Annotated in this window: 47 protein-coding genes and 1 pseudogene (1 of these 48 running past the window's edge); 26 read left to right on the top strand and 22 right to left on the bottom strand. The window is 58.3% G+C overall.

Annotation, left to right across the window (positions count from 1 at the left end):
• A protein-coding gene (locus CH290_RS30990; protein WP_080748614.1) for a GGDEF domain-containing protein crosses the window boundary here: on the bottom strand, positions 1-393 show its start. It extends 780 nt beyond the left edge of the window; only the first 393 of its 1,173 coding nucleotides appear in the window; its start codon is at positions 391-393; the stop codon falls past the left edge of the window.
• A gap of 761 nt (positions 394-1,154) precedes the next feature.
• Here CH290_RS30990 and CH290_RS30415 point away from each other — a divergent pair.
• Positions 1,155-1,301, top strand: a complete 147-nt coding sequence (locus tag CH290_RS30415) for a hypothetical protein (protein ID WP_170947657.1) — start codon at positions 1,155-1,157, stop codon at positions 1,299-1,301.
• A 436-nt stretch (positions 1,302-1,737) separates the two neighbouring features.
• The gene (locus tag CH290_RS26875) at positions 1,738-2,394 is read left to right on the top strand and encodes a TetR/AcrR family transcriptional regulator (RefSeq protein WP_170947510.1); all 657 of its coding nucleotides are present in this window, start codon (positions 1,738-1,740) and stop codon (positions 2,392-2,394) included.
• Between the two features lie 260 nt (positions 2,395-2,654).
• Here CH290_RS26875 and CH290_RS26870 read toward each other — a convergent pair whose 3' ends face one another.
• From CH290_RS26870 to CH290_RS26845, 5 genes are all read right to left on the bottom strand, one after another.
• Positions 2,655-3,422, bottom strand: coding sequence for an SDR family NAD(P)-dependent oxidoreductase (locus tag CH290_RS26870; protein ID WP_033188250.1), 768 nt, complete (start codon positions 3,420-3,422; stop codon positions 2,655-2,657).
• A 74-nt stretch (positions 3,423-3,496) separates the two neighbouring features.
• A complete protein-coding gene (locus tag CH290_RS26865; RefSeq protein ID WP_033188251.1) occupies positions 3,497-3,841 on the bottom strand; it encodes a cupin domain-containing protein in 345 nt (114 codons plus the stop codon).
• A gap of 166 nt (positions 3,842-4,007) precedes the next feature.
• Entirely contained in the window at positions 4,008-5,510 is a 1,503-nt protein-coding gene (locus CH290_RS26860; RefSeq protein WP_052083015.1) for a peptide MFS transporter, read from the bottom strand.
• A 1,020-nt stretch (positions 5,511-6,530) separates the two neighbouring features.
• Positions 6,531-6,923, bottom strand: coding sequence for a hypothetical protein (locus CH290_RS26855; protein WP_141216169.1), 393 nt, complete (start codon positions 6,921-6,923; stop codon positions 6,531-6,533).
• Between the two features lie 681 nt (positions 6,924-7,604).
• On the bottom strand, positions 7,605-7,880 hold the full coding sequence (locus CH290_RS26845; protein WP_080748615.1) for an aminotransferase class III-fold pyridoxal phosphate-dependent enzyme: 276 nt from the start codon (positions 7,878-7,880) through the stop codon (positions 7,605-7,607).
• Between the two features lie 964 nt (positions 7,881-8,844).
• On the opposite strand from CH290_RS26845, the gene CH290_RS26840 reads away from it, so the two are divergent.
• Positions 8,845-9,981: a Glu/Leu/Phe/Val family dehydrogenase gene (locus CH290_RS26840; RefSeq protein ID WP_230620866.1), complete on the top strand. Its 1,137-nt coding sequence runs from the start codon at positions 8,845-8,847 to the stop codon at positions 9,979-9,981.
• 201 nt (positions 9,982-10,182) lie between these two features.
• On the opposite strand, the gene CH290_RS26835 is transcribed toward CH290_RS26840, so the two are convergent.
• Positions 10,183-10,812, bottom strand: coding sequence for a TetR/AcrR family transcriptional regulator (locus tag CH290_RS26835; protein ID WP_052083018.1), 630 nt, complete (start codon positions 10,810-10,812; stop codon positions 10,183-10,185).
• 339 nt (positions 10,813-11,151) lie between these two features.
• On the bottom strand, positions 11,152-12,297 hold the full coding sequence (locus tag CH290_RS26830) for an acyl-CoA dehydrogenase family protein (RefSeq protein WP_033188252.1): 1,146 nt from the start codon (positions 12,295-12,297) through the stop codon (positions 11,152-11,154).
• A gap of 69 nt (positions 12,298-12,366) precedes the next feature.
• Here CH290_RS26830 and CH290_RS26825 point away from each other — a divergent pair, with 69 nt between their 5' ends.
• Entirely contained in the window at positions 12,367-12,831 is a 465-nt protein-coding gene (locus CH290_RS26825) for an acyl-CoA thioesterase (RefSeq protein ID WP_080748630.1), read from the top strand.
• Positions 12,832-12,996: 165 nt separating this feature from the next.
• On the opposite strand, the gene CH290_RS26820 is transcribed toward CH290_RS26825, so the two are convergent.
• The 7 genes from CH290_RS26820 to CH290_RS26790 all read right to left on the bottom strand — a co-directional run bounded on the left by CH290_RS26820 (position 12,997) and on the right by CH290_RS26790 (position 20,590).
• Positions 12,997-14,097, bottom strand: coding sequence for an alcohol dehydrogenase catalytic domain-containing protein (locus CH290_RS26820; RefSeq protein ID WP_033188253.1), 1,101 nt, complete (start codon positions 14,095-14,097; stop codon positions 12,997-12,999).
• A 54-nt stretch (positions 14,098-14,151) separates the two neighbouring features.
• Entirely contained in the window at positions 14,152-15,600 is a 1,449-nt protein-coding gene (locus CH290_RS26815) for an NAD-dependent succinate-semialdehyde dehydrogenase (protein ID WP_033188254.1), read from the bottom strand.
• Positions 15,601-15,785: 185 nt separating this feature from the next.
• Positions 15,786-17,351, bottom strand: coding sequence for a flavin-containing monooxygenase (locus CH290_RS26810; protein ID WP_080748616.1), 1,566 nt, complete (start codon positions 17,349-17,351; stop codon positions 15,786-15,788).
• Positions 17,352-17,395: 44 nt separating this feature from the next.
• Entirely contained in the window at positions 17,396-18,202 is an 807-nt protein-coding gene (locus CH290_RS26805; RefSeq protein WP_052083037.1) for an alpha/beta fold hydrolase, read from the bottom strand.
• 160 nt (positions 18,203-18,362) lie between these two features.
• The gene (locus tag CH290_RS26800) at positions 18,363-19,205 is read right to left on the bottom strand and encodes a mycofactocin-coupled SDR family oxidoreductase (RefSeq protein WP_033188255.1); all 843 of its coding nucleotides are present in this window, start codon (positions 19,203-19,205) and stop codon (positions 18,363-18,365) included.
• Complete coding sequence (locus tag CH290_RS26795) at positions 19,186-19,959, bottom strand: 3,4-dihydroxy-2-butanone-4-phosphate synthase (protein ID WP_170947509.1); 774 nt, start codon at positions 19,957-19,959, stop codon at positions 19,186-19,188. The genes CH290_RS26800 and CH290_RS26795 overlap by 20 nt, the downstream gene beginning before the upstream one ends.
• A 106-nt stretch (positions 19,960-20,065) precedes the next feature.
• The gene (locus tag CH290_RS26790; RefSeq protein WP_230620867.1) at positions 20,066-20,590 is read right to left on the bottom strand and encodes a flavin reductase family protein; all 525 of its coding nucleotides are present in this window, start codon (positions 20,588-20,590) and stop codon (positions 20,066-20,068) included.
• 1,149 nt (positions 20,591-21,739) lie between these two features.
• Here CH290_RS26790 and CH290_RS26785 point away from each other — a divergent pair.
• Complete coding sequence (locus CH290_RS26785) at positions 21,740-23,308, top strand: peptide MFS transporter (protein WP_141216168.1); 1,569 nt, start codon at positions 21,740-21,742, stop codon at positions 23,306-23,308.
• Positions 23,309-23,526: 218 nt separating this feature from the next.
• A complete protein-coding gene (locus CH290_RS26780; protein ID WP_033188256.1) occupies positions 23,527-24,531 on the top strand; it encodes an NAD(P)H-dependent flavin oxidoreductase in 1,005 nt (334 codons plus the stop codon).
• A gap of 578 nt (positions 24,532-25,109) precedes the next feature.
• Here CH290_RS26780 and CH290_RS26775 read toward each other — a convergent pair.
• Positions 25,110-25,901 carry an MBL fold metallo-hydrolase gene (locus CH290_RS26775; protein ID WP_080748619.1) on the bottom strand — a complete coding sequence of 264 codons (792 nt, stop codon included), beginning with the start codon at positions 25,899-25,901 and terminating at the stop codon, positions 25,110-25,112.
• Positions 25,902-26,147: 246 nt separating this feature from the next.
• Positions 26,148-27,347, bottom strand: a complete 1,200-nt coding sequence (locus tag CH290_RS26770) for an acetyl-CoA C-acyltransferase (RefSeq protein ID WP_033188258.1) — start codon at positions 27,345-27,347, stop codon at positions 26,148-26,150.
• Between the two features lie 869 nt (positions 27,348-28,216).
• Here CH290_RS26770 and fabG point away from each other — a divergent pair.
• From fabG to CH290_RS26745, 5 genes are all read left to right on the top strand, one after another.
• A complete protein-coding gene (fabG, locus tag CH290_RS26765; RefSeq protein WP_033188350.1) occupies positions 28,217-28,960 on the top strand; it encodes a 3-oxoacyl-ACP reductase FabG in 744 nt (247 codons plus the stop codon).
• A gap of 43 nt (positions 28,961-29,003) precedes the next feature.
• The gene (locus CH290_RS26760; protein WP_033188259.1) at positions 29,004-30,176 is read left to right on the top strand and encodes an acyl-CoA dehydrogenase family protein; all 1,173 of its coding nucleotides are present in this window, start codon (positions 29,004-29,006) and stop codon (positions 30,174-30,176) included.
• Between the two features lie 2 nt (positions 30,177-30,178).
• The gene (locus CH290_RS26755) at positions 30,179-32,323 is read left to right on the top strand and encodes an acetate--CoA ligase family protein (RefSeq protein WP_052083022.1); all 2,145 of its coding nucleotides are present in this window, start codon (positions 30,179-30,181) and stop codon (positions 32,321-32,323) included.
• Positions 32,320-33,168: a MaoC family dehydratase gene (locus CH290_RS26750; protein WP_033188260.1), complete on the top strand. Its 849-nt coding sequence runs from the start codon at positions 32,320-32,322 to the stop codon at positions 33,166-33,168. Before CH290_RS26755 ends, CH290_RS26750 begins: the two co-directional genes overlap by 4 nt.
• 208 nt (positions 33,169-33,376) lie before the next feature.
• Positions 33,377-33,994, top strand: coding sequence for a TetR/AcrR family transcriptional regulator (locus CH290_RS26745; protein WP_212555964.1), 618 nt, complete (start codon positions 33,377-33,379; stop codon positions 33,992-33,994).
• A gap of 36 nt (positions 33,995-34,030) precedes the next feature.
• On the opposite strand, the gene CH290_RS30835 is transcribed toward CH290_RS26745, so the two are convergent.
• The gene (locus CH290_RS30835; RefSeq protein WP_230620868.1) at positions 34,031-35,164 is read right to left on the bottom strand and encodes a helix-turn-helix domain-containing protein; all 1,134 of its coding nucleotides are present in this window, start codon (positions 35,162-35,164) and stop codon (positions 34,031-34,033) included.
• A gap of 682 nt (positions 35,165-35,846) precedes the next feature.
• On the opposite strand from CH290_RS30835, the gene CH290_RS26735 reads away from it, so the two are divergent.
• The 4 genes from CH290_RS26735 (at position 35,847) to CH290_RS31200 (ending at position 41,027) form a co-directional block, all read left to right on the top strand.
• Complete coding sequence (locus tag CH290_RS26735) at positions 35,847-37,256, top strand: APC family permease (RefSeq protein ID WP_052083023.1); 1,410 nt, start codon at positions 35,847-35,849, stop codon at positions 37,254-37,256.
• 107 nt (positions 37,257-37,363) lie between these two features.
• Positions 37,364-38,488 carry an NDMA-dependent alcohol dehydrogenase gene (locus CH290_RS26730; RefSeq protein WP_033188262.1) on the top strand — a complete coding sequence of 375 codons (1,125 nt, stop codon included), beginning with the start codon at positions 37,364-37,366 and terminating at the stop codon, positions 38,486-38,488.
• A 48-nt stretch (positions 38,489-38,536) separates the two neighbouring features.
• A complete protein-coding gene (locus CH290_RS26725; RefSeq protein ID WP_033188263.1) occupies positions 38,537-40,042 on the top strand; it encodes an aldehyde dehydrogenase family protein in 1,506 nt (501 codons plus the stop codon).
• Positions 40,043-40,358: 316 nt separating this feature from the next.
• Positions 40,359-41,027: an alpha/beta hydrolase gene (locus CH290_RS31200; protein ID WP_080748620.1), complete on the top strand. Its 669-nt coding sequence runs from the start codon at positions 40,359-40,361 to the stop codon at positions 41,025-41,027.
• Between the two features lie 529 nt (positions 41,028-41,556).
• Here CH290_RS31200 and CH290_RS26715 read toward each other — a convergent pair.
• The 3 genes from CH290_RS26715 to CH290_RS26705 form a co-directional block, all read right to left on the bottom strand.
• Entirely contained in the window at positions 41,557-42,798 is a 1,242-nt protein-coding gene (locus tag CH290_RS26715) for an MFS transporter (protein WP_033188265.1), read from the bottom strand.
• A gap of 375 nt (positions 42,799-43,173) precedes the next feature.
• On the bottom strand, positions 43,174-43,965 hold the full coding sequence (locus tag CH290_RS26710; protein WP_052083024.1) for an alpha/beta hydrolase: 792 nt from the start codon (positions 43,963-43,965) through the stop codon (positions 43,174-43,176).
• A gap of 204 nt (positions 43,966-44,169) precedes the next feature.
• Positions 44,170-45,240 (bottom strand): LLM class flavin-dependent oxidoreductase, encoded by a 1,071-nt coding sequence (locus CH290_RS26705; RefSeq protein ID WP_033188355.1) that lies wholly within the window; start codon positions 45,238-45,240, stop codon positions 44,170-44,172.
• 557 nt (positions 45,241-45,797) lie between these two features.
• On the opposite strand from CH290_RS26705, the gene CH290_RS26700 reads away from it, so the two are divergent.
• The 9 genes and pseudogenes from CH290_RS26700 to curA all read left to right on the top strand — a co-directional run bounded on the left by CH290_RS26700 (position 45,798) and on the right by curA (position 54,183).
• Positions 45,798-47,069, top strand: a complete 1,272-nt coding sequence (locus tag CH290_RS26700) for an aspartate aminotransferase family protein (RefSeq protein ID WP_033188356.1) — start codon at positions 45,798-45,800, stop codon at positions 47,067-47,069.
• 313 nt (positions 47,070-47,382) lie between these two features.
• A complete protein-coding gene (locus CH290_RS26695) occupies positions 47,383-48,042 on the top strand; it encodes an enoyl-CoA hydratase/isomerase family protein (RefSeq protein WP_033188266.1) in 660 nt (219 codons plus the stop codon).
• Between the two features lie 369 nt (positions 48,043-48,411).
• Positions 48,412-48,534 carry a mycofactocin precursor MftA gene (mftA, locus tag CH290_RS26690; protein ID WP_080748621.1) on the top strand — a complete coding sequence of 41 codons (123 nt, stop codon included), beginning with the start codon at positions 48,412-48,414 and terminating at the stop codon, positions 48,532-48,534.
• A 2-nt stretch (positions 48,535-48,536) separates the two neighbouring features.
• Positions 48,537-48,827 (top strand): mycofactocin biosynthesis chaperone MftB, encoded by a 291-nt coding sequence (gene mftB / locus CH290_RS26685; RefSeq protein WP_033188267.1) that lies wholly within the window; start codon positions 48,537-48,539, stop codon positions 48,825-48,827.
• Positions 48,828-48,896: 69 nt separating this feature from the next.
• Positions 48,897-50,147 (top strand): mycofactocin radical SAM maturase, encoded by a 1,251-nt coding sequence (gene mftC, locus CH290_RS26680; RefSeq protein ID WP_033188268.1) that lies wholly within the window; start codon positions 48,897-48,899, stop codon positions 50,145-50,147.
• A 14-nt stretch (positions 50,148-50,161) separates the two neighbouring features.
• Complete coding sequence (gene mftD, locus CH290_RS26675; RefSeq protein ID WP_033188269.1) at positions 50,162-51,337, top strand: pre-mycofactocin synthase MftD; 1,176 nt, start codon at positions 50,162-50,164, stop codon at positions 51,335-51,337.
• A gap of 10 nt (positions 51,338-51,347) precedes the next feature.
• Positions 51,348-51,951 (top strand): annotated as a pseudogene (locus tag CH290_RS26670) (alpha-hydroxy-acid oxidizing protein); the annotation flags it as partial.
• A 162-nt stretch (positions 51,952-52,113) separates the two neighbouring features.
• Positions 52,114-52,773, top strand: coding sequence for an NADPH-dependent F420 reductase (locus CH290_RS26665; RefSeq protein ID WP_033188270.1), 660 nt, complete (start codon positions 52,114-52,116; stop codon positions 52,771-52,773).
• A gap of 357 nt (positions 52,774-53,130) precedes the next feature.
• On the top strand, positions 53,131-54,183 hold the full coding sequence (gene curA, locus CH290_RS26660) for an NADPH-dependent curcumin/dihydrocurcumin reductase (protein WP_033188271.1): 1,053 nt from the start codon (positions 53,131-53,133) through the stop codon (positions 54,181-54,183).
• Between the two features lie 894 nt (positions 54,184-55,077).
• Here curA and CH290_RS26655 read toward each other — a convergent pair.
• Positions 55,078-55,824: an IclR family transcriptional regulator gene (locus CH290_RS26655; RefSeq protein ID WP_033188272.1), complete on the bottom strand. Its 747-nt coding sequence runs from the start codon at positions 55,822-55,824 to the stop codon at positions 55,078-55,080.
• Between the two features lie 152 nt (positions 55,825-55,976).
• Here CH290_RS26655 and pcaH point away from each other — a divergent pair, with 152 nt between their 5' ends.
• Complete coding sequence (gene pcaH, locus CH290_RS26650; protein WP_052083028.1) at positions 55,977-56,723, top strand: protocatechuate 3,4-dioxygenase subunit beta; 747 nt, start codon at positions 55,977-55,979, stop codon at positions 56,721-56,723.
• A complete protein-coding gene (pcaG, locus tag CH290_RS26645) occupies positions 56,716-57,372 on the top strand; it encodes a protocatechuate 3,4-dioxygenase subunit alpha (protein ID WP_033188273.1) in 657 nt (218 codons plus the stop codon). The genes pcaH and pcaG overlap by 8 nt, the downstream gene beginning before the upstream one ends.
• The last annotated feature ends 299 nt before the right edge of the window (positions 57,373-57,671 follow it).

Genomic DNA, 57,671 nt, shown 5'->3' with positions numbered 1-57,671 from the left:
GGTCAAGGCTGCGGTGACGCGAGGCGGGGAACCCGAAGCAGCAATGGCCGGTACGACGGCGAGCATGGAGGTCACTGCGCGGGTTCCGGCTGGGTCGGCGATCAGGTACGCCGAGATCGCTACTCCCAGCATGCCTCCGGATCCGAGGATCGTGAATTGGGTCTCGGTGAGTCGGCCGGCGCGGACAGCGATCACGACCGTGAGGGCGGTGAACGCGACTATGGCGGTCAGGATCGGTAGTGCACCGGGCCGAAGGAAGGAGGGCTCGATCAGGGCGATGGCGAGCATCGGTAGCGCCCCGGAAGCGCTGGCGATGACCATGCCTGTGCGGGTGTCCCACCGTGAGCCGGTAGTGGAACGCGGGGCAGTGGGTCGGGGGTGGTGCATAGTCATCCTCGGGCGCCTCTGATCCGTTAAGTATTCAACTTTGTCCGATCGTGGCGCGCGGATGAACGTTCCCGGCATACGACAACCAGTGGGTCGGTAACACCCGCAGTCAGTGCAAGTCAGCATGCGTGCGTAACCAACGCTGACGGTCTCACCCCGAACACGCTTGTTCGAAAGCGCTGTGTCAAACAACACAGGTAGCAGCGAAGCCTATCCAAAAGGCGACGAGGGCGTCGACGATGTACGTTTGCCGCTCCGGCGGTGGGGCGGTACGCCTTGACGAGCAGATTCTGTACAACCCGGTCGTCGTATGAACAGCGCCGATCGACACTGAAGTCATGCCGCGCCCAGGTCCGAACAGGGCTCTAAACATCAATAGTGCTGAGCTTTGATTGCCAAGTCGGGCCAATCCGGCACCCCGCTGCATGGCCCAGCGACGATGTCAGTACGTAGCTGATAAACACTTCTTGGGTGACCCGCGGGGCCACCGCGCGTCGATACCGTGATGCCCGGAATTTGAGCACGAACACCGCGATCCCGGCCGTCGATGCACACTCGTTGCGAGTGCCCGGCCATCCTACCCCCAAGTGCGTCGAGAAAAATCCGGACAGACTGTCAGAAGGTTCGCCGCTCCTGGCAATGCGACATTGCCCAGTAGCAGTGGTGCCGCGCAGCGGCACCAGTCAAGGCCGTCTGTAATGCCGATACGGCAGCACTTTCCGCTATGATCTTTGCCTTATCATGCGCCTAAATTTTTGCGTACAGCGATGATGTCGGCGTCGGTCGTCGGCGACGTCGTCAAACTCCAAGGCGCGAGGGAAGCAGCGAAGTCCTCTCCCAAGGGTGCCGCCCAGGTCACGGCCGCAATCTCACCGCGCAGGAACAGTGTTGCCTTTGCTCAGCGTCGAGAGTAACGAGCGAACGGTGCCGCTCGTATCCGCCGCGTCGCCGATGTCTGCGGGGACGTTGATGAGCTACTGCTTCTGACTTCGGGTTGGCTGCCGGTGCCGCCGGTCGAGTGCATGTTGACCTGGCTTTATGACCTCTCTAGAGGGTTCCGCTAGGTGCGCGGGTCAAGGACGTCACACAGACGTGTGTACTTCCAAAGTCGTTGGTGAACGCAGACGTCGATTTGTGCACGTGACATCCATCGCCTTGCGGGGAAGGCCAGCGGGCCGAGGTGCAGCCCGCGACGTCGAGCAGAGGGCAGTTGATCGATCGGGGGGATCGTTCTCTTCGAGTGGGCCACGCCGAGTTGTTAAATTGCAGTAAAATATACTCAGCGTCTCTGGACTGACCGCAGCCGAGCGCCCGTGGCATATGCTGAAGGCCGTACAGTTTGGAGGGACGATGCCGACGAAGAGTGAATCGCCAGTCATAGACGGGCGGATGGTTCGCGGGAATCGGACCCGGAAGCAGTTACTCGATGCTGCCCTGCAGCTATTCGGAACCAAAGGCTTTGACGCGACAAGTATGAAGGACCTAGCGGAATCCGCGGGTGTTCGTGCGCCCTCTATTTACAACCACTTTGCATCCAAAGAAAGCATTCTTGCCGCAGCGCTGGTTGCTGGACTGACCAAGTTTCAAGCGTATGTTATGGGACCGGACAATCCCGCTGAAAGCGGCTTACAGCGCCTGGAAGGCGTAGTGCGACGCCATATTGTGTGGCAGACGTACGGAACCGGATCCGTCCGCGCAGCGGACAAACTCCTGGAATCTATTGCAGCGGGTGAAATTCTGACGGTGTCTGCTCGCCATAATATTGACGAGCTTCTGCTTCGATACAGAGAATTTGTTGACGGCTTGATCGACGAATTGAAAAGTAGTTCCGATCTCGACCTCCCCGCGACACGGGTCTGCACATCGGCTGTATTAATGTTTTGCGATAGGGCCCACTCATTGCATGGTCCCGACGCGGACGTTGACCGACGCCAGATCGAAGATGAAGGCTGGACGTTGGTTTCAGGGATGCTCGGTCTTCGATCTGTCCGCTTACCAATGAATTGAGTGTAGTAATCCTTCGGCAAAGCTCCAAAATCTACACTTCGATGCGCTAGGCGACGCCCAGTTCCTCCGAACCAATGTAAACAATCCTAGAGCTGATCGGTATAGTACCTTGAGATTGCTTGCATCGGCGTTCCGGCATCGATGCTGCATTGCTGTTATTGGCGAAGCTGCACTCGAATGGCTTAGCAGGGAATCGGCACGTCCCGTATATCGGCACAAATTTGAAGCGCAGTACTGGCTTGCAATCAATGTCTAAATATTCAAGCCAGCACACCACCGTCGACCGGTATGACAGCCCCAGTGGTGTAGGACGACATGTCCGAAGCGAGATACAGAACGGTCTCCGATACTTCCTCTACCGTGGCATCACGCGGAATCGGTTGCATAGCAATATGTTTACTGTAGTCGAAGTTCGGGTTACCTTCGAACTGTTTGAGCTCTTTCTCGAGCATCGGTGTGGCGACACTCGACGGCGCGATGGCGTTCACCCTGATATTCGAGTAACAGTACGTCCGCGCGGCCGTCTTTGTTAAGCCTATGACGGCGAACTTGCTCGCAACGTACGCTGCATAGCCCCATGTACCCTTCAGCCCGAAGATGGATGCAGTGTTGATGATGGAACCACCACCGGCGCGTTCAAGGGCAGGGATAGCAGCTCTCATCCCCTGGAAAACGCCTGTTTGATTGGTATTCACGACCAAGTCCCACTCCTCGTCGGAGCATTCCGTAACAGAGGATATCTCGCAGACGCCGGCGTTATTGACGAGAATATTCAAGGCACCGAACTCTGACTCCGCCAGGTCGACGGCGGCCCCCCAGTCGGTATTCGATCGGACATCGAGGTGAGTGTATACCGCGCGTCCGCCGACATCGGTGATCGACCGGGCAACGGCCTCGCCAAGGTCATCGAGAAGGTCGCAGACAACGATCGAAGCACCCGCTGCTGCCAGGCGTCGCGCATGGGAAGCGCCCTGACCGCGGGCTGAGCCCGAAATCAGGGCGACCTTCCCCTCAAGGATTTCAGCCATATAGATAAATCCTTTCAGAACTAGTCAGCAGGGAACACACTCCGTGGACCACGTGAGCACGGCGGTCGGCCCCGCTAGCTGTGGTGCGCGAACAGTTTGCGTAGCGTATCGTGGACGGTGATCGTTGCCGGATCAGTCTTGCGGAGAACGCATAGGCTGCCTTGAGTCAACTCCTGAACTTCTTCACGGTTCTGAAATTCGATAGTGGCGCGGCCGCTGATCACAATGAACGACTCGTCGGCACGGAAATCGCGAATGGTTCCTGCGGACATTTCCCACAGGCCGTGTGTGACCGACCCGTCGGCTGACTGCCAGATTTTGCTGTACGACACAACGGGCGACCCATCGACCACTCTACTTTCTTCGATCGAATACTGCTGAAGCTTCTCTGTATGCGCGTTTCGCACGAATCCGTTCATTTGCTAGACCCTATCTCGTATGCGGCTTGGTTCGCGCACTTCGCTTGCACCCTGATATGAGGTGAACTGTGGTTGGCTTGGTGGTGGAACAGTCTGAAACACGTGCGTATGTCACAGCCTTCTGAATAGTTTGATCCTAAATTTTGGTAGTGTCTGGGTACGGTCGTCAAGCATTGATACGTTGAAAGTTTCGCTGCGCAGAGACAGCAAGTACGCACGCAGCGACGAAAGCAATGACAGTGAGTAGGCCGAAGTACGTGGTTTCAGATGTCTTGGTGAAGATTCCACCAAGTACGCCCGCCAAAATAGAACCAACTCCCAGGCAAAGCAAGACCGCAGCCAGGCCTTGGGTCTTGAAGGCAAGGGGTACGACTCGTGTGGCGACCGATAAGACGATCGGTAGGAGAAAGGCTTCTCCAAATCCTGCAACAAGTAGACAGATTATTACCAGCAGGGCCGGTATCTCTCCGTCAGAGTAGGTACCCGCAAGCAGGTAAAGACCTGCATGAGCGGCACCCATAAGTGTGAATCCGATGGACATCTTCGTCATAGGCTTTGGCTGCCGTACTCCTAGTCGAGTCCACAACGCGGACAGCACAGGGCTGATTCCGATCGATCCGATTGCCATTACGGTGACGAACCACACGTCTGGAATTGCCCAGGACCCGAGACTTGTATCCACACTCTCGGTGACAAAGAGTGGAACGGTCGTGAACACCTGATACGTATATGCAAAAAACACGAGACCCGCGGCACAGATCGGGATCAGACCCCAGACTCGGGTCTTTTCCACCGAGGTGACACGTGGCGACCGCAACATGACCGTGAAGTAGAAAATTACCATAACCACGGACAGCACCGCCAGCGTCGTTGCCAGGTTTTCCCCCGTGAGCGCCCCGCTGAACCATAAGACCGCAATGAAACCCACGAACGCTGCACATAAAACGCCAACGAGATGCCATTTCGTGGCCTCGATCGGGTTTCGAACTATGGCCGACTGGGGTGGCAGTTTAGCGTAGACGGTAGAGAACTGGATAAGGCCAAGAATCATTCCGATGGCCGCAAGGCCGAAGGCAGCGTGAAAGCCCCACGAACTTTGAGTGATGCCCATCAGAAGCGGACCTAGTACAGAACCCATATTCGTGGAAGCAATAAATATAGTGAACCCAGCGTCTCGGCGCGTCTCAGAGCGCTCGTACAACATCCCAACAATGGACATAAGGTTCGTTTTCAGGGCTCCGGTGCCGACAATGATCAAGAAAAGACCCACGGCAAGTCCTGTTACTCCGTTGACAACACCCAGCACGACATGGCCAGCGGCGATGACAATCGCACCGATCAGAACCATTTTCTTAGGGGCAATTATGCGATCGGCAAGCCAGGACCCACCTATTGATGTGATCTGGGTCAATCCACCGTAAGCGCCGGCGATACCCACTGCTACGAGCGGATCGATCTCGAGACCGCCCTCGGCCATGGAGTACAGCAGGTAAAAGGTAAGAACGCCTTGCAGTCCGTAGAAGCTGAACCGTTCCCAGAGATCTACCAGCGTGAGATTCCAGAAGAACGTAGGCTGTCCGAGGGTCTGGGTCTCTCTATGCGAGCCTGCGGCAGTAGTGTCGACGGGAGAGCCTGTATCAGGGCCGTTTGAGTCAAACATCCTGGTCATATCTTTCCTTTGAGAGCAGAGGATCGGTAAAAGCTGCTAGACAGAACCGTCGATGATCGCCAGCGGCCCCCGCAGAACGCCGTGTGTGGACACGAAGATTCCGGGGACCGGTCAGTGACGGCTTCTAGCGGCCGGGCACGTCCGCGTTTAACACAACGTGTCGACTATCTCTTACAGCAGCGATTACGCCTGCGGCTGTGGGTGTACGACCCCTTTCGCAGATTTTCTTACACCGGGCTCCGGAAACGCAATAGTCGAGCAACCTTACTGGTCGAAATCGACCAGGCAGATTGCTTGAATCAACGCTTGGAGAGCAGAATTCGGCTGCTCATACGGCGAAGTCATCAAGGTCGCCGGGCGAACGAGAACTCCTGGTTGCGATGAAACTAAATGTACGATCGATCATTAGTAAACTACCACTCATTTGGTTGCTGGATCAGTTGAATTGCTGAAGTTTTCAACTTCGTAACAATCCGCGATGGCACATGGCCCCCAACTGTTGACCACGCCGTTGACTCGCACCTTGCTCATGGTCCTGGCTGTCATGATTCAGACAGTTGTTGTCCGCTACCTGCAGTGCGGACAGGCTGTCGGGGTTGTCGAACCGATCGAGTTGCGGTGGCACTTGTCCAGTGACTGGCTGGACGAAGCTGCGATCGTCGTACCAAGACGACCTAGTCGCGGTATTCGTCGGCGCATTGGGGTTGCTGGTTTCGGCGGTAGAATCGTGGGTCGTGCGCCAGCTGTTCTGTGTGTGGGCGGGGACTAGCTGTTCCCATGGGGTAGCTGATTCGTGGAAGACGACAGTCCGTGTGCCTCAGTAGATGTTCAGTTCGGTCATCAGAAGCTCGCCGCAGTTGCTGAGAGAAGTATCCGGCGCGGATCTTGAGCCGGACGGAACCCGCGGCTCGGCGGGTGCTCGTCTCGTCCCGTTTGCCGGCGCAGGTGCGTGGCGAGCGAAAGCTGAAGGGCGTGACGGTGGGGCTGTGGCACCGGATGGGTGCGAGATTGGCAGTCGAGCTACTTCATAAGACTCTCCAGGATGTCCCTGGGCTTGCCAGGAATTGCCGCCGATCGGCCGTCGACGAGATGTACCAATTCGAAGGCAAAGGAACTGCGGGGATAGGCGTTCTGTGCCAAAGTCACCTCCATCCCGAGTGATGATCTACCGACGTTGCGAAGTACTACATCGACGTCGACATTGCCGACGAGGAGTTCATGTCCGAACGAGGCCTCGATTTGGGCAATCACGACGTCCTCACCCGTAAGCAGCCCATTGGTGAAGTGGGACAGCGCATCCGCATATGCGGTGGTGGCAAGTTCCAGTGCGAGGTACGCGGGTACATGGGCCTCGGTAATTGTCGATCCCTCACGAGTGGGCCGATGGCTCAGGGACATTAGACGCCGGTACATGCCGGCGACCTTACCGTTCCCGCTCGCCACGCTGCACTGGCTCAGGACGAAGACGCCGTACCGGGACGAAGACGCGTCAGGAGGCGTACAGTCACTCCGTGCCCAAGATGCATGTTGGGTGTTTCGGCTTCACGCAGAAGCGCACCGATCGTGTTGGCTTGATCAATTATGTTCAACACAGGTCCGTGCGCGGCGAGGTGGACGAAAACTGTGCGTAGACGAGTCTTGTCGTTGGCAGGGCCTTGTCGTAGAGGCGGATGCCGTCAACGGCGAGACCGACAGCGTGATACGACTTTTCTACGTCCATGCCGCAGAACACGGCGTGAGTCGTATCCATGAAGCAGTCCTTCGTCCGATGTGCCACCATCGGTCGCCGAACAGACATCGATATCCGATACCCACGGCATGAAGACCTGCTCACGATCAGCGGCCTTGTCCCTATCGGGTTGCCACCACCCCGGGATACCACCCCTGGATCGTTGATGACAGGGCGAGAAGTCATGCCAGGTCTGGCGACCGCAGTCCTCGGTTTCAAGGACGCTTCCGAGATTACGGGCATCGTCCAGATATACCGCTTGTCGTCGTCGTCGCACCGTGCTAGTTAGCCTGTCAGCGTTGTCCGAGTAGGGCCGAGTAGGGCCGAGACTAGGGTCCAACACTCGTCCTGCACCTGTTCTACTCCTACGAGACCTTCATGCCAATTTGCATCCTTGGCAACATATCCGCCACTGCCGCCACGATTGACGGATGGCTATGACCTGCGATGAGGGGCCCCCACCCCATCACGAAATCAACATATTCTTGCCCGGCAACGTCCCACACGCGTGGACCGAACCCGCGTTCGACGAACAGAGGATGTGGTTGCATGGAAGCGCGCAGGCCCGAGCTGACCCCTCCTCCCAAAAACGCTTTACAGTTCTGGAACGCGGTCGATGACGTTCGCAGGTCGGCGGCCATGTTGTGCCCTTCCGGGTGCTTCGCAGGGAAAAATCAATCCAGGTCGATCAGAGTCGTTCGGACTCAACGGACCTACTAGACGGAAGGTTCCGGCGTAGCAGGCCTTGGGCATCGGCGGTGTCGGCGTTCCTCTGAATACGAACAATGATTAGTATTCTAACATCGGTCGCCGCAGCTGCATGCTATCGCGACCTTCGGGTGTAGAGACGTGGCTGCTTGTCCGGTCGTGCTGCCAGTTCGGGAACGTGACCCGGCGGAAGAAGTGCGCTCGGCCGCACTCGATACTATACTAACGACCGTTCGGGTATATTGTACCTACCTGGGGTGTCCTACACCCAACGCGACAGTTTCTACCGCATCGGACATTGAGTCCTCGTTGTTGGAGGACTTGAGTCATTGTGGGTTCAAGTCGCGTAACGGTGACATCCGCCCCTGACAGGAGGCGAGTAACTTGCAGTCATCTACATGAAGAGGGCCGAGTGCGTCAGTGATGTGTTTGCCCCTACCTGGATGTTGACCGCTTCGCGGCCAGACAGTTCTTTCTGGTGATCTTCGTGAATACGATGTCCTCGTCCCTACAGCCGCCGTCGAATCAGTCTGAAGTTACTGGCGGCCGGCGACCTGGCCTCCGATGAGGAGGGCCCAACATATCAGGCTCCAGCATTGGCGCGTCGTCAACGCCGCGGAACCTGCGGAATATCGAGCCCTAGATCCGGTGTCGCGTCCGGTAAGCCAGCAACCGCTGCGATCAGGTGCTCATCGAGGGCGAAGAAAGTACCTCCAAGCCTTGAGACCCCCCAACAGATCGGACTGAATTTTGAGCGCCACACTTTCCATACCCTCGGCTTCGCAGGACGTCCGGCCTAACCCGTGGAGCGAAGCTCAACGCCAGCTCAGCAACGCCACAGACATTCTGGGGTACGACCAAGGTCTACATTCGATCCTGTCGACTCCCCGAAGAGAAGTGACAGTTGCGGTGCCGTTGCGTCGTGATACAGGCGAGATCGAGACTGTGATCGGTCATCGCGTCCAGCACAACACCTCCCGCGGCCCAACCAAGGGAGGTCTGCGTTTCAGTCCAGATGTGAACCTGGACGAAATCAGAGCTCTTGCGATGCTGATGACATGGAAGTGCGCTCTAGTCGACGTGCCCTATGGTGGCGCCAAAGGGGGTGTCGTGATCGACCCTCGTCGATACACCAAACCCGAGCTCGAACGCGTTACGCGCCGTTACACATCAGAGCTGATATCTGTGTTGGGACCCGAACGCGACATCCCGGCTCCCGATATCGGTACCGATGAACAAACTATGGCGTGGATCATGGACACCTACTCCGTGAGCACCGGACACACAGTCGCCGGCGCCGTGACTGGCAAGCCTCTCGCCCTCGGTGGCTCAGTGGGACGAGCAAGCGCGACAGGTCGAGGTGTCGTCGATATCGCATTGCTGGCGCTGACGCATTCGGGCCGGACGCCAGCGCTGAGTACAGTTGCGGTGCAAGGGTTCGGTAAGGTCGGTCGTTCCGCAGCGAGATTTCTGTGCGATGCCGGGCTCAAAGTGGTTGCGATCTCAGATCAGTTCGGTGCGGTAGCTGATCCGGACGGTCTGGATGTGTCGGCGCTCGAAATCCATGTAGACGCGACCGGATCCGTGGTCGACTTCGAGAATGGTACGAAAATCAGCGGAGCTGAGCTGCTCGAGCTCGATGTCGATCTTCTGGTGCCAGCTGCAGTGGAGGGGGTGATCAACTCTGACAATGCCGGACGTGTCAAGGCAAGCATCATTGTTGAGGGTGCAAACGGACCGACCACCACGGCTGCCGATCAGATCCTCAGCGAACAGGGCATTTTGGTCGTTCCCGATATTCTTGCCAACGCGGGTGGTGTGGTGGTGTCCTACTTCGAGTGGGTTCAAGCCAATCAGACTTATTGGTGGGATGAGCATCAGGTTGAGCAGCGGTTGCGAACCAAGATGGAGAAAGCGTGGGCTGCGGTCGTGGGACGTTCGACCGCGCAGCACCTCACCCTCAGGGACGCCGCGACGTGCCTCGCGGTCGAACGGGTCGCGGAAGCCCACTTGTTGCGTGGTCTGTACCCTTGAAAATTTGCGGCCACAGAGTATCGGCGGAGTACGAGCCGACAGGATTGGAGGTGACGTCGAGTTTGAGCAGAGTAATGAGAGAGGGGCCACTGCGTCGTAGGGACGGCGTGGTGGGTGGCGGCTACATCCGCGTTGGACAACGATCCAGGACCCTGGGGAGAATTCGTCCTAAGCCGCGACGAATCGCGGGCGCGAGCCTCCTCAGATTCTGAGCATTCCTTGAACTAGAAACCAGACGTCGTCCTCAATGCTGGTGGAACCGGTTGCATTCTGGGGTGAATTGACCCATTGCGGAGATCGATCACAAAGATTCAAGATGGCCGCTCTGCACATATGGGTTGGCGGTGTTCGGCTATCGCTCGTTGCCGCTACTTGCAATATGAGCGAGTCGACGAGGTCGTGATAATTCGCTCGTATACCTGTGATTATGTCTCGCTGGGTTTCTGTGAGTAGCTCACCAGCGGCAACCGCATCCAAAAGTCTGTCTGCGAACTCGGCCCTCCTAGCGAACTTGATCTGGTGGCGGGCATGACGCCGAACAACTCCCTCTAGTCGGGCCGTTGGATCGAGCTCGGAGTCGTCATTGTCGATTACGTAGTCTTGGAATTTCTGTAGACCCCAGGTCAATGCAGCAAATAGCACACTTTCCTTGGAGTCGAAGTGATTGTAGACAGCGGGTGGTGACACTCCGGCCTCGTGCGCCAGGTCTTTCATGGTCGTCGCGAAAAAACCGCGTTCGCCGAAAAGTTTCAATGCCGATGCAAGCAGCTGTACACGAGTGCGGTTGCCGCGCGCGATCCGGCCATCGGACGCAGTTATCAATTCCGACATCCTGAATCCGGCCTCCAGAGCTGGTGAAGAATCGTACACTCGGCTTTCGCAATTTTTTCGCAACAATTGCGTGTGTGATAAATCTTACCACGCCCGCGAGGCTGGACTTCCGCGATGGGATAAGCCACTCGATAGATCAATCGGGTCGTCGGGCGGGTACCCACCTTCGGAAAATCTCAACTGACAGACAACGAACATACCCGAACAGCGGTGGTGTGTAGGTGAAATTGGTCTGATGAACAACAAGCGTAGTCGAACTCCGGGGCGCGATCCCGTTAGTTTCTTGCCTGTCGCACCGAACCGCCGCCCGGGGCCGGAGGGAAATCAGCCGCGCAAGGCTCACAATCCGAGGTCGCGACCAATGATCTCTTTCATGATCTCGTTCGATCCGGCCCAGATCTTGGTCACTCGTGCGTCCATCCACGCGCGCGCAACGCGGTATTCACGCATGTATCCGTAACCCCCGAACAGCTGGACACAATGATCGAGGACATTGTTCTGCAGGTCCGCACACCACCACTTGACCTTCGCGGCGTCGACAGCGCTCAGGCCGGTGCTGGAATGCTCAACCACGCAGGCGTCCACGTAAGCCTGGGCGACGTCGACCTTGGTGACCAGTTCAGCAAGCAGGAACTTGTTGTGTTGGAATCCCCCGATAGGACTGCCGAACGCGGTACGACTCTTCGCGTATTCGATGGTTTCGAGCAAAATTTGCTTCGCGTGGGCCAGATTGGTGGCTGCGCCCCCGAGTCGTTCTTGGGGCAATCGCTCCATCATGGATACGAATCCGGTACCGGGCTCGCCCAGCATCGTGTCCGCAGGGAGCCGCACTCCGTCGAAAAACAGCTCGGCGGTGTCAGCCTCGGGCTGCCCGACCTTGTCTAGCTTTCGGCCGCGCTCGAAACCGGAAAGCGTTGCATCTACAAGGAACAGGCTGATGCCGCGCGCGCCCTTGTCGGGATCGGTGCGCGCGGCAACAACGACGACGTCGGCTGTGTACCCGTTGGTGATGAAGGTCTTAGATCCGTTCAGAACCCAGTCGGATCCGTCCCTGACAGCGGTGGTCTTCAATCGTGCGAGATCAGAACCTCCTGAAGGTTCGGTCATGGCAATCGCTGCAACGACTTCTCCCGCCGCCATGCGGGGTAGCCACTTGCTTTTCTGCGCGTCCGAGGCCAGGTCCACGATGTACGGTGCAACGATATCGAAATGGATTCCGAAACTTGCAGCCAAGGCCATATTGACGGCTGCGAGCTCCTCCATCACCACCGCGTTGAAGCGGTAATCCTCGGCTTGGCCACCATTATAGGACTCAGGAATTTCCAGCCCTAGAATTCCTTGGATGCCGGCCTCCCGCCACACCGCCCGGGGTATGAGCTTGTTCTCTGCATGCGATTCAACAGTCGGCAACACATGGCGACGAATGTACTCGCGCACTGCACCTCGAAATTGTTCGTGATCTTGGGTGTATATAGACCGTTTCATTGTCCACCTTTTCTCGTATGTTTGTTGCCAACTAGCAGCCCTAGCAGGTGATCGGGTATGTTCAGTGAAATGAGCGCACTTGAATCTTCTGGCGAGTCGTCGGCAGAGACGTACTCGGTTCTGTGGCCTATCGACACACGTTGGGAAGACAACGACCACTATGGTCATGTCAATAACGTGAAGTACTATTCTTACTTCGATTCAGCCGTCAACGCTTGGTTGATCAGCGAATCTCGCGCAGATATCCGCAAAATGTCCGCTATTGGCGTCGTGGCAGAGACGTCGTGCCGATACATACGTGAACTTACCTTTCCGGACCGATTGATGGTCGGTATCTCCTTAACCCGATTAGGAACCCGCAGCGTAACCTACGGTTTGGCTTTGTTTCGTCTTGATGACAACGGGAATTTGCAAGCAGCAGCCATCGCAAGGTTCGTGCACGTCTATGTTGACCGAACTACCCGTAAACCGACTCTAATTCCAGAGGCTATCCGTAGAGTGATCGAAAGACATCTAATGCAGAACTCTGCGTGACGTCAAATCTGCTAACTCGACCACGAGAACATATTCAAATGGAAAGCCCGAAATACAGAATCCGCCTCTGTTAGAACTGCCAGCAGGTTGGCTCGAATCGAATACTGTCATACAATCTCCGGTCCCCGCCGGGAACCAATTTGTTTGGTAGTAATATCTCCAAAGTTAAGGGAAAGTGATGATCTGACGAAGCGCGTGGCCGGTAGCGAGTGCATCCATTCCTTCGTTGACTTGATCCAGCGTGATCGTGGCTGAAATCAGCTCCTCGACGGGTAGGTGCCCGTTGCGCCATAGCTCGACGTACCGAGGGATGTCCCGTGAAGGGACAGCTGAACCCAGGTAGCTACCAACGATCGTCCTAGCTTCGGCGACCAAACCGAGTGGCGAGATGGTCGATTCAGCATCAGGCTTCGGCAGTCCGACAGTGACCGTAGTTCCGCCCGGCGCGGTAGCTGCAACTGCTGCCTCGAAGGCAGCAGCGCTACCCACCGCCTCGACGACGACGTCGGCCTTGCGAAGGCCGAGTGTGGTCGGTGTGTAAACATCCGTTGCTCCGAGCCTTCGCGCGATGTCGAGCTTGTCCTCTACCGCGTCGACTCCAATGACCGGCCCGTGTCCTAGTGATACGGCGACGAGAAGCGCCGCCATACCCACGCCTCCCAGGCCGACGACCATAACGGACTGCCCCCTGCGCGGTGGTGCGGTATTCAACAAGGCGCCGCCGCCGGTCAGAACCGCACATCCTAGAACAGCCGCAACACCAGGCGGTACGTCGTCATCTACGGCGACGACCGAACGCCGATCTACCACAGCATGACTCGCGAAACCGGAGACACCGAGATGGTGAGCTACCTCGACACCGTTGCGGTGCAGACGACTTCCGCCGTTCAGTAGTGTGCCAGCGTTGTTGGAGGCCGATCCTGGAATACACGGCATTCTGCCGTCGGTCTGGCACCCAGCGCAGAATCCGCAGCGCGGCAAGAAGCTCATGACGACCCGTGTCCCAATCTCGATATCGCTGACTCGTGACCCAACGGACTCGACCACTCCTGCGGCTTCATGTCCGAGCAGCATGGGTACCGGGCGCGGGCGGGTTCCATTGATCACCGAGAGATCGGAGTGGCATAATCCCGCTGCTTCGATCCGAATCAGGAGCTCGCCGTCTCGCGGGTTCCCAAGTTCGAGCGTGCTGATGGTCAACGGTTGAGTCGTCGCGTATGGGCTTTCGCGACCAATCTCTTCGAGGACGGCCCCGCGGATCTCCATAGTGGGTTCTTTCTTCAGTGGTGTGATGGCACATCGGGCTCGGAGCTCGGCCTATCAGGTGAAAGCCAGGTACTTGGTTTCGAGATACTCGTCGATGCCCTCGGACCCGCCCTCGCTACCCAATCCGGATTGTTTGACTCCACCGAACGGGGCAGCAGGGTCGGAGATGATGCCTCGATTGATGCCAACCATGCCACTCCCGATCCGAGCGCTTATCCGCATGGCGCGGTCGAGGTCGCGTGTGTACAAATATGCGGCAAGACCGTACTCGGTATCGTTTGCGATGGACACAGCTTCGTCCTCGGTGTCGAAACCGATGATCGGCGCTACGGGCCCGAATATTTCCTCTTGCAGTATTCTGGCGTCGGCTGGGACGTTGTCGAGAACCGTCGGCGCAAAGTACCACCCGGGACCGGTGGGGGCGCTCCCGCCGGTACGGACTCGTGCCCCGGTCGCCACGGCATCGTCGACCAGCCGGGCAACGTCGTCGAGTTGGGTTTTGTTGATCAATGGTCCGACGTCGGTGGCGGGGTCGGAGCCCGGACCGATTCTCAACGCCGCAACTCGCTCTGTCAGTTTGTAGGTGAACTCTTCTCGCACGCTGTCGGCAACAATGAACCGGTTGGCCGCGGTGCACGCCTGGCCACCATTGCGCATCTTCGCCGACATAGCGCCATCTACCGCAGCATCGATGTAGGCATCGTCGAACACAATGAAGGGTGCATTGCCGCCGAGCTCCATGGATGTACGCAGAACCTGCCCCGCCGACTTTTCGATCAGTGTCTTACCCACTCGAGTCGAACCGGTGAAGGTGACCTTGCGCAGACGAGCGTCTGCCATGAGGGGTCCGCTGACGCCGGACGCCGATGACGTCGGAAGAACAGACAACACGCCAGGTGGGAGGCCAACTTCGTCGAAGATCGCGGCCAACGCAAGCATTGTCAAGGGCGTTTCTGAGGCTGGCTTGACTATCACGGTGCATCCGGCAGCCAATGCTGGTCCGATCTTCCGGGTACCCATGGCAAGTGGGAAATTCCACGGTGTGATTGCAAATGTGGGTCCGACAGGTGATTTCGTTACAAGGATCTGCCCATTCCCTGACGGTGACGCTGTGAATCGACCGTTGATTCGCACCGCCTCTTCGCTGAACCAGCGCAAGAATTCGGCGCCGTAGGCGACCTCACCCCGGCTTTCTGAGATTGCTTTACCCATTTCCATAGTGATCAGGGACGCAAAATCGTCTGCTTTGTCCACCAGGAGCTCCCACGCAGATCGCAGTAAATGTGAGCGAATCCGCGGGGCCGTTGCCGCCCAGTCGTGCTGTGCGGCAACGGCGGCATCGAGAGCGCGAATTGCATCTTGTCCGCTCGCGCTCGCGATCGAGGTGATTACTTCGTCTGTGGATGGATCGTGCACATCGAAAGTGCCGCCATCAGACGCTGAAACACTTTTTCCTATCCACAAACCTCTTGGTACGGTAATGGATAGACGTTCGAGCGACATAGCGATTGTCCTTGCATTGAAGGGCGGTGTGAGTGACCGCGAAGTGTGAATGTTAGGAGCTTTTTTGGTTGCTATGCGCTCGATGGAATCGTGTCGGGAGCAATTCCGTTCGGTCGGCTACGCGCCCAAAATGTGAGTCGCCTATTTCGCGCTTTTCCGAGAACGTTCACGACCAAAGGTATTCATTACTGTAGGCTGACCACGCGCAGGTTCCGATTCGTTTCGCCTGCAATATTCTCATCGCTCTGATTGCGCAAGTAAGGCTCAGGGTCGAAGAGCGCGCAGTGATCTCGGAACGTGTGGGCGAAATCCGGCCATGCCAAGGTCGACTTACCGTTGCGGGGATCTACGTACCAGCTGCTGCACCCGCCATTGAGCAATGTCGTCCGCAATGCCTTTGTGTGAAGACGGTCGGCATAGTTCTGCTCGTCATGGGCGTCGACCTCGACGAGAATGTCACCATGTTGGTTCGACCATCCTAAGGCCCCTAGTACATAGTCGATCTGGGTTTCGATCATGTAGATGATCGAGTTGTGACCCAAACTCGTTGCGGGTCCGTTCAAGAGGTACATATTCGGAAAGTTATGAACAGCAACAGAGTTGAACGCCTGCATGCCGGTGGACCATTGGCCGCCCAGCGAGACTCCACCACGACCGAATACCCGGTGAGACGACGGCAGGTCCCACGTCTCGAAACCAGTGGCGAACACCAACACGTCAAGTTCGTACGGTGTTCCTGCTGCGCTGGTGGGTGTTCCATCGGCAAATGAACTGAGAGCGGACGGCTCGAGCGTCACGTTGTCCCGTTGTAACGCCGGATAGAAGTCGTCGGATTTGAGAATTCGTTTGCACCCTATGTGGTAGTCAGGTGTCAGCTGATCTCGGAGGCGTCCCGCCGGTACCTGATCGGCTAAGTGGGACAAAGCAATTCGCTGGGCTTCTTCGATGTATTGGGGAACCATGCGCCTAGCGGCAAACTGGTAATCTCCGCCCCAAAAGATGGTCTGCCGCAGGTCATCGATCGCGCGCGGGTCGCGACGGAATTGCCTCTTCTCCGAGTCAGTAAAAGTGCGATCGCGACGCGGAGTGACGTAGGCTGGTGTTCGTTGAAAGACGACCAACTTCTCGACCACTTTTGCGAGCTCGGGCACGATCTGGATCGCGGATGCTCCCGACCCCACCACCCCGACGCGCTTATTGTGCCAATCGATGGACGGGTCCCAGCGAGCGGAGTGCACTATCTCGCCGGCAAATCCTTCAATTCCGGGTAGCGGGGGAAGTTTCGGATCGGTCAGGTGGCCGGTAGCGAGAATGAGGTGCCGGCCGGTGAAGGCACCCTTCGGAGTGTCGACGGTCCACTTCTGGCTGGTTTCATTCCATCGAGCATCGAGCATCTCAGCGCCGAATCGAAGATTCGGGCCGAGTCCCTCGTCGTCGGCTACGGACCTGATGTAGTCCCAGATCTCGGCACCGGGGGAGTATTGACGCGACCAGTCGGGGTTGGTTCGGAACGAATACGAGTACAGGTGAGATGGAACATCGCAAGCCACACCCGGATAGATGTTGTCACGCCACGAACCGCCAACATCACCCTCGCGTTCGAGAATGACGAACGACAGGCTTGTTTGCCGTGCGAGCTGGACTCCCATTCCTACTCCGGCAAACCCTGCGCCAACGATGACGACGTCCACTTCGGTCGATGAGTCGTCGATGGCGCTATCGTCACCGTCGATGGTCGGTTCTCTGTTCATTTGCCTCTACTCCTGAGGTGCTCGTACGGGAAAAATATGACTCGTCAGGGCCTGATTGTGGGTAGAATCGTTCCGGTAGCGAATCGCTCCGGGTAGGCGTTGAATGTTGCGATCCAGTGGACCAACTCTGCGGGGCGTTCGTGGACGACGGCATGGCCGGCGCCCACCTCGACGTAGCTTGCGTCCGCGATCGCGCCGAACAACGCTCGAGAGTGGCGGGACGGGACCATGTAGTCATCACGGCAGCCCACCACCAGGGTCTTGGCGCGAATATCCGAAGTCAACCCAGTAATGTCGATACTTCGATTCAGTTCCATCTGCTGGTCCTTGAAGTCGTCGAACGACACGGCATCGACTAGCTCGCGTATTTCCTGACTGGAGCGGATCTGTAGAAATGCAGCGCTGTATGCTGTGAAAATCGTGAACTCTCGGGCAGCTGCCTCGTCTTGACGGCGCAACTTCTGCCAGATGTCGTTTCGCAGCAGTTGTTGTTTGTCGGTTCGCATCCATCCGGCAATCAGAACGAGTCTGTCGACTAGGTCCGGATGAGCTGCAGCAACTGCCGCAGTCACCACTGCTCCGAGCGAGTAACCAACCAGGGTGAGCTTGGGTGCCTGCGCATGGCGTAGAACAGCTTCTACCTGGTCGGCGAGATCTATCAGAGATACTGCCTCGGCCGATGTCTTGCTGAGATCGACGGAAATAACTCGCTGGTCCGCCGCCAGCATCGGAAGCAGAAACGAGTAGTGCGCTGATGTGCTGCCACCGGTACCGTGCACCAGTACGATTGTGGGGCGGTCCCCCATAGGTTCATGTGAGTCGAAGTACGTGACCTCGACCTGACCTACCATCAATCGGTGCGTGTCGAATTCTGCCGCTGTGCCTGCGGATGCCACGAGAAAGTACCCCTTGCTTCGCTTGTGTTGCAGCCTCAGGACCTCGCGGCGCGGTGAGTTCAACGAACTAGCCTCGTCGGCGGCGCAGGCCACACTGTGGTCGGAATCGGTGTTGTCAGTTCTTGCGGATGTAGCCGGCGTCGATGGGGAACTCGCTAGCAGTGATGTGCTTCCCAGCCGAAGATGCGAGGAAAAGCACCACGTCGCTGACTTCTTCCGGCTCGATGGCACCAATGGGTAGCATGTGCATGCCCTCCATGCCCTTCCACCATGAATCTTGATTGATGGTGGCAGTGGTTTCCCCTGGGATGAACGTGTCCACCATTGTGTCGTTCCACATCATTGCAGTCTTGACATTTGTGGGATGGATAGTGTTCACGCGGATGCTGTGATCGCCGAGCTCGCCCGCAAGGGTACGCATCAGTCCTACCAGCCCCAGCTTGGCTGCGTTGTAGGACGGATGCCCGGCCTCGCCGCGATAGCCGTTGGAGGAGGCGGTGATGATGATCGAGCCACCTTCGGCACCAGCGATCATCGTGGGAACTGCAGATTTGCATGTCCGCCAAACGCCGCTGAGGTCAACATCGATCGTAGAACTCCACTCGTCTTCGGTCATCTCCCATGAGTTCTTCGATTGAGTGAAGATCCCCGCATTGGCGATCACGACATCGATTCGCCCGAACTCGCGGACACCCAGGGCGGTTGCGTCGTCGAGTTGCTGCTGGGACCTGACATCGGCCACCGAAGCTATGATACGAGCGCCAGTCTTCTCAACCAGACGAACTGTTTGATCGAGATCCTCTCGTGTTGCCATTTCGTAGTTCGTGCCTTTGACAGGTGCACAGCCGTCCAGCGCTATGATGTTCGCGCCTTCCTCAGCAAACCGGATAGCGTGACTGCGGCCTTGTCCTCTTGCCGCGCCGGTGATGAGGACAACCTTATCCTTGAAACGCTGCATCAGAATTTTCCTTCGGTGTAGTAGAACGCGGACTACCGTGTCGTGTCCGGTGGACTTCACGTTCGATGTTGCGGTGAGTACGGCTGGGGTGGACCGCTCTATCTGTTACGCCATCCAGGCGTACGTCGCTACTGGTGTGGGAGCCGACGTCGGAGTGGGCGTTGCCGAATCCGGTGTCCTCGGAACGCAATAGTGTCTCGGCAGCGATCCACGGCAGTTTGAATTGGACGGCCATCGACAGCAGATGATGATGGTCGCCGATCTGACCTTGTTCGGTCAAAATCGCAGCAAACGCCCCTAACGGCCTGGTACCGGCGAAACGCATCAGCGCCAGTACGGATTCAGCGATGCCCTGGCGTCCGCCGGTGCCGCAGCGGACCGGCAACACGTGGCCCGGTCTCGTGAGCTCAGCCGGCACGGTGCTGGTGTCCGCCAGCGCGCGTACCGTGCGCGCACGGTCATGTGCAGATATACCGGTGCCGACACCATCGATCGCATCTACCGTAATCGCGTAGTCCACACCGTCGGCTGACTCGCAGTATGCCACCATCGGCGGTAAGTGAAGACGGTCCAGGTCATCGCATTCCATTGCCACACTTAAGAACCCATCCGTGTGGGAGATGATGAATGCGGCGGTGGCGGCGTCTAAACTGGCGGCGGCTGCAACCAGGTACCCAACGGACTGGCTCCCCACCTGTACCTCGACAATTGCGATGCCTCCATTGGCAATGTGGTGACCCAATGTCGGTTCCACTCTACTCAGAGTGTGATCGCACCCATCGCCACTTGGCCGGCATTTCATGACACACCTTCGGAATGCGACCTCGAACCCTCACGGCTCACACACCGACCACGAGCGGTCATGACGGTATCGTCTGAATGGCAGGCGGTGTCAGCGTCGGAAACTGAGAGCGGTGAAAAACTAGCGGGTTTATTCTGCCCGCCTTTTGGTCCGCCACCTCGAAGTCGTTCACTGCGCATACGGCGATGACATGGTCTCCTCCCTCGTACGTTGTGACGATCTCGCAATCGAACCACGCGAGTGCGTCCGTGAGTACGGGGTGTCTGGAGGGTGCGGGCATCTGCAATTCAACGTCTGCGAATTTGTCCGTGCCACTGCGCGCGAACTTGCGGGCGAGTTCGCTCTGATGCTCCGCCAGGATATTGATGACTAGTTGGCGTTCGGTGGACACCCTCGGCCACGTGGTTGAGCTGCGGTCGGCGGCGAGCAGGACGAGAGGGGGGTCTAGGGATAGCGACATGAACGACTGCAGCGTCATTCCTACCGGTCCCTCTGGTGTCGTTGCCGTCACGACGGTGACACCTGTGGGGAAGTGACCGAGTACGTCTCGGAACACGCGTTGATCGATCTGCACGTTCGTCACCTAACCTCCTTGGGAACACGCCGCGCGTCCCGACTTGATTGGAATCCGATGCCCACGGCGTGCACGATCGGCGAACAATGTGAACGATCCATCGTTAATATTACTTGACTCTAGCAATTAGGGCGGGTGTGGGCAACAGATGAACCCATCTGTCCGGACGAAAGTCTGACTTGACGAGATACGGCACAGCGACGGGTCGTGCCGTGCCGGAGGCAGACGGCCTCGCCTCGTTTAGCCATAAGTTGAGGGCGCGACGATGGCTTGTTGCATCGCGCGCGGAACCCACGCAAATGTTTCGCTGTGGTTGACCCGTCGACGTCGGCAGTCGAGTAGTAGTTCGACTGGGCGGCTGCCGAGCACTCTAGCGGAGGAGGTCGCCTGATGGGACGGTGTCAGCCGGCAGCAGGCAAACCTATCGACCCATACACAACATCCGGGCTGTAGGGCGCGGGCTGTAGGGCGAGAGCTGAATGGCGGGGGAGCCCGGTACGTCTAACCGAATATCGACCACGGCCGTAGCGACGTATCCGGGCCCCGCATGCCCACGAGAGCGCTGACATCGTTGGCAGCACCACCCGAAGTCGAGGTGTGCAGAAGCGGTACTTACCACCTGTGCAGAGACGACCGAGCAGGATTGCGGGCGTAGCTCACGCCCTGTGGTGTGGGCAGGGGCGTGGGGTTACCCATCGATTGCCGCGATGAAGCTACCCAGGATCTGTCCATGCGTACTTCTGTTCGAACGCAGCGGGGTGGACACAGCTGCAGCCGCCCGCCTGCATGTGTCCAACCCCGAGACCCGCCCGCCCGGCTCGTACAAGACGATCCTGCAAAGTCAAGGCTCTACTCAACTATACATCCGAACGCTCGTACGTATACTTGGCACCGTTCTAGAATGTGACTCTAGACACCTGTAGCGGACGATGCTAAGTTCGTGCCATCAATGCACGGGGTCTTCAGTGCCAGAGATACTAATCTGCAAAGAACCGGCTAGCTCGTTTCCGCGCAGGTTGTGCAGTTACTACTTAGTCGGGTCTTGCTTACGGTCGACCAACCAAGCCTCTTCGAGGTTGCAGCAAACAGCAAGTGCAGTCCTTCGCACCGCCTGCAACCGCATATCGCACCGACACGTCGTGTTCATAAGCGGTGCGCGTGACGCCGAAAGGCGGCAGTTCGGACAAAAAGTCCACCTATCCCGAGGATGATATGTCGCAAACTCCTGAAGTACGAAAAAAGTCCACCGGTGTCTCTCCCGACCTACAGTCGAATCCTGGGCTGGAACTGGACAGCACGCGACATCCTCAACCGGCACATGTCTGGAAGATCGCGTTCATCGATATGTGGGAGCGGTTCAGCTTCTACAGTACCCAGGCATTGCTGGCATTCTATCTACTGTATTCGCTGGCTGACGGTGGCCTTGCCTTGAATCCCGTCACAGCTACGGCCATCATCGGCGCATATGGTGCATGCGTTCAGCTGGCGCAGGTAGTCGGGTCGTGGATTGCAGACCGCCTCGTACCACCCAAGAAGATGGTGATGGCTGGCGGTTTCATCGTGACCGTGGGTCACATTGCGCTCGCAGTATTGCCCGGACTGGCTGGTGTAGGTGTCGGACTAGTTCTGATCATTATCGGCACAGGCGCTTTCAAGACCAACTTGACGACAATTCTGGGAATGCTCTACGAGGCCTCGGATACCCGTAGGGATGCAGGATTTACCATATATTTCACAGCCACAAACGTTGGGTCGATACTTGGACCGCTCTTGGCTGGTCTGACACAAAGCGTCTGGGGATTCCATGCCGGGTTCGGTATTGCTGCCATCGGCATGGTTGCCGGTCTGATCCAGTTCCGAGCAATTTACTCTCGCTTGCCGTCTGATGCAGGAACAGTGCGGGCGCCGCTGCGTTCGACCGCGTGGAGAGGCATCGTTGCGACGACGCTTGTCCTCCTTGCTCTCGTGGCTCTTCTCGCGCAGCTCGGCTGGCTGAGCGGTGACAGCCTCTCGACCACAATGGGAGTGGTGATCATCGGCGTAATATTCGCATACTTTACGATCATGTTTCGTTCGCGGGAGGTAAGTTCAACGGAGAAGGTCCGCCTTCGCGGACTTATTCCACTGTGTATCGCCGCAACCGTGTTCTTCGGCTTCACATTGCAAGTCTTTACCACCGTTCCAGTCTTTATCGGTAAAAGTGTAGATCCGAGAATAGGATCTTTGAGCGTCCCCGCGGTCTGGTTCGTGACCACCTCTGCAGTGGCGTTCGTAGTAGTCAGCCCGGCTGTCTCGTACCTCTGGGCGACCATGGGTCCTCGTCAACCTTCGGCGACATCGAAAATGTGCATTGCATTCATTTTGGTTGGTCTCGGCTACCTCGGTTTGGCCTTATCTGCATCGGCCTTCGAGTCGGGCACCATTCCAGCGATATTAGTGATCGGGTGTCTTGCATTGACCGGAGTCGCGGAGATCTTCATGGGGCCGATTGTTCTCTCGATCGGCTCACGTGCAATGCCAACCGCGTTCAAGTCTCAGGGGCTTGCCGTGATGGTTCTATCCATTGGCGGGGGGTCGGTTATTTCCGGATTTCTCGGGGGTTGGTTCACCAAGATGTCGGAATCGATGTTCTTCTTCATGTTGACCGGCATAGCTATATCCCTTGCCGTGGTCTTGCTTGTTATAAACCGACCGGTATCGCGACTTCTCAACTTCGTCGATAAGTGAGTAGTCCGGTTTTGGTCCTAGGATCGAGGCTTTCTCCGCTGGTATGATAGCCTCGGTGAGCTTCCAACACAAAGTTTGGACTGAAACGCTCGGCGTCGAGATCCGCTGATGCTTGCCGGTCGTGCCGTAACTCAGCGCGACTGTGCCCGATTCACCCCAGTGAGCTTACGAAATAATTCAACTGAGTCTCCGCACTCAAAGTCGACGAAGGAACACAAATGCCTTTGCCCAGCGTCCTCTCAGGCCCTCTGAGGCTTCCCGTCGTCGCCTCGCCGATGTTCATCTCATCCGGCCCCGAACTCGTTATTGCCCAATGCCAAGCAGGCATAATCGGCTCCTTCCCCGCGCTCAACGCGCGGCCATCCGAAATGCTGACCGACTGGCTCGATCAGATTACAGAAGCAAACGCGGCGTACGCCGCGGCGCACCCAAATGCCCCGGTCGCACCGTTTGCCGTCAATCAAATTGTCCACCGCACGAACAATCGGCTCGACCATGACATGGATGTAATCGTCGAGCACAAGGTGCCCATCGTAATTACGTCTCTGGGGGCCCGAAAAGAGATCAACGAAGCGGTCCACTCATATGGCGGCATTGTTCTACACGACGTAATCAGCAACGAGTTTGCTCACAAGGCAATCGAGAAGGGAGCGGATGGGATTATTGCAGTCGCTGCCGGTGCTGGGGGGCACGCGGGCGCGCAATCGCCACTGGCGCTAGTCCAGGAGATTCGTCGCTGGTTCGACGGACCGCTTCTTCTGTCAGGTGCTATCGCCCATGGCCGGTCAATCCTTGCCGCACAGGCAGCCGGTGCCGATTTCGCCTATATTGGTTCGGCGTTTCTGTCGACCAAAGAGGCCAACGCCGCTGAGTCTTACAAGAAAATGATCGTCGAATCCTCGGCGAAGGATATTGTATATACAAACTTATTCTCGGGAGTGCACGGAAATTATCTGCGCGACAGCATAGTTAATGCCGGGCTAGATCCTGATAATTTAGCAGAATCGGATCCCTCTACGATGAACTTCGGGGTCAAAGATACGAAAGATGTGAAAGCCAAGCTGTGGAAGGATATCTGGGGGGCCGGGCAAGGAATCGGCTCCATTGTCGATACCCTGTCAGTTGCTGAATTGGTCGAAGTCTTTAGCTCGCAGTACGACAGCGCTGTGCAAGCGCTCATCAACAGAGTTGATCCCGCACGATTGTCGGTCGAGCTGGCATAGCCTGTCACGGCCCCCGGTGGATTCGCGCCCGAGAGTGGACGAGGTGGCCGTCCCGGATACTGGGCCGTAGCGAGAAGGGATGATCGCTTAAGGCGTACTTGCGGCTGTGATCAATTGCCGTATCCACCGCCTGTTGTTCCATCCTGTCGCCTACGCGTCATCGTGGGGCGCGTGCCCGTGTACTGGCTCTACGTCTCAGACCAGTACCACCATCATCGGTACATGGTGGTAAAGCATTCGCAACCAGGTGCCGGGTCGAGGGCGTTGTCGACATGGACGCCGAGGATCACGGTGTAAGTCCACTTGTTCTCCGCCAGGTGCGATACCCAACCTTCTCGGCGCTCGATCCGGCATTGGTGGTGCTTTTCCGACGCGCTGCCGCCGGCCGATGGGTCAGTGCTCGGCTGCGATGGCAACTCAACCGCATTGTCGAACGCTGCACCGGCTGGTGGTCTAGTACACGCGATTGGCAGTGCTCAGTCAGTAGCTGCTCAAAATCAGATTTCTCAAATGAAATGACTCGGTCAGAGACTTGCCGATCTCGTCACATTAGTCTTTCATGTGTCGGGTCGGCCTGGTTACTGCAGGTACTCCAAGTTCGAGGACACGTATTCCTCCGCATCCAACCGACGGTCGGCCTCAATTCGGGGGTAGAGTCGGTCGGTAATTTCTCCGACGGTGCGTATTCCCGATTTCTTCAGCTCAGCGATCTGTGCGAGACGGCGTTTGCGAATTTCAGCTACTCTCGCTATCACTGTTCGGGGATTGTCGATTATCGGGCCATGTCCAGGAAGAAACCGGGTACCGCTTTGGTCGCTTACAGAATCAAGAAATGACAATGTTTCGAAGTAATCTCGGAGATTCCCGTAGACTGCGGACGAGCGCTTCTCCAATACGGTGTCGCCGGTTACTACTAGCTGGTCCTTCAGCGACCTGAATGATATAGAATCGTCTGTGTGCCCCGGTGTGTGGAGCACCTCCACGGCGTTCCCGTCTAGATCAATGATTTGACCGTGTCGGACCGGAGAGGAGTCGGCATCCCCTCCGAACGTGAAATACTCAACCTCCGCAGTTCGGGCAAGCGTGAGGGCTCCGCTGGTATGGTCGTCATGTCGATGCGTGGCCACTACAGCGCGTATCGTCCATTGTCGGCTCGTTGCTGCCTGCAGTATTGCATGTAAATGTTGGGAACTCGCCGATCCTGGATCGATTACAATACATTGCCCTCCGGGGCTGCCACCGAGTAACCAGCTGTTTGTACCCTCGTACGTGTAAACGTCAGCGTTTGGGGCCAGCAGGTGTGCACAATAAGCACCTACAGATTGGGCGAGGCCAACTACAGTGGGCCATTCGAATTGAACTTGAGCCATACCTTGTCCTCTGTAGGAGCCACGTCTTTTGACCTTAGCTTAATTTCGTGACTCGGGTCAGAGCGTCACGAACCTTGCAGCCTGGCTATCCGTCATAGAACTTCTGATGGCCACAGAACTGCACTTTAGGTGAAGAGTGCCGGAGTCGAAACTCATGTCTGGACATGCGCTAGAACTTGGACCCCGGCCTTCGTGGCGGTCGCGAATGCGCGGCGTCTTCACTGGCATCTACGACACTAACGGCATCTACAACACTTCGAAAAGCCCGGCCGCGCCCATACCGCCCCCGATGCACATAGTTACCACGACGAGCTTGGCGCCACGTCTTTTGCCTTCGAGGAGAGCGTGACCGACCAAACGTGCACCGGTCATTCCGTAGGGGTGGCCAACAGAAATACCACCACCATCGACGTTGTATCGTTCCGGATCGATATTTAGCGTATCGCGGCAGTACAGGGCTTGCGAGGCGAAGGCCTCATTGAGCTCCCAGAGGTCAATGTCCTCGACCTTTAGTCCGTGGAGGTCGAGCAATTTTGGGATGGCGACCACTGGCCCGATTCCCATTTCATCGGGGTTGCAGCCTGCTACGGCCATACCTCGGTAGAGACCGAGCGGCTCGAGCCCTCGACGCTCAGCTTCATTTGCTTCCATGATCACAGACGCTGACGCGCCGTCAGATAATTGGGACGAATTGCCTGCTGTAACGGAGGAATGCGCACTCACTGTGCCATCCGACAACACAGGCTTCAGGCGGGCGAGGCCCTCCAGCGTGGTGGATGCGCGGTTGCCCTCGTCATGCGTGAGCGTGACGTGCTCGCTCCGGGTCTCCCCGGTTTCCGTGTCCAACACTTGCTTGACAGAGGGCAGCGGAACGATCTCCAGATCGAATCGTCCAGCGCTCTGGGCCGCGGCAGTGCGTTGCTGCGACGTCAATGCGAATTTGTCTTGTTGTTCCCGCGTCACTCCGTAGCGTTCAGCGACTATCTCTGCCGTGTGAAGCATGGGCATGTAAACCGCTGGCTTGTTTTTCTTCAACCAGGGATCGGCTGCACGGAAATTGTTCATGTGTTCGTTTTGCACCAACGAGATCGACTCGACACCGCCACCCACCACGATCTGCATTCCGTCGTGAAGTACCTGCTTGGCAGCCGTAGCGATGGCCATGAGACCCGACGAGCACTGACGATCGATCGTCATGCCGGATACGGAGTCGGCGAGGCCCGCTCGCAACACGGCCTCACGCGCGATGTTGCCCCCAGAAGATCCCTGCTGCATAGCTGCACCGAGGACGACATCTTCGACTTCGTCGACATCCAGCCCTGCGCGATCTACGGCGTTCGAAATGGCATGCGCAGCAAGGTGCTGCGCTTGGGTGTCGTTGAATGCCCCGCGGTACGCTTTGGCGATCGGGGTACGTGCAGTAGAAACGATGACTGCTTGCCTCATCGAAAACCTTTCTGTTCTATGGCGGGAGTGCCTGTGTCTCGTTCGCGCCGTGTCGAATTTGCTTCGCTCACAAACCGATTCAGCCGGTGATCCCTCGTGCGGCCGAACAGAGATCAAGCTGCGGGCAACGGCGATTTGTGCTGGAGGTAGCGGGTTGAAAGTGTTCTCACACTGCGTTGCGTTCAGAACGACCCGGGAGACTGTTGGAGTGCCCAGGTGGCGAGTGGGTCATCTCAGTGTCCGACCACCCACGGAGACTGGATTCCCTCGGAAATCCTACTTAGACGAGACTAGGTTTGGCAATGCCAATCGTGGCCGACTCACATCGAAAACTCGGTGCGCTGTGACGCCGAGTCGAAGTGGCCAGACTGTGCGAGCTAGTTACGGGTAGAAGCGAACTCGCACACCCAGCGGCTGCCAGGCCGATCCGACGTGCACCGTTGTCCGTAACCGAGCACCCGTCGTTGAGCCGCGCCGGTCACAGAATAAGCCGCCGATGCGTAGCTACCCGTGCACAGATCGGACGAACTTGGCCCACATCTTGACGGACCGTTCCGTGCCCACTATACATAGATGACCGTTCTAGAACGTAATGCGATCGGTTTGAGCGTCAGCTGCAAGGCGTGGTTGGCCGGCGGAATCGAGAGGTTACAAACGCAGGACAAGCAGCAGTGGGTTGGGCCTCGGAGCTATCAGTGGTTCTGGCCTGACCCAGCGTGCACGACGCCGCAGTCGTCGTCGCCGAGCTGCGACCGCGGGTCCGAGGAGTCCGCATGATTGGCGGTCGCGTTTGCATTCTGGACTGCGGCGAGAAGTCTTCAATTCGAACGACGTCAGATCGGAAGAACGTGAACAATACCTTCCAAGGCATGACCGCTGTGGTGACCGGCGCCGCCCGTGGTATCGGGGCAGCGACAGCGGAGCACCTCATCGCTGGGGGCGCGGCGGTCGCAGTGATCGATCTCGATCCGGACGACGCGACCGCAGCTGCATCGAAGTTGTCGGCAAACGGGGGAAAAGCAATCGGAATCGGGTGTGATGTCACCAGCCCAGCCGACGTCGAACAAATGACTGATGAAGTTGTCGCCACGCTTGGCCCCCCGGATATTTTGGTCAACAATGCCGGAATTTTGCGAGACAATCTGCTGCACAAGATGAGCGTCGACGATTGGGATGCAGTAATGCAGACGCATCTGAGAGGCAGTTTCTTGTGTTCCAGAGCGGTCCAGCGGTTCATGGTCGAGCATCGGCGCGGTTGCATTGTCAATCTGAGCAGCACCTCTGCTCTCGGTAATCGTGGCCAAGCGAACTACTCCGCCGCAAAAGCTGGGCTGCAGGGGTTCACCAAGACACTGGCGATCGAACTGGGGCAGTTCGGAATCCGGGTAAATGCGGTCGCACCGGGGTTCATCGAAACTGCTATGACTCGGGCAACCGCAGAACGGATTGGAAGCGACTTCGAAGCCATGAAGCGTGACGCCGTGTCGAATATACCTCTACGCCGGACAGGAACTCCCGAGGATGTAGCAAACGTTATTGGATTTCTGTGCAGTCCTCAATCGTCTTACGTCTCCGGGCAGGTAATCTATGTAAGCGGGGGTCCCAACTCCTAGATCGTCGGCGTGCTGTCTTAATTCGGTAAACAAAGGAAACATAATGGTAGATTTTTCCCTCTCTTATGAGGAAAAGCAGGTTAGAGAAACAATACGAAGTTTCATCAAGAAGGAGGTAATGCCTCTGGAAAGTGATGTGCTACGGAACGAGCGATCCGGCCGGCCGGGGTTGGAGGCAGGGCAACTCCGGGAATTGCAGGACAAGGCGAAGAAGGCCGGCTATTGGGGGATCAATACTCCTGAGGAGTATGGTGGGATTGCCCTCGGGCCGGTGATGTCGTCGATTATCTACATGGAGCTCGGCAGGACGTTCGTCCCCTTCGATTTTGGAGGCTATGCCGACAATATTCTGTACGCAGGAAACGCGGACCAGAAGGAACGCTACTTGGTGCCGACTATCGAGGGCGATCGTCGTTCCTGTTTTGCCATCACGGAGCCGGGCGCGGGGTCTGATGCTCGAAATATCCGTACTCGTGCCGTCAAAGACGGTACGGATTGGGTAATCAGCGGGGAGAAAACGTTCATCACGGGCGGTTCTGAGGCTGACTTTGCCATGGTCTTTGCTGTCACCGATCCAGCTCTTGGTTCCGATGGTGGTGTTACTTGCTTCTTGGTCGACCGTGACATGGGCTGGAAGTCCGAACCCATCCAGACGATGGGTGAGTGGGGCCCGGCTGCATTGGTGTTCGACAATGTTCGGGTGCCGCAGGAGAATATCCTGGGCGAGCTGGGGTTCGGATTCAAGCTCGCTATGGAATGGATCGGGGCGGGCCGATACGTGATCCCCGCCTTGGCTATCGGTGCGGCGGAGCGCCTTCTCGGAATGGCCATTGAGCACGCTAAGACTCGTGTCTCCATGGGTAATCCGATCGCAGAGTACCAGGCCATCCAATGGCAAATTGCAGACTCACATGTAGAAATCGAAGCGTGCAAATGGTTGACACTTCACGCGGCGTGGCAGCTTGAGAATGGCATGGACAACCGGCATAGTTCTTCAATTGCGAAGTTGACTGGATCGGTCATGGCCAATCAGGTTGTCGATCGGGTCTTGCAGATTCACGGCGGCATGGGCTACACGAAGGAGCTGCCAATCGAACGATGGTACCGCGAACTGCGATTGTTGCGAATTTTTGAAGGAACGGACGAGATTCAGAAACGAACGATCGCGCGTAATCTGATCAAGGGTCATGTAAAACTGGGATCTCTGGGCGATTGATAATGACAGCTCATTCTACCTCGAAGTCGGACACTTTTCAGACGCGAGTCCAACGGTTGTTCAACCCGCGCTCGATTGCCCTTATCGGTGCAACGGACAAGTCCACCTGGTCATCCAGTACGTTCGGGAACTTGATCAATCATCAGTTTCCGGGCGAAGTCCACTTGGTTAATCGAAGTGGAGGCACTGTACATGGACGGAACGCGTATCCTCGTATTGCTGACTTACCCGCGTCTGTCGACCTAGCGTACGTAATGGTTCCGGCTAGCGCGATACTTCAGGTAGTTGCAGAACTTTCTGAGCAGGGAATACGTGACCTGGTAATTCTGACAGCCGGGTTCGGCGAGGCTGGCCATGACGGGCGGGTCCTATCTCAAGCGTTGAGCGATTTTGCCATCGCAAACGATATGATGATTTTAGGGCCTAATGGCAATGGTTTCATCAACGCCGCCGGCTCCACCGTGCCCTATGGTCTTCCCGTCGCCGTACCTCTGTTGCGGGGGTCGGTCGGAATTGTCTTGCAAAGCGGCGGAATCGCAAGTGCGGTCCTCCGATTCGCGCAATCGCGTGCTGTGGGGATCAGCCTGCTCGTATCAATGGGTAATGAGCTGATGCTGTCGATGACCGATGTGGTTCGTCACATGATCAACGATCCTGCTACTCGGGTCGTTGCCATGTTCATCGAATCGATTCGTAACCCGGACGACTTCCTGGAAGTGTCGCGTGCGGCTCTGGCGGCCGGAAAACCGCTCGTCGTGTTGAAAGTGGGACGGAGTCAGATGGGCGCTCGGGTGGCGCTCGCACATACTGGTTCATTAGTAGGAGACGATGCTGTTGTCGACGTGATGTTCAGACAGAATGGCGTCGTGCGTGTCGAATCGCTGGAAGACCTTATCGTTACGGCAGATCTACTGGCTCGGCATGCACCCTTCACAGGCCGTTCCGTGGGTTTCGTCACAGCATCTGGGGGTGCGTGCGAGATCGTCGCCGACCGTGCCGAGCAGGAAAAGATTGAAATTCCGGAGTTCGAGCGAGAAACAGTCACCCGGTTGACAAATCTACTGCCTGACTTCGCGTCGTCGTCCAATCCGGTTGACGTTACTGGCTATGTGCTGGTGCAGCCAGATCTGTTGGCTGAGGCGTTGCGGATTGTACAGGCAGATCCCAACACCGACTTGACCGTTCTCGAGTACGATTTACCTCAATTCGGTCCAACTCTTGGACGACCGGAGAACATCGAAGAATTCGCCCTGGTTGCGGAGGTGATCGCTTCGACGGCGAAACCGGTTGTAATTGCAAGTGACGTAATCTCGGAGATTACGGAGTACGGGCTCTCGGTCGCGACGCGGACCAAGTTTCCGACGGTCGTCGGGGGGATAGACCATGTTATGACTGCAATCGCTCATGTGGCCGATTGGTCCGAGGCGTACAGCAGAAGACATGTCGAGGTTCCGAGGGCACCCCGTCGCGATGAACTGGACCTGGACTTCGACGGGGCAGCCACCTGGTCGGAGTTCAAGGCATCCGATTTCCTGGCACGCAACGGAATTCCCGTGGTTCCAAACAACCTTGTCCATGATGGCGATTCTGCAGTGAGGTCAGCTGAGTCGTTCGGCTACCCCGTCGTGCTCAAACTCGCAGCTGACGTCGAACACAAGAGCGACATAGGCGGCGTCCAACTCAACCTCAGGGACGCTGAATCAGTTCGTCGATCGTTCGAGCAGATTATGCTCGCCGGCCACGGGGCCAATGCTGACGTTCAAGGCGTTCTCGTGCAGCCTATGCGAAACGGCGGGATTGAGCTGCTCGTCGGCATAGTCTCCGACCCGACGTGGGGGCATGTCCTCGCGGTAGGTTTCGGTGGCGTCTGGGTCGAGGTGCTTGCCGACACCGCTCTGAGGCTGCTGCCCGTCGATAGAAAGCAGGTCCTAGAAGCCCTGCGAGAATTGCGGGGGTTCGCATTGCTCACCGGCGCCCGGGGATCCGTACACGCCGATCTGGATGCCGTCGCCGATGTGATCGTGTCGGTTGCAAGATTGGCGGAAGCATACGGGTCCCGGCTCGAGTCACTGGAAATCAATCCGTTGGTCGTCAACGGTTCGAGCGTGGAAGCACTCGACGCGCTGATTTCATGGAACGTGAAGTGAGCCTCGACTTGTCCGCAGTCGGACGCACCACACCTCCGGTCCTGTGCCAGTGGGATTCTAACGATGCGCTGCTCTACGCGCTCGCTATTGGGGCCGGTCAGGAGGATCCCAGTCGCGACCTTACGTTCACCACTGAAAATTCCGACGGAATCCAGCAGCGTGTGTTCCCAACGTATGCGTCGGTGTTGACGGATTTCGTCGCTGCCGCCACGCCTGACATTGGGCCAATCGAGATGGCGCACGTCGTACACGCTGAACAATCGGTAGAAGTTCGGCGCACGCTACCAACATCTGGAAGCATGCGGGTTACGACCGAGGTGAAACACATATTCGACAAGGGTTCCGGCGCACTTGTGGTAGTCGAGGCCTCGGGCTGGCTACCCGACGATGAAGCATCACCTTCCATCACTAGCCGGTCGTCGATTTTTATCAAGGGTGAAGGCGGCTTCGGGATCCGGTCACCAAAATCAGCTTGGTCTGTCCCTGACAGAGCGCCAGATGCGCTCCTGCACTCTCAGTCACGTCCGGACCAGGCACTGCTATACCGCTTAACAGGCGACCGCAATCCACTGCACTCGGATCCGTCGTTCGCGGCGCGGGCCGGGTTTGACAGACCCATATTGCATGGAATGTGCACATTCGGAATCGTGGGTCGAGTGTTACTCGACTTCGCCTGCGATGGTGAGCCTGAGAAGTTCTTGGCCATGAATGCCCGGTTCAGTAGCCCGGTCTATCCTGGAGACTTATTGACCGTTTGTGTGTGGAGAGAAGCGAATGAAATTATCTTTCGGGCTTTGTCTCCGTCTGGCATAGTTCTGGACCGCGGCTCGTTGACTACGCAGTAGGGCTCGTCCGCTACAGTCGGGCAGGCCTGCAAGGGATGGTGTGGAGACTTTGCCGGGCGCGGCCGGCTGACTTGCGTCTTGGAATCCCGTGAAGTGATCGCCGCCGTAGAAACCTTCCCCGACTTGTAGACCGGCCGGTCCGGTAGGGTGCTGAGCTACGATCAGAACTCCGGTTGACGATGAGTGCAGTGGGTCAGATGGGAGGGAAATGATGGAACGAGAACGGTCCAATGTGAGATCTAGGACCGACCGTAGGTGGGCCCGTACGACGGAGGTCCGCGAGACCCTACTTGCGGCTGCACTGACCGTTTTCCTGGAGCGCGGTTATTCTGAAGCCAGCATCGCCGATATAGTCCAACGTTCTGGGTCCAGCGTCGGGAGTGTATATCATCATTTCGGCGGAAAGCCTGAAATGTTCGTGGCGCTCTGGCAAGGATATGAGACGTCGGCGACCGCGGCGGCTGGAGACGCTGTTGCTGAAGCGAGACGATCTGGGCAAGCCGGGCCAACGGATCTTTTTCTTATCGGCGCTCGGGCATACTTGGAGTTTTCCTGGTCCAGGCACGAAGAGGCTCAGCTCTTCTCAAGTGGTGATGCACCGCCCGGGTTCGATCTGGTTTCAGGTCGAGACGGACGGGAGTGGATTCGCCAGAACTCCATTCTTCTGGACGCCGATGCCTCTGAGACGAAGGAACGTATAACCGTTGCCATCTTGACTGCGGTGATAGACGCCGGTGCGCGCGAGGTGAGCTTGTTGGAATCCCGCGATGAGGCATTCGAATCGATCGATGTGACCCTAGGCTTCGTCCGGCGCGCGATGACTTAGTCGGTCTGTCACCCCGCGTTGTTGATTCGCATGGTGTCACCACAAAGTCAGCACCGAGCGTCCGTAACGTCCCGCATCGAAGGTGGCGCTGCTGTCAGAGGCGTGAGTAGCGCATCTCAGGTCATCGCTACTTCGGTGTGGATGGGTGAGACGTTCTGCGAGAGTAAACGTTCTTCGCGACGAACTGCAGACACCAGTCCACTCTGCGACCCGCAGGTTAGTGGTCGAATTCGAGGTGTCAAGACGACCTCCGCCCACCAGAATCCACTCGAACGGCCAAGACGACGCCTGTACGCCCGTGCTGTCCGCAAGCCCAGCGCTGCCAGGTGTGAACTCGGGGTAGGTATTAAACAACGACCCCGGAACTGGGTGGCAACGGCGTCCGGGCAGAGTGCGAAGTGAAGACCAGGCAGGGCGACCAGTCCGTCGCTGGTCGCGGTGCGAGCGACCTCGATCGCCACCACTGCACTCCTCGAAGGGCTGGGGTCGACTGCGAGCAGGGTCTGGAGAGGGGCCCGTGCGCGTCACATCGGCAACCGGTCGGGGTCTGACGTGTGTGGTCTCGGAACATGTGTGACACAACGTCACCAGGACATGGTTAACGCTCTCGAGCACTGCGGCGACGACGATGAATCGGGAGTGGTCGTCGATCCCGGTGAGAATCTTACATTCGCGTCCGCCGACCAGGAAGATCCCGCCCACCAAGTCGAGTTGCCACAGGTGCATCGGCGCTTCGCGTTCCCACCGCTTGTAGATCCGTTTGTGTTGCTGCTCTTCAGGATTGATCAGTCCGTTTCGGGCGAGGGCTCGGTGGACGGTTGTGCGGGACGGGGCTCTGTCGCCGAGCTCGGTACGCAGTTCGTGCGCGATGCGGCTTGCTCCCCACCGGCGGTGTTGCCGGCGCATCTCACAGATGGACGCTTCGATCGCGGGCGTGATGCGGTTCGGGCTCGAATGGGGTCGTCGTGAGATGTCGACTAGGCCGTCGAGGCCCGAGCTCTCGTACCGTGTGCGCCACGCTGCAACCGTTTGCCGGCACACGCCTAGCCGTTCGGCGACATCGACGATTGGTGCACCGTCGCGGACCTCGATGACGGCACGTAGTCGCACCTCGACAGCGACGCGGGCGGTGATGGCGGAATCGGACTCGGGCGAATGAGGTGACGGCATCGCATCAAGACCACCTTCGATGGTGGACTGTCAACTATGCCCTGGTGACGTCGTGTCAAACATGTCCCGAACCCTTACACGTCAGGTCGGCGGTCTTCAGCCGAGACACTGCCGTGGTGACGACCACCCACAGGTCACCGTCCGTCTACCGAACCCCTTTCCAGGTTCCACACTGCTGTGCACCGATCAGATCGACGACCCTCGCCGGAGGTATTCGAAGGTCGATCTGGTTACTCGATCTATCATCAGCGGGCGTCGACAAACGACCTCTGAACTGGGGCTGAGCGTCCTGCCCCGTAGATTGCACTAACGGATCGTAACCAATCAGGCACGTGGATTCCGTCCGCAGGATGTGGTTGACGTCACCTCTAAGGTAGATCTACTATATTACTGAACGTTAGCTCGTATTGTTTACCTCGGCGAAATCTGGAGCTGTCAGGCTGTTCAGACGGGTCGCTTCGTTGGTGTACATGGCGAGGTGGTTCTACCCAGGCGCAACCAGAACTGCCTGTGCAGGGGGAGAGTCGCGACATTGGTTCTGTCAACGCAAAAGGCCGCTTCGGTCGTGGGGCCGGCCGCGTTGATGGGACTGAAATGTGCCCGGAACAGACCACAGCAGAATCTACATGATCTGCTCAATTCGGACAATGTGAAGTAATCCGTCGATCAAAGGAACGCACCGATGTCCGATCCCGCAAGTGTGTCTAGCGCAGGCAGCGTGAGAAATCAGACTCCTCTGCCCGGGGGGCACTTGAGCTTGACCCAGCTAGTGTCGATCTCTCTCGCCACATTCGTTCCTGCCGTCGGAATCGCGCTGGCACCCAGTCTGTTACTTCGAACGGCTGGGCCCGCAGCTTGGTCTGCCTCTTTGATGTCGATGATTGCGATTATCTCGCTAGGTCTGGTGGTGATCGCTTTCGCTAAACGATACGTGGGCACTGGTTCGATCTACTCGTATCTGGGTCACGTTTTTGGCCCGTGGGCCCGCCTGGTTTCCGGCGCTGCCTTACTGCTGGGGTTTGCACTTCAAACCGCGGCCGGACTGGCAATCGTCGGCATTTTCACCGGCAGCTTTCTGTATTCTATGGGCGTTGAAAACGCGGTTGACGTCGGCCCGCAATTGGTGATCTATTTCATCGCTCTTCTGATCGCAACCGCTGTGGCGCTACGCGGACTGGATACATCGATAGTGGTAGCAACCATCTTCACGGTAGTTTCATTGCCACTAGTCTTATTGATCACCGGATCCAGCGTAGCCCACACCGGTTTGGAACTTGCCACACAGTTGGACTTCACCGGATTCAGTCTGAATGCTACCTTGCAAGGAGTAGCTGCCGGTGCGTCCTTCCTAATTGGATTCGAGGCCTGCACGGTCTTGGCTGTGGAGAGTAAGAATCCCAAACGGAGTATCCCATTTGCGGTAATGTCTGTGCCTGTCGTCCTTGGACTACTCTACCTAGCCTGCACCTTCGCTCAGATGCCGGGATTGATTGAAACGTCCGGTGATGTCGAAGCAGGGATGTCTCCCACGTCGGCGCTCGCCCTGAATGCAGGGCTCGGGGAAGGGATCGCCAAAGCTACCGACCTTGTTCTAGCAATTTCTATATTTGCCTCTCTGATTGGCTTCATCAACTTCGGATCACGATTCGCCATTGCACTCGCGCAGGATAATTTGCTGCCATCAGCTCTGAATCGGGTCAACAAAAAATACCAATCCCCATTCGTCGCCATCTTTTCGCAGGGCGCGCTGGGCCTTGCAGCTGTGCTCACACTAATCGCCATTACGGGTGGGATCGTCTCAGGATATACGGGACTAGCTACGCTAATCGTGTACACATGGTCCGTGCCCTACGTTTTGATGGCGTGCGGTGCCATAAAGTTGATGCTCCTCGAGAAACGGTGGAGTCCGCTTTTGTTGGTCGCTGCAGTCGTAGGTGCGGGGGTAATGATTTACTCCTACCTCCTCGGATGGATCTATCCATTGCCGGCGCCGCTCGATCGAATGACTTGGTTGTTTGCTGTTCTTATAGCTCTGATCTTGGCGTCCTGTCTCGTCTTCAGAAAACTACGGTTGAGGAAAAGTAGCAACTAGCTCCATCGTTACAGAAGAATTCTCGTCAGGACCTGGTTCTTTTGTAGTACTCCACTCGGAGGCGCTTCGGGGGGGCCGCTAGCAACACGAAATACACGGAGAAGAATGTGAACAGCTTACGTATTCGAGGCGCTACCATCAGCGAAGTTGGCGGCAAGTGGGCCGTCGAGGATCTCCGCCTTGCCCAACCCGGTCCTGGTGAAGTCAGAATCAAGGTAATGGCATCGGGGCTATGTCACTCCGATGATCACCTTGTCACCGGCGACCTTGCCGTGACTCTCCCCTTCGTCGGTGGACACGAGGGTTCCGGAATCATCGAGGCAGTCGGAGTCGGCGTCTTTGGGCTGAAAGTGGGCGACCACGTTGCGACTGCCTACCTTCCGGCATGCGGAAAATGCGCTTGGTGCGCTCGTGGCATGCAATATATCTGCGATACCGGAGCGGGTATGGATGCAGGCATGATGCTCGACGGCACCCCCAGGTTCTTTCGCGCTTCTGACGGCACTGGAGTCGGGGCGATGCAAAGACTGGGAACATTTGCTAACTACACGGTGACTTCGGAAGCGCAAGCAATCAAGATCGATGACGACATCCCTTTTGATGTCGCGTGCCTTGTGTCATGCGGAGTCGCGACAGGCTGGGGCTCGGCGGTCAACGCCGGCGGAGTCCGGCCCGGTGACACCACTTTGATCGTCGGTGTCGGCGGTGTCGGCATCAATGCCGTGCAGGGTGCACAGCACGCCGGTTCGGCTTACGTCGTCGCGGTTGACCCGGTCGAGTTCAAACGCGAGCAGGCACTCAAACTTGGTGCAACCCATGCATTCGCCTCAATCTCTGAAGCTATGCCGTTCATTCAATCGAAGACGAACGGTCAGGGCGCGGACTCTGCCATCGTCACCGTGGGCGTTGTGGATGGACAGATGATCGCCGACGCATTCGCAGCTGTGCGGAAGGAAGGCACCGTTGCCGTTGCATCGATCGGACAGAACGACGTCGGCATTCCCATCAGCCCACTGGAGCTGGTGGTCTACGCAAAGCACCTGAGCGGGGTCTTATTCGGCAATATGAACCCCACCCGCGATATCCCGGCGTTGCTCGATTACTACAAAGCAGGCCGACTCAAACTCGACGAACTGATCACCCGTCGTTACAGCATCGATCAGGTCAACGAGGCGTACGCAGACATGCACGCCGGACTTAACCTTCGCGGAGTCCTCATCCACGAACACTGATCCAACGGCACGCACAACCGCTGTGAACCACGAGGGAGACAGATCGCAATGTCCGCTGTAAATTCGCCGTCGACCGCGCGTTCCGTTCGTACGTACGGACACCACATCGACGGTCAAATCAGTTCGCCGTCGGATCGATTGATCGAACGGTATGCACCCGCCGACGGTTCTCTTGTCGCCCGGTATACGGCGGGGACGAACGTCGACGCCGAATTGGCGATCGCTGCAGCTAGGACGGCTTTCGACGAAGGACCGTGGCCTAAACTGACCGCGATGGGCCGCGCCAAGATACTTCTCGAGGTTGCGCGAGCGATACGAGCGAATGCCGACAGGTTGAGCCGCATCGACGCGGAAGAGGCGGGCAAACCGCTCATGTTCGCACTTGGCGACGTGGAAGCCAGCGCGGAACTTTTCGAGTACGCAGCCGGTGCTGCCATGACATCACACGGCGAATCCCACACCGGTCTCGGGGAGGATTGCCTCGCGATGGTACTCCGAGAGCCAGCTGGCGTCGTCGGAATGATCATCCCATGGAACTTTCCGTTGCTTCTGCTTGCACAAAAGTTGCCATTCGCATTGGCTGCGGGTTGCACAACGGTGATCAAACCATCTGAGTTCACCTCGGGCACGGCGCTCGAGCTCGCTCGGATCGCCGAGGATGCCGGCGTACCCGCCGGGGTGATCAACGTTGTAACGGGTTACGGGGTCGACACCGGCGAGCCGCTAGCCCGCAGCACCTCGGTAGACGTGTTGTCTTTTACAGGGAGCACTGAAACCGGCCGACGTATTACCGTGGCATCTGCTGGCAGCGTTAAAAGGCTTTCGATGGAACTCGGAGGTAAGGCGGCAAGCGTTGTTTTCGACGACGCGGATCTAACCGACGCGTTGGACGGAGTGCTGTTCGGGGTCTTCTTCAACAACGGCGAATGTTGTGTGTCCGGAGCTCGTTTGCTCATCCAAGATACCATTGCCGACGCCTTTGTCGATAAGCTCGTAAACGCCGTATCACGCATCGCCGTCGGCGCACCACTTTCAATGAATACCGAGCTGGGCCCGATGATCAGTCCTGAGCATGCAGAACGAGTGATCCAGCACATCGAGCAGGCACGACTAGACGGCGCTAGGTTACGTGTCGGTGGATCCTTAGTCGAGGGCATCGGAAACTACGTACTACCAACGATTCTCGACAACGTGAGCGAGGGGACTGCAGCGTTCACAGACGAGATATTTGGTCCGGTCCTGACCGTTACGCGATTCAAGAACATCGATGATGCGATCAGTTTAGCTAATGCCACCGATTACGGATTAGCTGGGTCAATTTGGTCGAAAGATATCGACAAGGCACTCATCGTGGCCCGCAATATGCGAAATGGCCGGGTTTGGATCAACACCACTATCGACGGCGGACCCCAATTGCCCGCCGGTGGCATGAAGCAGTCCGGGTTTGGTCGCGAGATGGGGTCAGCAGGATTCGAGGAGTTCACGGAAATCAAGACCGTACAGATTCGTACCGGGCCGCGCGACCTCATTTTCCCGAATTGGGTAGCGAACTAGGTTCGACCGCGTTTGCCCGCCCATCTTACCGAATAGGTGTTAATCGTATTTGAATTAACAATTGTACGACTGTCTGTTTGTCAGTCGAGTTGTGTGGCCAGCTGTTGGGGCACAGTAAAGTATGGTGGGAACCGGTGGAACTCGGGTTCTCCGCGCCGTTGTTGGCGGACGGACTGAGTCGCTCTGTCGAGAAATATTCGAACAAAGCAGCCTTTCGCTTTTGGAGGCTGCTTGGGCTTTCAACTACCCGAATCCATAATTTGGGGATCCAGCTCAGGCCATTACGTGCCCAGTAGTATGGAAAGTTCGAGGCGACATGAGAAGTTTTGCATCTGTTTCACTCGCGGCGAGCGCAGCCTTGGTGCTAATGCTCTCGGGCTGCAGCAACAGTCAAGCGGCATCTGAGGATGAATCGACCGCAAATGTGTCCGCACCCGTCGGATCGGGTCCAGTCTTCCTCAACCCTGACGATCTCGACATGGTGGCGAGGCTACCGCGTACGCAGCCAGACGCGCGGATATTGTACGGCGACAGTCCACTGAACTGTGGTGATCTTCGTATACCTGAGGGCACTGGCGACGAACGGCACCCGCTCGTCATACTCATCCACGGTGGGGCGTGGGAGTCCAGCTACACGTCGGAATACTTCGGGCAGCTATCGGAGGCGTTTGCCGATGTCGGGATGGCAACATGGAATCTCGAATTTCGACGTAAGAATAACTCTGGCGGCGCGTTCCCCGGAATGTTCCTCGACGTCGCGAACGGTGTCGATTACGCCCGTCAACTCGCCGAGGAGTATCCCATCGATCTTGATCGGGTCGTTTTGCTCGGCCATTCGTCGGGCGGTCACCTGGCAGCCTGGGCGGCTGGGCGGCTGGGCGGCTGGGCGAAAGAACATCCCTGCTACCGAGCAGCTTCATACCGACGACCCCCTGCCAGTAAGAGGGTTTGTCGATCTAGCAGGCGTATTGGATCTCGAGGTTGAGCACTTCTGTAGAGATCAGCGCGATGTGTACAGCAACAAGATCACCTTCCGCGGTGGCTGTCTTTGCCACCAAGGCTTTGCGTCTGTCGTCGGCCGCGCTCGGGTGGCGACGCTCACTGCAGAGCCGATTGAAGCTGGCTGGCGGTCGTACTAGGAATGTTGCAGGCCGACGCCGAATCGATATTCTCGTCGAGCTACAAGTTCGGTCGCCGACGGAGTAACCGGACCTCCAGAGTTGGAGGTGCACGGTATGACACCCAGCTGCCATCTGCTGGCCAAGTGCACGACGGCGAACGGGAGATAGCGTCACTATTGGTGGACACCCTCACGTGACGGTCCCCGTACAACCTCATATGTAGGTGCTCGGCGAGTCCTGTCGTAACTCGCCCACGACAAGGGCCACCCTTCGAATCGTCTACCGATAGTCACGGTAGAGTCCGGAGAATTATCGATCTGGTGGCACAGCCTGAACTAGTCCCACGGCCCAGCCGGTACTTCCAGCTGAACCGTGGGACTAGCGATGCCGATGCTAGTGAGGCGTGACCACGTCGTTCGGAGTCGGTGCAACGCCTGTCGATGGGCGGCGAGCGACGGTAAGTTGAGCGGCTATAGCGACCAACGTCAGCAAGATGACGATTGCGGCGTAACCGATTGCGGTGCTGAGCAAGCCAAACCGAACGGTGGCTAGTCCTGCGATCAGGGCGGGCAAGGAGAACCCAATGTAGCTGACGATGAAAAGCGAGGAGAACACCCGGCTCCCATCCTCGGGTGCCGTCACCGCTCCAATTTTTCCCATTACTCCGGAGAACAAGGTACCGAATCCGATGCCGGCGACCACTACCCCTAAAAGGTAACCAGGGACGGACCCCTCGATGTAGGCGGGTAACGAGAGAAACACTCCGAGAAGCAGGCCGACGTAACCGACGGTCAGCTTCGTAGTTGGTTTCGTGTGTGCGAGTGCAAACGATGCGATGGCTGCGCTTGAGAAGAAAGTTGCCAGCATCAGACTTGCCGCTGCCCGGTTGTGCACGTTCAAAATGTTCTCTACAACAGCCGATCCGAGAGACAGCTGAAGCCCTGCCAGAGACCAAGTTGCGATGATGGCGGGCATAGAGGCGAGGAACACTGCCCTTACCGATCTCGGTACGGATATGCGAGGTGAGATCGTAGCAAGTATATGGCGTCTAGATTTGAAGCCGGTAACTGCAGAGGTCTCGGGAAGCGCAATCGTGAAAAGAAGCAACACGACAAATATCGTGATGGTCACCGCGAAGATGAGTACGCGGGGTGCCGGTGCGTATTCGACCAGTACCCCGGTGATGGCGACGCCGAGGGCTAGCCCGATGCCCGGGCCTACCCCACTCGCTGTGGCGCCGGACCGTTCGCTGGGTTGCAGATCGAAGATGGCAGCGCTCAGGGTACCAAGCAGAGCCCCGGTTGCGAGCCCTTGGACCACACGGGCAACCACTAACAGTCCGACTCCATCGGCAACGATAAAAATGAACATAGATGCGATAAGAGCGAGTAACGCGGACATGATGACTGGGCGTCGTCCTACGTAGTCAGAGATCGATCCCACGGTCAGGAGGCTTCCGAGTAATGCAATCACATATACCGCGAACACTACCGTGAGCGTGAAGGAGGAAAAACCCCATAGTTTCTGGTAGACGGGGTAGATCGGCGACGGGGCTGCGGAGCAAAACAACACAGCGGCAGTAGTGACGGTAATCAGCCAAAAGGCGGCTGTATTGCTGAGACGAACGTGGGGCACGGAACTCCTAAGTAAATTGGCGTTGCTCGCCGATGTGAATCGTCAGATCGATGACCCCGAAGCGTCGCGCGCACCCGCACGCCGGTTTCTTTTCCCGACACCGACACCTACCGTCAAGTTTCGAGTGAATTACCCGCAGCCCGGCGGCTTTTCGACAAAAATCGACTTACAGGGTATTCGGCCCACACTCAAAATCTCAGAGCCCGTGTGTTCTGCAATCAACGCGGCGACGCCACCGATTTTCACGACCAGGCGCTGCGAGCGTTGGGCAACCGATCTTAGCTCGCCGAACTTCCCGAACTTCCCGGACTCTCGGATGAAGAGACCGTCATGGCAACCTAGAATTTCAGAGTTCGAACACATGGACCCGCGAAATCATTGCCTGAGTTGTGGAACGAGGAAGTCCGCTGCGATGGTTACAGCTTCTGACAGGTTCAGGTCATACTCGTGGTTTTGGCCGTCGAGAATGTGCAGTTCCGAATGCTGGTAGTTGGCATGGTAAGTCTCTGCTGTTGCGAGGGGAATGATTTCGTCTTCTCGGCCTTGGATGATGCATACCGGGCCGTTGTAGAGTGTCGAAGTCTCGAAGATCGGTAGAGTTTGTGCCGTGCGGATGTACTCGCGCCCTAACGTGAAGTTCAAGCCCGGCAGCTCTACACGCTCAGGTATGTCGCCCGGGTCGATAATCGCCCCGAGAATCCAGCCTTGCTTGCAATTCTCCTTCAACACGCCGGCCGGCGACATCATAACGAGCCTACGAATCTCGTCACTGAGCGTTCCTGCGAGCATGCCGGCGACGACACCCCCCTGCGAATGCCCAACCAAGCTCACAGTGGAGAACGTGTCGACACTTCGTACGTACCGATACACCGCGAGGGCGTCCTCGATTTCGCTCGGCACCGTCATGTCGAACTGGGCGCCGTCACTCTCACCGTGCCCGTTGAAGTCGAATCGAACCGTCGCGACACCGCGATCGTTCAGCTCCTTGGCCATCGCTGCAATCGTGGGATCCTCCTTCGAGCAGGTCAGCCCACTCATTACGATCACGAGCGGCACCCTGTCCTCGGTAGCGGCAATAGGGGTGTCGAGTACCGCAGCGATGCGAATGGCGCCGCGCTGGATCCACAGAGACGTGGACTGATCTTTCAAGGTGTCTTCTTCAGTCATTTCTTAGCCTCCAAATGCCGCCTGCAACAGGCACAGGATTTCGAGCGTCGAGACGCGACATCAGATGTACTGGCGCGGTATCGCGACCACGACCCGCTCGCAGCTCATCGCTGCGGGAATGGCTGTGGCGAAGGGGCTTTCCTCCTCATGGAAGAGGAAAGCCCGTGTGCTTCATCAGATGCACCGTTCGATCACCGAGGGGAGTCAGAAACTCGATTTTATCGCTGGTGCTACTTCTTTGGCGAGCAGCTCGAGGTGTAGCTGGAACTTTTCGGGCTCGGCGTGGAAGTCGTAGTTGTAGACCAGCAGAGTACCGAAGCCTCCGCAGTCCTTCTGCTCCTGTTCGAGCTTGGCGATCACGGTCTCGGGGGAGCCGACGACCCAGTTGTTGCGCGCGAGATACTCTTGGTCGACCAGTGCTGGATCGAGGTGGCGGGCAGCGACCTTTTGAAGGTGCGGGGTGTTTGCAGGGATTGTCCATTCGTTCCACTGGCGACGAATCGGGGTGGAAAGCGCTAGTTCCATTGCCGCCTCGTCGGTCGGCCCGACGATCACGTCGCGCACGACACGCCAGTCCCCGCGGTCTGGTGTCAGTCCTGCGGACTCGGCGCCCTCGCAGTACACATCCCAGTGTCCCTTGAGAAATCCGTCGGTCATGCTGATGCTCATCGGGATGTCTCCGCGTGCTCCGCCTTCGCGGATGGTAGACGAGCGGGGGGAGAAGCCGGCGATAGCTGTTCGGGGTCCACCCTCTTGGTAAGGGCGCCAGTGTCCGCCGAGAACTTTGACGGGATCGAGTTCGGGGATGTCGACGGAGAAGTGTTTTCCGTCGATCTTGAGGGCCTCACCGGTGTTGGCCCAGATGGCTTTGATCAGATCGTGGCCTTCGAGAAGCATCTCGTGGTTCTGCGCGGGCAGTTCGGTGCCGAAGAGTTGAGCATCGGTGGGGTATGCACCAGCTCCGAACCCGACCATGAGGCGTCCTTGCGCCATGTGGTCCAACGCCATCAACCGGTGCGCAAGAGCGACTGGATTATGGTAGGGCAGTAGGTTCGCTGCTGTACCAAACCTCAGATTGGTGGTTTCGCGCAATGCTGCTGCAATCTGCAGTTCCGGCGCACACCAGCGTTCGTATCCTTCGGTGAAGTGTTCGGAAAACCATGCTTCCGCGAAACCGAACTCATCAGCCCACCTAGCCACTTGCATGTCCCACTCGAACCCGATATGTGGTGCAGTGTCAGGCAACTGCTGCGCGTAGAAGAGTCCGACATTCATGAGTGCTCCTAGAGGTTGTTGAGTACGAAACAAGATCACGCCGTGCATGTTGCAGTTGTAATCGTTCTACGATCATTGGTGGGAGGATGGCCGGTCAGCTTTGCCCCCAAGCGCACTGTCGGGCTGCGGCACGAGGACGCCGCTCGCCTCGATCGATTAGTTCGAGAGGCGGGACCTGGTTCGGCCCCTCCGATGCTGCACCCGTCCCGCTTTCAGACACAATCCTCACCTTCAGGAAGGGATATGGCTAAGCCGTCTACCGGTCCACGAGTACCAACACACACAGGTCGAAGCGTGGTCGACCCAAACTATGTGACTGTAGATTCGTTCATATAGTACCACCCGAACTGCAACCGTGCCACATTTTAGGCAACGGTTTACCCCGTGACCAGGCGTAATCCCGCCAGGCATCCAGGAGCGGCGGGACGTCGCAGAACTTACATCCAGGCTACCGGCGTGGCGTGATACTTTACTAACGTTCGTTCGAATTGATTCTCTACGGTGGCAAAATGCCGGTGTACACCGACGCCGCGCGATCACCAGGCGAAAGGATACCGATGACCGATTTGACTGCTTCCTCCGATGCGTTCGCGAGAACTAAGAAGTCCGTGGGCGGGGGAGTGAGCTCAGGTGCTCGAGCAGGAGTCCGGCCTCATCCGATCTTCGCCGAACGCGGGTCCGGGTCGCATCTGTGGGATATTTCAGGAAACGAGTACGTCGATTACGTCATGGGTTGGGGTCCGCTGATTCTGGGCCACAGCCACCCCGAGGTCATCGCCGAAGTATCGAAAGTCCTGCCGCTCATGCAATCTGTGGGTATGGGCCATCGTTACGAATACCTGGCTGCTGAAGCTGTCTTGGATGTCGTTCCTGGTGCTGAGCGACTGTTGTGGACCAACACCGGAACAGAGGCCGTTCAGGTCGCGCTGCGACTCGCAAGGGCCGCGACGGGACGTAACGGGTTCGTTAAGTTCGTGAGTAGCTATCACGGTTGGCATGACTCGGTGCTTGCCAGTGTTGGGGTTCATGACGGCGGGCAAGAGCCAACCTCGAATACGAGGGGGCAGAATCCTCATGCCCTCAAAGATCTGATTGTTCTTCCTTTCAACGACGTTGATCAGATACGGAGCGTCTTGACGCGTGCGCGAGAGCTGGGGATCGGTGCCGTATTGCTAGACCCGGTCCAGAGCAACGCCGGACTGCACGAGCCCGACCCCGTTTTCTTGAATACGCTACGTAGCCTGTGCACAGAAAACGGCGTCGTTCTGATCTTCGATCAAGTCATTGCCGGCTTCCGGGTTGCCTTGGGGGGTGCGACCGAGCGATACGGCGTCACGCCCGACCTGTCGGTGTTCGGCAAGGCAATAGCGGGAGGCTTTCCGCACGCAGCCGTGGCTGGGCGCGCAGACTTGGTGGATTCTGTTTCCAAAGGGGTAGTTCACGCCGGAACATATAACGGCAACCCCATTTCGCTGGCGGCGGTTCTCGCTACGATGAAAGTGCTCAAACGCGAGGGCACATACGACCGGCTCGAGACGGTGGCAGCTGATCTGCAGGGCAAGCTGATCGAGGCGTTGGCGGCGGCTCCCAGCATTACGACCCGCCGGATCGGGGGAATGCTCGCGATCGCTGAGGACGGAACGGAGCCGAAGGCGAGGATATGGCCGCAGCTTTCAGGAGAGCTTGTACATCACGAAATTCTGGCGCTCCCGACTGGGAAGATATTCGTATCGACAGAACATGGCAACCGCGATTCGACCGTTTTTGCAGAGGCAGTAGAAAAGAGCCTTTCTATCTCAGAAGAAAATGCCACCGTTTCTTCGCGATAGCGCGGCAAGTCGATGAGCGTGAATCGTGACGTCGTTAACAGTGGGCGCAGGGCCTTGCTGATGAGGGCGCCGTACCAGAGCTCTACATGAGACTTCTTCATCGCAATCAGAGCACTGCGTGGGGTGCGCCATCCTTATGCATTGTTTGCTGAAAGGTCAACTGCTACAGCTGTTGTTGAGATCTCGCCCGAACTGCTTCGTCACGGCACAGACCGCTTCAATCCGCCGACATGCGGTATAACGCAGCTTGGCAGCGAGTTACTCAAGGTCAGACGGCAAGGGGCCTAGGTGTAGCCTCGAAAGGGATATTGGCATGGTTATGAAACTCGAATATCAGGATGAAATAGCGGTCTTGACGCTCGGCGATTCTGAGAACCGGTTCACACCAGAGTGGCTCGACAGCTTGGATGCAAATCTCGATGAAGTCGAAGATAATGCACGCGGACTGATAACCGTCGGGGTGGGTAAATTCTATTCCAACGGCTTGAATCTGGAGTGGCTCAGGTGTGACGGCGAGAGGAAAGATTCTTACGTCGGTCGCGTTCATGACCTGCTCAACCGAATTTTGATCTTCCCCCTACCCTCAGTCGCCGCTATCAACGGTCATGCTTTTGGCGCAGGCGCGATGTTCGCACTAGCTCACGACTACCGCATCATGCGCGAAGATCGCGGTTACCTTTGCCTGCCCGAGGTCGACATCAACGTCCCCTTCACCCCGGGTATGGCAGCGCTCGTGCAAGCTAAGCTCTCCCCGCAAGCCGCGATGACGGCGATGACTACTGGACATCGTTATGGCGGAACCGCAGCATTCGCCGCCGGTTTGGTTGACGGCGCGGCCACGGTCGATGAATTGCTCGAAACCGCCAGGGGTGTACTGACACCGATTGTAGGCAAGGATCGTCAGACACTTCAGACGATCAAATCCACGATGTTCGCCTCTGTCACTTCTGCACTACGCCCAGCCCGGAGTTGAAATTCGGGCCCAGGGGTTCGCGCTGTTCTAACAGGCCGGCCCCGAGCGGATCGCGCGGTGTCCAAAGGCTGCCGAGGCATCCATTGCGTGTCCCCGATAGGACCCCGTCTTGCGAAAGCTCCCGTGGGCGCAAATGTCCTCGGCTCCACGTGTCTCAGTAGGGTGGAGAGGCGCGCCGTTCCGGGTGGGGGGTCAACGACGGCGACTTTGATCGTCGCGCGGTAGGGGCGTGTCGAGGACGCCCAATCGCGGCGAGTTCAGATCGCAATCGATGTGACAGATATGTAAAGATGCGCGCACTTTTTCAGATTGTGCACCGAGTGCAGATATAGTCGACGACGGTAAACGCAACAGAAGGGACCACATCTCATGTCAGCTATCGACGAACAGGCGACGTCGTTGGATCACACTTCGGGCGAAGGCTTTCCCGATCTGGTCGAAGAGTCTCTGGTGGAAGAGGTTTCCATCGACGGTATGTGCGGCGTGTACTGACCATGACCGCAGATGTGAAGGTCCGCCAGGAGCTCGATCTGGATGCTCGGTGGGCGCTTCACCCGCAGGTGGCGCTGCGTCCCGAGTCTTTCGGGGCGCTGCTCTACCACTTCGGGACACGCAAGCTCTCCTTTCTGAAGAATCGCACGATCGTGGCGATCATCGAGTCGTTTCCCGAGCATCCCGATATGCGGTCGGCGATCGCGGCCGCAGGTGTCAGCGAACCCGGTATGGCGCCGTATGTGAAAGCGCTGTCCACGCTGGCTGATTCGAAGATGATCTCCAAAATCTGACTTTCTTTCTGACTCACCCGACGCAGCCCCGTTGGACGTCACCACAGACCTGTGAAGAGGACGCACCCCATGACCTCCATGCTCGAAAGAACAGCACCGCCGCCCGCGGTCGGCAAGCTGGTCGATCAATTCGAACTCGGTCTCGACGCCCCGATCTGCCTGACCTGGGAGTTGACCTACGCCTGCAACCTGTCGTGCGTGCACTGCCTGTCCTCCTCGGGCCGACGTGACCCGCGCGAGCTCAGCACCGAACAGTGCAAGTCGATCATCGACGAGCTGCAGAAGATGCAGGTGTTCTACGTCAACATCGGTGGCGGCGAGCCGACCGTGCGTTCGGATTTCTGGGAGCTCGTCGACTACGCGACGGCGCACCAGGTCGGTGTGAAGTTCTCGACCAATGGCGTGAAGATCGACAAGAAGGTTGCGGCACGTCTTGCGGCCTCCGACTACGTCGACGTTCAGATCTCCATCGACGGCGCCACTGCAGAGGTGAACGACGCAGTGCGCGGGCCCGGTTCGTTCGACATGGCCTGCCGCGCTCTGGAGAACTTACGTGAGGCGGGTTTCAAGGACGCGAAGATCTCCGTCGTCGTCACTCGGCACAACGTGAGCCAGCTCGACGACTTCAAGGCGCTCGCGGACAAGTACGGTGCGACGCTGCGGATCACACGACTGCGGCCGTCCGGCCGAGGCGCCGACGTCTGGGACGATCTGCATCCTACGGCCGGTCAGCAGCGCGAGCTGTACAACTGGCTCGTCGCCAACGGAGAAGGCGTACTCACCGGTGATTCCTTCTTCCACCTTTCCGCATTCGGCGACGCCCTCCCGGGCCTGAACCTGTGCGGCGCAGGCCGCGTCGTCTGCCTGATCGACCCGATCGGCGACGTCTACGCCTGCCCCTTCGCCATCCACGAGCAGTTCCTCGCCGGAAACATCGTCCGCGACGCGCGTCCCGCGACAACGACATCTGCGGCTATGGGCGGATTCCAATCCGTCTGGCAGACATCGGAGTTGTTCCAGGAACTACGTTCGCCGCAGACGTCGGGAGCGTGCACCAAGTGCTCGTTCTTCGATTCGTGCCGCGGTGGCTGCATGGCAGCGAAATTCTTCACCGGCCTCCCCATGGACGGTCCGGATCCCGAATGCGTCATCGGTAACGGTGAATTGGCGTTGGCCGCGGCGGGGGAGATCCCCAAGTCGAGCGTCGACCATTCCCGTACCGGGCAGCGCAAGACACCGAGAGCGTCGGTGCCGCTCACTCTGATGATGCGGCCACCGGCCAAGATCTGCGACGAAAACCCGCTCGCAGGAATGGAATAGGAAGCAAAACAGCTATGGCCAAGAGTGCGTGGTTCGAGACCGTTGCCGAAGCGCAGCGGCGTGCCAAGAAGCGTCTGCCCAAATCCGTCTACGCTGCATTGGTGGCGGGTTCGGAGCGGGGGATCACTGTCGACGACAACACGGCTGCGTTCGGTGAAGTAGGTTTCGCTCCGCACGTCGCCGGTCTGTCGGACAAGCGTGATCTGTCGACAACGGTCATGGGACAACCACTCTCGTTCCCGGTCATCATCTCCCCGACGGGTGTGCAGGCCGTACACCCGGACGGTGAGGTCGCAGTCGCCCGTGCTGCGGCTGCGCGCGGAATTCCCGTCGGATTGTCGTCGTTTGCGAGTAAGTCCGTAGAGGAAGTGGCGGCGGCGAACCCGCAGACCTTCTTCCAGATGTACTGGGTCGGTTCACGCGAGGTTCTCCTGCAGCGCATGGAACGTGCGCGCGCTGCAGGAGCGGTCGGGTTGATCATGACGCTCGACTGGTCCTTCTCCAACGGCCGCGACTGGGGCAGCCCGTCGATTCCGGAGAAGCTCGACCCCAAGGCGATGGCGCAGTTCGCGCCCGAGGGCATCACTCGCCCGAAGTGGCTGTGGGAGTTCGCCAAGTCAGGCAAGCTGCCGGATCTCTCCACCCCCAACCTGACGCCGCCCGGTGGTACGGCCCCGACGTTCTTCGGCGCGTACGGCGAGTGGATGGGCACTCCTCTTCCGACGTGGGAGGACGTCGCCTGGCTGCGTGAGCAGTGGGGCGGACCGTTCATGCTCAAGGGCGTCATGCGCGTCGACGACGCCAAGAAGGCCGTCGATGCAGGCGTCACCGCGATCTCGGTGTCCAACCACGGCGGCAACAACCTCGACGGCACCCCGGCCCCGATCCGCGCTCTGCCTGCCATCGCCGACGCCGTCGGCGACCAGATCGAGATCACGCTCGACGGCGGTATCAGGCGCGGCAGCGACGTCGTCAAAGCGCTTGCACTCGGCGCCCGCGCCGTACTGATCGGACGTGCGTACCTGTGGGGTCTTTCGGCCAACGGCCAGGCAGGAGTGGAGAACGTTCTCGACATCCTGCGCGGCGGCGTCGACTCGGCCGTCCTCGGACTCGGGCACTCGTCCGTGCACGACCTCTCACCGTCGGACGTGGTGATGCCGGCAGGGTTCGACCGGAAACTGGGCGTCTGAGCGGAGGATGCTGCGCAAGAACGGGTGGTTCGAGTCTGTTGCCGAGGCGCAGCGTCGTGCGACGAAGCGTCTTCCGAAGTCCGTGTACGCCGCGTTGGTGGCGGGCTCGGAGCGCGGGATCACTGCAGGCGACAACACGGCGGCATTCGGTGAATTGAGGTTCGCCCCGCATGTAGCCAGGCTTGTCGGACAAGCGTGATCTGTCGACAACGTTCATGGGACAACCGCTTTCGTTCCCGGTCATGATCTCACCGACGGGTGTGCAAGCCGTGCACCCGGACGGTGAGGTCGCGGTCGCACGCGCAGCGGCTGCGCGAGGGATCTCGATGGGTTTGTCGTTGTTCGCCAGCAAGCCCATCGAGGACGTCGTTGCAGCGAATCCGCAGACGTTCTTTCAGCTGCACTGGATTGCTTCCCGAGAGGTTCTGCGACCCAGGATGATTGAGTTCTCGGCGGGCCAAGCCGCGTCCGGAATGGATGGCCACCCGTTGCCGTCGTTTGACGACATAGCCTGGCTGGGCAGCCAGTGGGACGGGCCGTTCATGCTCAAGGGCATCAACAGGTTGGACGACGCCGAGAGGGCCGTTGAACTGAGCGCCACGACCATTTCGGTGCCAGTGCTGGATCAAGCAGGGCTCTCCTGAAACATTCTGGACGACAAGGCAATGTGGAGAAGGTGCGTCCAGGTCGCTCTGCGGGCAAGACCGGAGAATTAGCTCCCGGCCGTAGGAGTTCACCCGGAGAGTACAAGTCCTACAACGTAAGGAGTCACCAGAGTGAAGATCGGAATCATCGGGGCAGGATTCATCGGCGGAACGCTGACGCGCCGTCTGACACAGTTGGGGCACGAAGTGAGGGTGTCCAATTCGCGCGATCCCCAGACACTTGCAGAGCTTGCAGCCGAAACCGGCGCGCGGGCCGTCTGGGCGAAGGACGCCGCAGAAGATGCCGACCTAGTCGTCGTCAGCATTCCGCAGAAGAACACCCCGGACCTACCCAAGGGAACCCTCTCGGCGCGCAAACCCGGCGCACCGGTGATCGAGACCAACAACTACTACCCGCAGCAGCGTGACGGCAAGATTGCCGCCATCGAAGATGGTCAGCCCGAAAGCGCTTGGGTATCCGAGCTTCTCGGTGTTCCGGTCTACAAGGTGTTCAACGGCATCCACTGGAAACACCTGCTCGAGAGGGGGACCGAAGCCGGGACCGAGGGCCGGATCGCCCTGCCGATCGCAGGCGACGACGAAGACGGCAAGAAAATTGTGTCGGCCATCGTCGACGAACTCGGTTTCGACCCCGTCGACGCCGGCACCATCGCCGAGTCTTGGCGCCAGCAGCCCGGAACGCCCTCATACGGAAAAGATTTCACCGCGCCTAAGCTCACAGTGGCGCTAGCAGTTGCCACCCCGGAACGTACCGCGGAGTGGAAGGCCTGACCTACCTCTCGTTTCGGAACAAGTCGTCGTAACCAGCCCGGCGAGTCGAGAGATGGGGCGACAACGAAATGTCCCATTGGGCCGCTTCGGTGTCTCACAGTCACGAGGGAAGAGAGTGTTGACAGCGACGTCGGCGGGTACAGTAGTCCACCGGTTCGGTCAGAATTCAGCCGGACGTTATTCCGAATCCGACTTACAGCATTCGGTGTTCCGCAGCCCGAACTACGAACGGACAGAAGGGAGGACGACCTTCGAGGACCGCCGTAAGGGGCGGTGTCTCAGCAGAATCTGGAGGGTGAATTTCCGAGCGAGGCCAGTTCTGTCGCTGCTTGCCCGACGGGGATTATGATCCGTAGTATGACTTCTGCGTCTGCTATGAACACCCGCATCGTCCTGCAATCTCGTCCCACAGACGAACCTGAAGTAGGTAACTTCCGGCTCGAGCAAGTCCCGATTCCTCAGGACATTGCACCTGGTGAGTTACTTCTTCGCACGATCTATCTCTCGGTCGACCCTTACATGCGAGGTCGAATGAGCGCTGCCAAGTCCTATGCGGCGCCAGTCGAGATCGACTCCGTGATGGAAGGCGGTACCGTCTGCGAAATCGTTCGATCCGCAGTCCCCAACCTAGACCCTGGCACCATCGTCCTGGCCCATGTTGGCTGGCAAGAGTACGCCACTGTGTCGGCGAATCAGGTTCGACCGCTAGATCCCGCCCGCGCGCCGATTTCTACCGCCGTCGGCGTTCTTGGGATGCCGGGCTTCACCGCCTATGCAGGGCTTCTTGAGATCGGGCGGCCTCAACCGGGAGAGACCGTCGTCGTGGCCGCCGCGTCGGGGCCCGTGGGCTCAATGGTCGGGCAAATCGCCCGGCTCAAAGGTGCGCGCGCGGTCGGCATCGCTGGCGGGCCTGAGAAGACTGCCTACATACGAACGCTTGGTTTCGACGCTGCCGTCGATCACCGATCGCCAACCTTTCGCGAAGACCTGCGCGCGGCGACCCCTGACGGCATCGATGTCTACTTCGAGAACGTGGGAGGCGCGATCTGGGATGCGGTGTTTCCATTGCTTAACTCTTTCGCGAGGGTACCCGTATGCGGATTGGTCTCGCAGTACAACGGAGTCACGCGCGAGGGCGATCATGATCGCACCCCCGCATTGCTCCGCGCTATCCTCACCAAGAGTCTGACAGTCCGCGGATTCATTCAGAACGAGTTCGTCAAGACTCAGTACGGTGCGTTCCAGCGTGACGTCGCATCGTGGATCGACAGCGGAAGCATCCGGTATCGCGAGGACATCGTCGACGGTCTGGAATCTGCACCGGAGGCGTTGATCGGGTTACTTCGAGGTTCCAATTTCGGCAAGGTCCTTGTCAGGGTCGGCCCCGATCCTACGCTGACCCCGCGGTAAAGAGACCTCGCCCGGCGACGAGTTGTGGGGCGCGGGGCGGAGTCTCTCGTACCCAAGATCGTGGTCTATACCTTCTTCCATTTCGTCACGGGTGACGAAATGGAAGAAGGTATTTGGCAACGCGATGTATTAGATGGCGGCGAGTTCGGGCTGGATGCCGACGTGTTCGCGAGCTGTGGGAATCGGTGAGCCTGCACTGCCAACCGTATGCCGAGCTACGTGTTGCGACGATCTTCGTTGTGTAACGTAATCCGTTCTAGTGCAACAGTTTGCGGGTCATCAAGCCTGGCTGATGCGCCGACAGGTTGCCCGCAGCACACAAACATCTTCTCTGGCTAGTTCGATCTGGCGCAGACTGCAGGACGTTGATGCTCGTCATGAGCCGAATATGCGTCCGGCGACGAGTTCTTGCACGGATGAAATTCGTCATCGTTTATTGCCGATAAGCTACCTTATGACAAGTAAACCACTGCATATACTGTGCCGCAGTGTCTTTCACTTGCGATCGCAGTTCAGCTGTCACCACGCAACTACGCCCCGGTTGATGCGTACTCGAAAACCAGCCGTCGAACGAATCACGGCGCAGCGCTAGCTGGAGTCGGGGCCTGGGCTGGTCAGACGATGCCGGCCAGGTCCCATCCGTGTCGTACAACCGTTCCTGTCCTAGCTACCGATCTGGGACCTGCGCCCGCAGCGCCCTCCGCGACGATCTCCGCACAGTTCTCAGGCCCCGAGCCCGGATGACCCAGCGCGGCAGGCACTTCTCGAAGCGTTGAGCGCCGCGGCGCAATTCACAGGCCTTGCACACGATGCTTTCGCGATCAGTTCCGAACTGACGGGGTGACCGAAGTTGTTGACTGTGGAGAGAGCGGTTGATTGGCGAGCTTGCTAAGCCTAGTTGGATCCTAGTGCTCGCGAGATTGCCCTGGCGGCGGTGCGCACTGCTGGAACGAGTGGCCGCGGGTCGGCTGTGTCGACGGAGGCGACGACCGAAAGCGCGGCAACGACAGCCCCTTTCGCATCTGTAACGGGTGCTGCAACGGCGATTGCCACCTCGTCGACGAATCGGTTGCAGACTGCGAAACCGGTACGCCGAGTCTCCGCCAACAACTGGCGAAGACCGTGATCGGACACGACCGTGTTGGCCCCCAGCCGCGGCAGCTCACCTGCGAGAACCTCCTCGATAACACCCGATTCGCTGCTGGCGAGGATCACCAGACCTCCGCTGGACGCGTGTACGGGAAGTCTGCTGCCCGCGCCGCCCCGGAGCTGGACTGCTTTGGCGCCGAAGATCCGCTCGACGCACACGGCCTCGTTCCCCTCACGGACCACCAGCTGTACGTTTTCCTGCGTCGCGACGAAGAGGTCTTCCATGATCGGTAGTGCAACCTCCCGAAGCCCCTGGGAGCGTGGCGCCAACGATCCGATCTCCCACAGTCGGAGACCTATTTGATACTTCCCGTCGCTCCGACGTTCGAGTGCCCCGAACGACGACAGTTCGCCGCAGATCCGGTGCACGGTCGTCAACGGTAAACCCGTACGACGACTGATGTCGGTCTGCGACAGCGTGCGGCGTTCGGCGTCGAAAGCCGACACGACGGCGCCCGCACGTGAGAGCGCGGTGTGCATCGGACTGTCCATAGGTCGACACTAGCGGGCGAATCCAGGAATTCTTCCGTCAGGCGGAAGTGGGGTGGCATTCGGCGCACCCGAACCGACATAGTTTCTCTCAGGTGCACTCCTCTGTACTGCACCGCCCCGTTCAGTCTCCACTGCAATGTCAGGAACTACCGATGCCTTCACAGCTAACCGGTCGCCCGGGGGTCGATGCCTCGAGCGGCCCCTACCGTGCTCAGTCCGGCACACACGCACCCCGTGACTTCGCCGACTACCGGACCACTGCATTTCGGCACCCCGAACAGCCCTTGATTCTCCTGCCCCAACGCCTCACCGAGATCACCGGCCCTGTTCTCGGCGAAGGACGCATCACCGCAGCCGATGCGGACCTCACCCTGGTACGCGGCGGCGAGGCCTCCGGGCAGCGCATCATCGTGCACGGACGGGTCATCGACAGCGACGGACGCGCCGTACCGAACACCCTGGTCGAGGTGTGGCAAGCGAACGCTGCTGGTCGATACCGGCACACCCTCGACAACTGGCCTGCGCCCCTCGATCCCCACTTCGACGGCGTCGGACGGGTCATGACCGATGCAGCGGGGCACTACCGTTTCACCACAGTGCGACCCGGCGCCTACCCCTGGGGTAATCACCACAATGCGTGGCGACCCGCCCACATCCACTTCTCCTTGCTCGGAAGGGCATTCACCCAGCGTCTGGTCACTCAGATGTACTTCCCGGACGACCCCATGTTCTTTCAGGACCCGATCTACAATTCCGCTCCCGAAGATGCCCGAGCACGCATGACCGGCGTGTTCGATTACGAAGAAACACTGGACAACTGGGCCCTCGGATACCGCTTCGACATCGTGCTCCGCGGCCGCAACGCCACACCGTTCGAGGGAACAGACCACAATGAATGATGTTGCCGCAGCACCTGTATTCGCACCCCGCTATCGCGTCGAGCCGGGCCGCAACTTCACCACCGCATCGTTCGGGCAGACACCCTCACAAACCGTCGGACCCTACCTGCATATCGGACTCCCCTGGCCCGACGGCCCGAACGTGGTACCCGACGACACCGACGGCGCACTGACCGTCACGATCTCGGTCACGATCGTTGACGGCAACCGTACACCGCTCGCGGACGCCATGATCGAGACCTGGCAAGCCGATGCCGCCGGCCGGTTCGATCACCCCGACGACCCACGCGGAGCGACGCCGTCAACTCCACCCGGTTTCCGCGGCTTCGGTCGTGCAATCGCCGACTCGTCAGGAACGGCCACCATCCGAACCGTCAAGCCGGGTGCACTGCCTGCCGAAGACAACCGTACCGAGGCCCCTCATATCGACCTCGCCATCTTCGCGCGCGGACTACTCGACCGACTCGTCACCCGGATTTACTTTCCCGACGAGCCCGATGCCAATGCCGTCGACCCCGTGCTGGCTGGATTGGACGCGCAGCAGCGTAGGAAGCTCACCGCCCGACCCACCCCCACTGGATACCATCTCGACGTGGTGATTCAGGACATGAACCCGGACGGCGACGAAACCCCATTCTTCGAATTATGACGGCGGGGCACCACCGACGACACGTGGACAGCTGTTCGATCCGACCTTCGGCGGCAGAAGTATCGCCACCATGGTCTCTGACCAAGCATCCGCTGCGATGCTGGCCACGTGGTCTCAGATTCCGGTGAACTTAGCGTGATGACTGAGCCCTCGTTCAGGACTACATAGGGGAAGTCCGCCTTCCGGCTAACGTGGATGGGGTCGTGGATCTACTACCGCGCGGGAACGGACGAAGCGATTGAACCGGGTGGGCGGCGCATCGTTGAACTGATGATGGGTGCGTGCGCCACCCACCCACC

Origin of the sequence: Rhodococcus sp. 06-156-4 (assembly GCF_002259345.1) — a bacterium.
Taxonomy (GTDB): Bacteria; Actinomycetota; Actinomycetes; order Mycobacteriales; family Mycobacteriaceae; genus Rhodococcoides; species Rhodococcoides fascians_E.
This window is presented reverse-complemented; position numbering and strand designations above follow the sequence as displayed.

Bases quoted from the DNA above. Each gene is read 5' to 3' on its own strand.
- CH290_RS26865 (WP_033188251.1), bottom strand. From the start codon at position 3,841: ATGAACGGATTCGTGCGAAACGCGCATACAGAGAAGCTTCAGCAGTAT.
- curA (WP_033188271.1), top strand. From the start codon at position 53,131: ATGACTTCTGCGTCTGCTATGAACACCCGCATCGTCCTGCAATCTCGT.
- CH290_RS26810 (WP_080748616.1), bottom strand. From the start codon at position 17,351: ATGAACAGAGAACCGACCATCGACGGTGACGATAGCGCCATCGACGAC.
- CH290_RS26760 (WP_033188259.1), top strand. From the start codon at position 29,004: ATGGTAGATTTTTCCCTCTCTTATGAGGAAAAGCAGGTTAGAGAAACA.
- pcaG (WP_033188273.1), top strand. From the start codon at position 56,716: ATGAATGATGTTGCCGCAGCACCTGTATTCGCACCCCGCTATCGCGTC.
- CH290_RS26860 (WP_052083015.1), bottom strand. From the start codon at position 5,510: ATGACCAGGATGTTTGACTCAAACGGCCCTGATACAGGCTCTCCCGTC.
- CH290_RS26820 (WP_033188253.1), bottom strand. From the start codon at position 14,097: ATGGAGATCCGCGGGGCCGTCCTCGAAGAGATTGGTCGCGAAAGCCCA.
- fabG (WP_033188350.1), top strand. From the start codon at position 28,217: ATGACCGCTGTGGTGACCGGCGCCGCCCGTGGTATCGGGGCAGCGACA.
- CH290_RS26755 (WP_052083022.1), top strand. From the start codon at position 30,179: ATGACAGCTCATTCTACCTCGAAGTCGGACACTTTTCAGACGCGAGTC.
- CH290_RS26875 (WP_170947510.1), top strand. From the start codon at position 1,738: ATGCCGACGAAGAGTGAATCGCCAGTCATAGACGGGCGGATGGTTCGC.
- CH290_RS26825 (WP_080748630.1), top strand. From the start codon at position 12,367: ATGAGCGCACTTGAATCTTCTGGCGAGTCGTCGGCAGAGACGTACTCG.
- CH290_RS26815 (WP_033188254.1), bottom strand. From the start codon at position 15,600: ATGTCGCTCGAACGTCTATCCATTACCGTACCAAGAGGTTTGTGGATA.
- CH290_RS26835 (WP_052083018.1), bottom strand. From the start codon at position 10,812: ATGTCGGAATTGATAACTGCGTCCGATGGCCGGATCGCGCGCGGCAAC.
- CH290_RS26735 (WP_052083023.1), top strand. From the start codon at position 35,847: ATGTCCGATCCCGCAAGTGTGTCTAGCGCAGGCAGCGTGAGAAATCAG.
- CH290_RS30415 (WP_170947657.1), top strand. From the start codon at position 1,155: ATGATGTCGGCGTCGGTCGTCGGCGACGTCGTCAAACTCCAAGGCGCG.
- CH290_RS26700 (WP_033188356.1), top strand. From the start codon at position 45,798: ATGACCGATTTGACTGCTTCCTCCGATGCGTTCGCGAGAACTAAGAAG.
- CH290_RS26705 (WP_033188355.1), bottom strand. From the start codon at position 45,240: ATGAATGTCGGACTCTTCTACGCGCAGCAGTTGCCTGACACTGCACCA.
- CH290_RS26770 (WP_033188258.1), bottom strand. From the start codon at position 27,347: ATGAGGCAAGCAGTCATCGTTTCTACTGCACGTACCCCGATCGCCAAA.
- mftC (WP_033188268.1), top strand. From the start codon at position 48,897: ATGACCTCCATGCTCGAAAGAACAGCACCGCCGCCCGCGGTCGGCAAG.
- pcaH (WP_052083028.1), top strand. From the start codon at position 55,977: ATGCCTTCACAGCTAACCGGTCGCCCGGGGGTCGATGCCTCGAGCGGC.
- CH290_RS26830 (WP_033188252.1), bottom strand. From the start codon at position 12,297: ATGAAACGGTCTATATACACCCAAGATCACGAACAATTTCGAGGTGCA.
- CH290_RS26800 (WP_033188255.1), bottom strand. From the start codon at position 19,205: ATGCAGCGTTTCAAGGATAAGGTTGTCCTCATCACCGGCGCGGCAAGA.
- CH290_RS26780 (WP_033188256.1), top strand. From the start codon at position 23,527: ATGCCTTTGCCCAGCGTCCTCTCAGGCCCTCTGAGGCTTCCCGTCGTC.
- CH290_RS31200 (WP_080748620.1), top strand. From the start codon at position 40,359: ATGAGAAGTTTTGCATCTGTTTCACTCGCGGCGAGCGCAGCCTTGGTG.
- mftB (WP_033188267.1), top strand. From the start codon at position 48,537: ATGACCGCAGATGTGAAGGTCCGCCAGGAGCTCGATCTGGATGCTCGG.
- CH290_RS26845 (WP_080748615.1), bottom strand. From the start codon at position 7,880: ATGGCCGCCGACCTGCGAACGTCATCGACCGCGTTCCAGAACTGTAAA.
- CH290_RS26855 (WP_141216169.1), bottom strand. From the start codon at position 6,923: ATGTACCGGCGTCTAATGTCCCTGAGCCATCGGCCCACTCGTGAGGGA.
- CH290_RS26805 (WP_052083037.1), bottom strand. From the start codon at position 18,202: ATGGTAGGTCAGGTCGAGGTCACGTACTTCGACTCACATGAACCTATG.
- CH290_RS30835 (WP_230620868.1), bottom strand. From the start codon at position 35,164: ATGCCGTCACCTCATTCGCCCGAGTCCGATTCCGCCATCACCGCCCGC.
- CH290_RS26775 (WP_080748619.1), bottom strand. From the start codon at position 25,901: ATGGCTCAAGTTCAATTCGAATGGCCCACTGTAGTTGGCCTCGCCCAA.
- mftA (WP_080748621.1), top strand. From the start codon at position 48,412: ATGTCAGCTATCGACGAACAGGCGACGTCGTTGGATCACACTTCGGGC.
- CH290_RS26655 (WP_033188272.1), bottom strand. From the start codon at position 55,824: ATGGACAGTCCGATGCACACCGCGCTCTCACGTGCGGGCGCCGTCGTG.
- CH290_RS26695 (WP_033188266.1), top strand. From the start codon at position 47,383: ATGGTTATGAAACTCGAATATCAGGATGAAATAGCGGTCTTGACGCTC.
- CH290_RS26710 (WP_052083024.1), bottom strand. From the start codon at position 43,965: ATGACTGAAGAAGACACCTTGAAAGATCAGTCCACGTCTCTGTGGATC.
- CH290_RS26725 (WP_033188263.1), top strand. From the start codon at position 38,537: ATGTCCGCTGTAAATTCGCCGTCGACCGCGCGTTCCGTTCGTACGTAC.
- mftD (WP_033188269.1), top strand. From the start codon at position 50,162: ATGGCCAAGAGTGCGTGGTTCGAGACCGTTGCCGAAGCGCAGCGGCGT.
- CH290_RS26745 (WP_212555964.1), top strand. From the start codon at position 33,377: ATGATGGAACGAGAACGGTCCAATGTGAGATCTAGGACCGACCGTAGG.
- CH290_RS26870 (WP_033188250.1), bottom strand. From the start codon at position 3,422: ATGGCTGAAATCCTTGAGGGGAAGGTCGCCCTGATTTCGGGCTCAGCC.